General features: G+C 60.8%; 53 protein-coding genes and 1 pseudogene (1 of these 54 cut by a window edge). 33 read left to right on the top strand and 21 right to left on the bottom strand.

Annotated elements, in window-relative coordinates; genetic code table 11:
• Window positions 1–70: 70 nt before the first annotated feature.
• Together AC097A_RS13490 and pdxR are read right to left on the bottom strand one after the other, a co-directional pair.
• Entirely contained in the window at window positions 71–697 is a 627-nt protein-coding gene (locus AC097A_RS13490; protein WP_315480241.1) for a hypothetical protein, read from the bottom strand.
• A 36-nt stretch (window positions 698–733) separates the two neighbouring features.
• Window positions 734–2,188, bottom strand: coding sequence for a MocR-like pyridoxine biosynthesis transcription factor PdxR (pdxR, locus tag AC097A_RS13485; protein ID WP_479621232.1), 1,455 nt, complete (start codon window positions 2,186–2,188; stop codon window positions 734–736).
• 101 nt (window positions 2,189–2,289) lie between these two features.
• Here pdxR and AC097A_RS13480 point away from each other — a divergent pair, with 101 nt between their 5' ends.
• The 5 genes from AC097A_RS13480 to AC097A_RS13460 all read left to right on the top strand — a co-directional run bounded on the left by AC097A_RS13480 (window position 2,290) and on the right by AC097A_RS13460 (window position 6,303).
• Window positions 2,290–2,940 (top strand): pyridoxamine 5'-phosphate oxidase family protein, encoded by a 651-nt coding sequence (locus AC097A_RS13480; protein WP_479621231.1) that lies wholly within the window; start codon window positions 2,290–2,292, stop codon window positions 2,938–2,940.
• A gap of 80 nt (window positions 2,941–3,020) precedes the next feature.
• Window positions 3,021–3,743, top strand: coding sequence for a GntR family transcriptional regulator (locus AC097A_RS13475; protein ID WP_479621230.1), 723 nt, complete (start codon window positions 3,021–3,023; stop codon window positions 3,741–3,743).
• Between the two features lie 19 nt (window positions 3,744–3,762).
• Window positions 3,763–4,884, top strand: a complete 1,122-nt coding sequence (gene nagA, locus AC097A_RS13470; RefSeq protein WP_479621287.1) for an N-acetylglucosamine-6-phosphate deacetylase — start codon at window positions 3,763–3,765, stop codon at window positions 4,882–4,884.
• An 82-nt stretch (window positions 4,885–4,966) separates the two neighbouring features.
• A complete protein-coding gene (locus AC097A_RS13465) occupies window positions 4,967–5,413 on the top strand; it encodes a GyrI-like domain-containing protein (RefSeq protein WP_479621229.1) in 447 nt (148 codons plus the stop codon).
• A 29-nt stretch (window positions 5,414–5,442) separates the two neighbouring features.
• Entirely contained in the window at window positions 5,443–6,303 is an 861-nt protein-coding gene (locus AC097A_RS13460; RefSeq protein WP_479621228.1) for an AraC family transcriptional regulator, read from the top strand.
• 3 nt (window positions 6,304–6,306) lie between these two features.
• Here AC097A_RS13460 and AC097A_RS13455 read toward each other — a convergent pair whose 3' ends face one another.
• Genes AC097A_RS13455 through AC097A_RS13445 form a run of 3 tightly spaced genes read right to left on the bottom strand, consistent with a single transcriptional unit; the run spans window position 6,307 to window position 9,775 of the window.
• Window positions 6,307–7,782 carry an ATP-binding protein gene (locus AC097A_RS13455; RefSeq protein ID WP_479621227.1) on the bottom strand — a complete coding sequence of 492 codons (1,476 nt, stop codon included), beginning with the start codon at window positions 7,780–7,782 and terminating at the stop codon, window positions 6,307–6,309.
• Window positions 7,769–8,488 carry a response regulator gene (locus AC097A_RS13450; RefSeq protein WP_479621226.1) on the bottom strand — a complete coding sequence of 240 codons (720 nt, stop codon included), beginning with the start codon at window positions 8,486–8,488 and terminating at the stop codon, window positions 7,769–7,771. Before AC097A_RS13450 ends, AC097A_RS13455 begins: the two co-directional genes overlap by 14 nt.
• 21 nt (window positions 8,489–8,509) lie before the next feature.
• Window positions 8,510–9,775, bottom strand: a complete 1,266-nt coding sequence (locus AC097A_RS13445; RefSeq protein ID WP_479621225.1) for an ABC transporter substrate-binding protein — start codon at window positions 9,773–9,775, stop codon at window positions 8,510–8,512.
• A 267-nt stretch (window positions 9,776–10,042) separates the two neighbouring features.
• On the opposite strand from AC097A_RS13445, the gene AC097A_RS13440 reads away from it, so the two are divergent.
• From AC097A_RS13440 to AC097A_RS13405, 8 genes are all read left to right on the top strand, one after another.
• Window positions 10,043–11,290, top strand: coding sequence for an ABC transporter substrate-binding protein (locus AC097A_RS13440; protein ID WP_479621224.1), 1,248 nt, complete (start codon window positions 10,043–10,045; stop codon window positions 11,288–11,290).
• Window positions 11,291–11,401: 111 nt separating this feature from the next.
• Complete coding sequence (locus AC097A_RS13435) at window positions 11,402–12,316, top strand: carbohydrate ABC transporter permease (RefSeq protein ID WP_479621223.1); 915 nt, start codon at window positions 11,402–11,404, stop codon at window positions 12,314–12,316.
• A gap of 8 nt (window positions 12,317–12,324) precedes the next feature.
• Window positions 12,325–13,182, top strand: a complete 858-nt coding sequence (locus AC097A_RS13430; RefSeq protein WP_105262937.1) for a carbohydrate ABC transporter permease — start codon at window positions 12,325–12,327, stop codon at window positions 13,180–13,182.
• Window positions 13,183–13,194: 12 nt separating this feature from the next.
• On the top strand, window positions 13,195–14,337 hold the full coding sequence (locus AC097A_RS13425) for an ABC transporter ATP-binding protein (RefSeq protein WP_479621222.1): 1,143 nt from the start codon (window positions 13,195–13,197) through the stop codon (window positions 14,335–14,337).
• The gene (locus AC097A_RS13420; protein WP_479621221.1) at window positions 14,334–15,236 is read left to right on the top strand and encodes a glucosamine kinase nucleotide-binding domain-containing protein; all 903 of its coding nucleotides are present in this window, start codon (window positions 14,334–14,336) and stop codon (window positions 15,234–15,236) included. Before AC097A_RS13425 ends, AC097A_RS13420 begins: the two co-directional genes overlap by 4 nt.
• A gap of 10 nt (window positions 15,237–15,246) precedes the next feature.
• Window positions 15,247–16,269 (top strand): SIS domain-containing protein, encoded by a 1,023-nt coding sequence (locus AC097A_RS13415; protein WP_479621220.1) that lies wholly within the window; start codon window positions 15,247–15,249, stop codon window positions 16,267–16,269.
• A gap of 10 nt (window positions 16,270–16,279) precedes the next feature.
• Window positions 16,280–17,095 (top strand): D-hexose-6-phosphate mutarotase, encoded by an 816-nt coding sequence (locus AC097A_RS13410; protein ID WP_479621219.1) that lies wholly within the window; start codon window positions 16,280–16,282, stop codon window positions 17,093–17,095.
• Window positions 17,096–17,111: 16 nt separating this feature from the next.
• Window positions 17,112–17,714, top strand: coding sequence for a TIGR00645 family protein (locus AC097A_RS13405; protein ID WP_105262942.1), 603 nt, complete (start codon window positions 17,112–17,114; stop codon window positions 17,712–17,714).
• Between the two features lie 7 nt (window positions 17,715–17,721).
• On the opposite strand, the gene AC097A_RS13400 is transcribed toward AC097A_RS13405, so the two are convergent.
• Window positions 17,722–18,663 (bottom strand): cation diffusion facilitator family transporter, encoded by a 942-nt coding sequence (locus tag AC097A_RS13400; RefSeq protein ID WP_479621218.1) that lies wholly within the window; start codon window positions 18,661–18,663, stop codon window positions 17,722–17,724.
• Between the two features lie 53 nt (window positions 18,664–18,716).
• Window positions 18,717–21,662 (bottom strand): DNA topoisomerase III, encoded by a 2,946-nt coding sequence (locus tag AC097A_RS13395; RefSeq protein ID WP_479621217.1) that lies wholly within the window; start codon window positions 21,660–21,662, stop codon window positions 18,717–18,719.
• A 102-nt stretch (window positions 21,663–21,764) separates the two neighbouring features.
• On the opposite strand from AC097A_RS13395, the pseudogene AC097A_RS13390 reads away from it, so the two are divergent.
• From AC097A_RS13390 to AC097A_RS13380, 3 genes and pseudogenes are all read left to right on the top strand, one after another.
• A pseudogene (locus AC097A_RS13390) lies at window positions 21,765–22,244 on the top strand (SET domain-containing protein); the annotation flags it as partial.
• A 121-nt stretch (window positions 22,245–22,365) separates the two neighbouring features.
• Window positions 22,366–23,148, top strand: coding sequence for a biotin--[acetyl-CoA-carboxylase] ligase (locus AC097A_RS13385; protein WP_479621216.1), 783 nt, complete (start codon window positions 22,366–22,368; stop codon window positions 23,146–23,148).
• Between the two features lie 4 nt (window positions 23,149–23,152).
• On the top strand, window positions 23,153–23,812 hold the full coding sequence (locus AC097A_RS13380; RefSeq protein ID WP_479621215.1) for an SPOR domain-containing protein: 660 nt from the start codon (window positions 23,153–23,155) through the stop codon (window positions 23,810–23,812).
• Window positions 23,813–23,836: 24 nt separating this feature from the next.
• Here AC097A_RS13380 and AC097A_RS13375 read toward each other — a convergent pair whose 3' ends face one another.
• From AC097A_RS13375 to AC097A_RS13365, 3 genes are all read right to left on the bottom strand, one after another.
• Window positions 23,837–25,282: a sensor histidine kinase gene (locus AC097A_RS13375; protein ID WP_315494395.1), complete on the bottom strand. Its 1,446-nt coding sequence runs from the start codon at window positions 25,280–25,282 to the stop codon at window positions 23,837–23,839.
• Window positions 25,283–25,365: 83 nt separating this feature from the next.
• Window positions 25,366–26,040 carry a response regulator gene (locus AC097A_RS13370; protein ID WP_094481361.1) on the bottom strand — a complete coding sequence of 225 codons (675 nt, stop codon included), beginning with the start codon at window positions 26,038–26,040 and terminating at the stop codon, window positions 25,366–25,368.
• A 118-nt stretch (window positions 26,041–26,158) separates the two neighbouring features.
• A complete protein-coding gene (locus AC097A_RS13365) occupies window positions 26,159–26,641 on the bottom strand; it encodes a MarR family winged helix-turn-helix transcriptional regulator (protein ID WP_479621214.1) in 483 nt (160 codons plus the stop codon).
• A gap of 143 nt (window positions 26,642–26,784) precedes the next feature.
• Between AC097A_RS13365 and recA the strand changes: the two genes are divergently transcribed.
• Together recA and recX are read left to right on the top strand one after the other, a co-directional pair.
• Complete coding sequence (recA, locus tag AC097A_RS13360; RefSeq protein WP_315494394.1) at window positions 26,785–27,885, top strand: recombinase RecA; 1,101 nt, start codon at window positions 26,785–26,787, stop codon at window positions 27,883–27,885.
• A gap of 38 nt (window positions 27,886–27,923) precedes the next feature.
• The gene (gene recX / locus AC097A_RS13355; RefSeq protein WP_479621213.1) at window positions 27,924–28,382 is read left to right on the top strand and encodes a recombination regulator RecX; all 459 of its coding nucleotides are present in this window, start codon (window positions 27,924–27,926) and stop codon (window positions 28,380–28,382) included.
• Window positions 28,383–28,403: 21 nt separating this feature from the next.
• Here the strand turns inward: recX and argC are convergent, their stop codons facing one another.
• A complete protein-coding gene (gene argC, locus AC097A_RS13350; protein WP_479621212.1) occupies window positions 28,404–29,339 on the bottom strand; it encodes an N-acetyl-gamma-glutamyl-phosphate reductase in 936 nt (311 codons plus the stop codon).
• 185 nt (window positions 29,340–29,524) lie between these two features.
• Between argC and sucC the strand changes: the two genes are divergently transcribed.
• The 12 genes from sucC to AC097A_RS13290 all read left to right on the top strand — a co-directional run bounded on the left by sucC (window position 29,525) and on the right by AC097A_RS13290 (window position 46,703).
• Complete coding sequence (gene sucC, locus AC097A_RS13345; RefSeq protein ID WP_479621211.1) at window positions 29,525–30,691, top strand: ADP-forming succinate--CoA ligase subunit beta; 1,167 nt, start codon at window positions 29,525–29,527, stop codon at window positions 30,689–30,691.
• Window positions 30,692–30,714: 23 nt separating this feature from the next.
• The gene (sucD, locus tag AC097A_RS13340) at window positions 30,715–31,608 is read left to right on the top strand and encodes a succinate--CoA ligase subunit alpha (protein ID WP_105262954.1); all 894 of its coding nucleotides are present in this window, start codon (window positions 30,715–30,717) and stop codon (window positions 31,606–31,608) included.
• Between the two features lie 110 nt (window positions 31,609–31,718).
• On the top strand, window positions 31,719–32,420 hold the full coding sequence (locus AC097A_RS13335) for a TerC family protein (RefSeq protein WP_105262955.1): 702 nt from the start codon (window positions 31,719–31,721) through the stop codon (window positions 32,418–32,420).
• A 184-nt stretch (window positions 32,421–32,604) separates the two neighbouring features.
• The gene (locus AC097A_RS13330; protein WP_479621210.1) at window positions 32,605–35,271 is read left to right on the top strand and encodes a CHASE2 domain-containing serine/threonine-protein kinase; all 2,667 of its coding nucleotides are present in this window, start codon (window positions 32,605–32,607) and stop codon (window positions 35,269–35,271) included.
• A 7-nt stretch (window positions 35,272–35,278) separates the two neighbouring features.
• Window positions 35,279–36,064, top strand: a complete 786-nt coding sequence (locus AC097A_RS13325) for a Stp1/IreP family PP2C-type Ser/Thr phosphatase (protein ID WP_479621209.1) — start codon at window positions 35,279–35,281, stop codon at window positions 36,062–36,064.
• Between the two features lie 46 nt (window positions 36,065–36,110).
• Entirely contained in the window at window positions 36,111–36,776 is a 666-nt protein-coding gene (locus AC097A_RS13320; protein ID WP_105262957.1) for an FHA domain-containing protein, read from the top strand.
• A gap of 57 nt (window positions 36,777–36,833) precedes the next feature.
• On the top strand, window positions 36,834–39,083 hold the full coding sequence (locus AC097A_RS13315) for a CHASE2 domain-containing protein (RefSeq protein WP_479621208.1): 2,250 nt from the start codon (window positions 36,834–36,836) through the stop codon (window positions 39,081–39,083).
• Between the two features lie 10 nt (window positions 39,084–39,093).
• Complete coding sequence (locus tag AC097A_RS13310; RefSeq protein ID WP_479621207.1) at window positions 39,094–39,885, top strand: 3',5'-cyclic-nucleotide phosphodiesterase; 792 nt, start codon at window positions 39,094–39,096, stop codon at window positions 39,883–39,885.
• The gene (locus tag AC097A_RS13305) at window positions 39,882–42,293 is read left to right on the top strand and encodes an ATPase, T2SS/T4P/T4SS family (RefSeq protein WP_479621206.1); all 2,412 of its coding nucleotides are present in this window, start codon (window positions 39,882–39,884) and stop codon (window positions 42,291–42,293) included. The genes AC097A_RS13310 and AC097A_RS13305 overlap by 4 nt, the downstream gene beginning before the upstream one ends.
• Before the next feature lie 141 nt (window positions 42,294–42,434).
• Entirely contained in the window at window positions 42,435–42,842 is a 408-nt protein-coding gene (locus tag AC097A_RS13300; RefSeq protein ID WP_479621205.1) for a pilin, read from the top strand.
• Between the two features lie 52 nt (window positions 42,843–42,894).
• Window positions 42,895–44,589 (top strand): PglL family O-oligosaccharyltransferase, encoded by a 1,695-nt coding sequence (locus AC097A_RS13295; protein ID WP_479621204.1) that lies wholly within the window; start codon window positions 42,895–42,897, stop codon window positions 44,587–44,589.
• Window positions 44,590–45,260: 671 nt separating this feature from the next.
• On the top strand, window positions 45,261–46,703 hold the full coding sequence (locus AC097A_RS13290; protein ID WP_479621203.1) for a M48 family metalloprotease: 1,443 nt from the start codon (window positions 45,261–45,263) through the stop codon (window positions 46,701–46,703).
• On the opposite strand, the gene AC097A_RS13285 is transcribed toward AC097A_RS13290, so the two are convergent.
• Complete coding sequence (locus AC097A_RS13285; protein WP_105262963.1) at window positions 46,674–47,024, bottom strand: phage holin family protein; 351 nt, start codon at window positions 47,022–47,024, stop codon at window positions 46,674–46,676. The genes AC097A_RS13290 and AC097A_RS13285 overlap by 30 nt on opposite strands.
• Window positions 47,025–47,100: 76 nt before the next feature.
• The gene (locus tag AC097A_RS13280; RefSeq protein WP_479621202.1) at window positions 47,101–47,811 is read right to left on the bottom strand and encodes a TerC family protein; all 711 of its coding nucleotides are present in this window, start codon (window positions 47,809–47,811) and stop codon (window positions 47,101–47,103) included.
• A 347-nt stretch (window positions 47,812–48,158) separates the two neighbouring features.
• Between AC097A_RS13280 and AC097A_RS13275 the strand changes: the two genes are divergently transcribed.
• Complete coding sequence (locus tag AC097A_RS13275) at window positions 48,159–48,596, top strand: DUF3717 domain-containing protein (RefSeq protein WP_479621201.1); 438 nt, start codon at window positions 48,159–48,161, stop codon at window positions 48,594–48,596.
• A 70-nt stretch (window positions 48,597–48,666) separates the two neighbouring features.
• On the opposite strand, the gene AC097A_RS13270 is transcribed toward AC097A_RS13275, so the two are convergent.
• Window positions 48,667–49,227, bottom strand: coding sequence for a YaeQ family protein (locus tag AC097A_RS13270; protein ID WP_315848696.1), 561 nt, complete (start codon window positions 49,225–49,227; stop codon window positions 48,667–48,669).
• A gap of 85 nt (window positions 49,228–49,312) precedes the next feature.
• The gene (purB, locus tag AC097A_RS13265) at window positions 49,313–50,692 is read right to left on the bottom strand and encodes an adenylosuccinate lyase (RefSeq protein ID WP_105262967.1); all 1,380 of its coding nucleotides are present in this window, start codon (window positions 50,690–50,692) and stop codon (window positions 49,313–49,315) included.
• A 96-nt stretch (window positions 50,693–50,788) separates the two neighbouring features.
• Between purB and AC097A_RS13260 the strand changes: the two genes are divergently transcribed.
• Both AC097A_RS13260 and AC097A_RS13255 read left to right on the top strand, forming a co-directional pair.
• The gene (locus tag AC097A_RS13260; RefSeq protein ID WP_315480276.1) at window positions 50,789–51,403 is read left to right on the top strand and encodes a glutathione S-transferase C-terminal domain-containing protein; all 615 of its coding nucleotides are present in this window, start codon (window positions 50,789–50,791) and stop codon (window positions 51,401–51,403) included.
• A gap of 107 nt (window positions 51,404–51,510) precedes the next feature.
• Window positions 51,511–51,747, top strand: a complete 237-nt coding sequence (locus AC097A_RS13255) for a hypothetical protein (protein ID WP_315480277.1) — start codon at window positions 51,511–51,513, stop codon at window positions 51,745–51,747.
• A gap of 25 nt (window positions 51,748–51,772) precedes the next feature.
• On the opposite strand, the gene AC097A_RS13250 is transcribed toward AC097A_RS13255, so the two are convergent.
• From AC097A_RS13250 to AC097A_RS13225, 6 genes are all read right to left on the bottom strand, one after another.
• Complete coding sequence (locus AC097A_RS13250) at window positions 51,773–52,222, bottom strand: nuclear transport factor 2 family protein (RefSeq protein WP_479621200.1); 450 nt, start codon at window positions 52,220–52,222, stop codon at window positions 51,773–51,775.
• On the bottom strand, window positions 52,219–52,998 hold the full coding sequence (locus AC097A_RS13245) for an SDR family NAD(P)-dependent oxidoreductase (RefSeq protein WP_479621199.1): 780 nt from the start codon (window positions 52,996–52,998) through the stop codon (window positions 52,219–52,221). Before AC097A_RS13245 ends, AC097A_RS13250 begins: the two co-directional genes overlap by 4 nt.
• Before the next feature lie 77 nt (window positions 52,999–53,075).
• Window positions 53,076–53,615 (bottom strand): DUF3833 domain-containing protein, encoded by a 540-nt coding sequence (locus tag AC097A_RS13240; protein ID WP_479621198.1) that lies wholly within the window; start codon window positions 53,613–53,615, stop codon window positions 53,076–53,078.
• Complete coding sequence (locus AC097A_RS13235) at window positions 53,612–54,904, bottom strand: MFS transporter (RefSeq protein WP_479621197.1); 1,293 nt, start codon at window positions 54,902–54,904, stop codon at window positions 53,612–53,614. The genes AC097A_RS13240 and AC097A_RS13235 overlap by 4 nt, the downstream gene beginning before the upstream one ends.
• A complete protein-coding gene (locus tag AC097A_RS13230; RefSeq protein ID WP_479621196.1) occupies window positions 54,901–55,470 on the bottom strand; it encodes a chalcone isomerase family protein in 570 nt (189 codons plus the stop codon). Before AC097A_RS13230 ends, AC097A_RS13235 begins: the two co-directional genes overlap by 4 nt.
• An 18-nt stretch (window positions 55,471–55,488) precedes the next feature.
• Window positions 55,489–56,352: the 3' portion of a class I SAM-dependent methyltransferase gene (locus tag AC097A_RS13225; RefSeq protein WP_479621195.1), read on the bottom strand. 372 nt of this gene lie beyond the right edge of the window; the window shows 864 of its 1,236 coding nt (coding positions 373–1,236); its start codon lies beyond the right edge, outside the window; it ends in the stop codon at window positions 55,489–55,491.

Here is a 56,352-nt window from a genome sequence, read left to right as displayed (position 1 = left end):
AATAAGCCTCTAGGCCACGTGGGGTCTGCGCAAGCAGCTACTGTTTTAATAGCGTTTTGGGTCGGCTTACTCAGCCCAACCCCAGCTGCCCCTTCACCACCGCCAGCACCGTGCCACCGGCCGCCTTGGCGGCGTCTTTGGCAAAGTCCATGGCAATGCCCTTGAACAGTTTCTTGCGTTCGGCCGCGTCCTTCATGTCTTTGGCCTTGTCGTAGCCCGCGCGAAAAGCTGCCAACTCCTTTTTGCCAAACAAAGACTCCAGCACTTGGAACAAGCCGTCGGCCGACACCCGCACGATCTCGGTGCTGAAGGGGTGGTCAAAGATGTGTTGGTAGATCTTGAGCTGGCCCTGCAGCCAGTTTTTGGCCAGCGTGTCTTCAATGATCAGGCAGATCTTGTCGCCCTGCGGTTCCAGCGACGCGTTGGCCAGCGCCGCCAGCAGGCGCCCCGCGGCCTGGTCTTCCACGCGGCCGCCAAACTTCAGCGCCGCCTCGTAACGCAGCTTCTTCACCTTGACCACCGGTGTCTTTAGGCGCTCGCTCACGGTCTGGTTGTTCAGCCGCGCCAGCGGCCCCGAGCCCCCCAGGCCGTGCTGGTCCAGCAGGTGCATCACCAGCGCATCAATGTCCGCCTTGGGCATGGCGCCCAGGCCGAACTTCAGGTAGTTGTCGAGGAACTCGGTTTCAAAGCTGGACATGGTGCAGATGGCGACAGGAGTGAAGGTGCGGCAACTCTAGCCGAAGCGGCGCACCGCCTCGGCCAGCTGCTTCACTAGCCCTGGCATCTGCTCCACCGGCACTTGCGCATAGCCCAGCAAAAAGCCGCGCCAGGGCTGCACGCGTGTGCCAATGGCCTGTTCGCTCAACGCCGGGGCCACGACGCCTTTTGCCTGCAGGTCGCGGCTCATGGCGGCGTCATCCGCACGCGGGTTGCGCAGGCGCAGCGCCAGGTGCATGCCGGCGGAGCCGCCGTACACATCGGCCACATCACCCAGCTGCTGCTCCAGCGCGGCCACCAGCGCATCGCGGCGTTGGCGGTAGAGGCGGCGCATGCGCCGCAGGTGCAGGCTGAACTGCCCGCTGTGCATGAACTCGGCCAGCGCCAGCTGGTCGGCCGCGCGCCCCCGCGGTGTGGTGCGCGCCAGCATAGCGCTGAGCGGCTCCACCAGCGCGGCAGGCACCACCACAAAACCAATGCGCAGCGCGGGGAACATGGTTTTGCTGAAGGTGCCCAGGTAGAGCACCGGTGCATCCGCCGCCAAGCCCTGCATGCACGAGAGTGGAGGCCCGTCGTGGCGGAACTCGCTGTCGTAGTCGTCTTCGATGATGAGGGCCGCCGCACTGCGCGCCTGGGCGATGAGGGCCATGCGTCGCTCCAGGCTCAGCACGCTGCCCGTGGGGTACTGGTGCGAGGGTGTGACGTAAATGAGTTTGGGTGGGTGGCGCTGCCAGTCGGCCGCGGTGGGGGCGATGCCCTCGCTGTCCACCACCATGCCCATGGGTTTGAGTTGCGCGGCCTTGAAGGCGGCCAAAGCGCTCTGGTAGCCAGGGCTCTCGATCCACACCTTGTCGCCCGCATCGGCAAAGGCGCGGGCGCACAGGTCCAGGCTGCTCTGCGTGCCGTCGGTGATGATGACCTGGCTGGCGTCCAGCAGCGCACCACGTGCCACGCGCAGGTGGCTGGCAATGGCTTCGCGCAGCGCGGGCTCACCGGTGGGCTCGGCGTAGTTAAGCTGGGCGGTGCGCAGGCCGCGCCAGGCACGGTCCAACAGGCGACGCCACAGCGTGACTGGAAACTCCTTGAGCGCAGGCACACCAGGCGCAAAGGCGGCGGGGGTCTCGGGCGCGTCGCGCGTGGGCACAGCCAGGGCGCGTTTGGACAGGCCCACACGCAGCGGTGCCGCCTGGCGCATTGGTGGGGGCACGGCAGTGGCATCGGCCACCACGGTGCCACGCCGGTCGGGCAGCACAAAACCTTCTGTGGCGAGCTGGTCGTAGGCGTAGAGCACGGTGTTGCGCGACACGCCCAGCTCTTGCGCCAGCGTGCGTGTGGCGGGCAGGCGCACGCCGCTGCCCAGCGTGCCGGTGCGGATGGCGCTGCGCAGGCATTCGTGCAACTGGCGCTGGCGAGACCAGCGCGCGTGGGCTGGCGTAGCGGTGTAGCGGGAGAACAGCAGTTGGTAGTCCACAGGCGGCCTTATTTTCGTGGCACTAAAAAATAGTGCAAAGGTGGATCTTAATTTGGAGCCACATGCGTTCTACAGTGCAGCCCTCTTTCACTTGCACTGCCATGACCGCAACTACCCACAAGCCCACCGCCCCAAGCGACCGCACCCGTGTGCGCCGTATTGCCGAAAACGCCCATTACGACGCCGCCACGCTGCATGCCATTCTGGACGCGGCCTATGTGTGCCACGTGGCCTTTGCCGACGACAAGGGCACACACTGCATTCCCACCGCCTGCTGGCGCGAGGGGGAGCACCTCTACATCCACGGTTCCAACGGCGGGCGCCTCATCAAGCTGCTGGCCAAGGGCACGCAGGCCTGTGTGACGGTGACGCACATCGATGGCCTGGTGCTGGCACGCTCGGCCTTCAACCATTCCATGAACTACCGCTCGGCCATGGTCTACGGCCAGTTTGAAAAGGTGGACGACAAACGCGCCGCGCTCGACACCTTCATGCGCCACCTAGCCCCGGGCCGCGAGCACGAAGCACGACGCGGCAATGACAAAGAGTTTGCCGCCACCACGGTGATGCGCATCAGCCTGGCCGAGGCGGCCTGCAAGGTGCGCACCGGTGGCCCCAAGGACGATGCCGAAGACATGGGCGTGGCCGCCTGGGCCGGCGTGTTGCCGCTGGTGCAGCAGCGTGGTGCGCCCGTGGCCGATCCGCTGTGCACGGTGCTCGCACCGGCGTATGTGCAGGCCTGGGACGCCTGAGCCAATCCACAGTCCGACAGGAGGGTTGGGTTAACTGGTATTGAAGTGGTATTATTTGAAAAAACCACCCAATCCGCCCCGTGCCATCCGCCCTCAACCCCGCCGCCGACAGCTCCCCGCTCTACCTGCAGCTGGCCCACCAGCTGGAGCAAGACATCCGCGCGGGCACCTACCGCGTGGACCAGGCCTTGCCGTCGGAGCGGGTGTTGTCCGAGTCGCTGGGCGTGTCGCGCATCACCGCGCGCAAAGCCATTGAGGTGTTGGTGGGCCAGGGCCTGGTGCTGCGCCGCCAGGGTTCGGGCAACTTCATCGCGCCGCGGCTGGAGCAGCCGCTGTCCAAGCTAGCCAGTTTTTCGGAAGAGCTGCGCCAGCGTGGCTACATACCCAGCAGCAACTGGATCACGCGCGAGGTGGCCGCCGCCAGCGTGGCCGAGCGTGAAGCCCTGGGCCTGGCCCGTGGCGCCCGCGTGGCGCGGCTGGAGCGCCTGCGCCTGGCCGACGGCGTGCCCATGGCCTACGAGCGCAGCACCGTGCTGCTAAGTGCCTGCCCACGCCCGCAGGACCTGGACGGCTCGCTCTACCTGCACCTGGCGCGCAGCGACCTGGCGCCGGTGCGCGCGGTGCAGCACATCCGCGCCGTGAATGCCGAGCCCGCCATGGCTGTACCGCTGGGCATTGCCATAGGCGCGGCCTTGCTGTGGGTAAGCCGCACCGCCTATTTGCCCGACGGCGTGGCCGTGGAGCACACCCAGTCGTACTGCCGCAGCGACTACTACGACTTTGTGGCCGAGCTGAAAACCTAAAGACACCGCCATGACAACATTGCAGAGCCGCATCGAAGGCCACATCCTCACCCCCACGGGCTTTGTGCAGGGCGCGCTGACGCTGGACGCGCAGGGCCGCATTGCAGGCATCAGCGGCACGCCGGTCGCCACCGCCGCCGTGCGCGACAGCGGTGTGCCCATTGTGCTGCCCGGCTTCATCGACCTGCATGTGCACGGTGGCGCGGGCCACGACATCATGGAGGGCGGCGATGCGGCTCTGCATGTGGCCACGCTGCATGCACGCCACGGCACCACCTCGCTGTTGGCCACCACCATGACCGCGCCGCAAAGCGACCTGGACACGGCCTTTGCCGCCATGGGGCCGCTGTGTGCCAAGCGCGCGCCCAATGCCGCACGCGTGCTGGGTGTGCACCTGGAGGGGCCCTACATCAGCGAGGCGCGCCTGGGCGCGCAGCCGCCTTTTGCGCGGCCTGCCAGCTTGGCTGAAATCCACCGCCTGCACGCCATGGTGCCCATTCGCCTCATCACACTGGCGCCCGAGGTGGGTGGCAATGAGGCGCTGATCGCCCAGCTGGTGGCCGAGGGCTTCAAGGTGCAGTTGGGCCACACTACCGGCAGCTACGAGCAGGGCGTGGCCGCCATGCGCTGTGGCGCCACGGGCTTCACGCATTTGTTCAACGCCATGTCGGCCCTGCACCACCGCGAGCCCGGCATGGTGGGCGCCGCGCTGGCGCATGCCGAGTTTGCCGAGGTCATCCCTGATCTGCTGCATGTGCACCCCGGCGCCATCCACGCCGCGCTCCGTGCCATTCCCAAGCTTTACTGCGTGACCGATTCCACATCGGCCGCCGGCATGCCCGACGGCGACTACAAGCTGGGCCGCCACACGGTGACCAAGTGCATGGGCGGCGTGCGCCTGGCCGACGGCACGCTGGCCGGCTCGGTGCTCAGCATGGACCAGGCCCTGCGCAACCTGGTGGACACACTGGGGCTGGACCTGGTGGATGCGTCCAAACGTGTGTCCACCTATGCGGCCGATCACATGGGTCTGCAAGACCGCGGCCGTCTGGTAGCGGGCGCCTGGGGCGATGTGGTGGTGCTGAACCGCGACCTGGCGTTGCAGGCGGTGTGGGTGGAAGGCCACGCGGTCGCCTTGTAGAAGGCTGCGGTGCAACTCCGCAAGAAATGTCTGCTCGGTGTTTTTAGACTGGCCCGGTGTTCCACCCCACCGGAGTTATTGAATGAAAACAGAGCCACTGGCCCATGCCATCCACGTCATCGGCATCGAGCTGCGCACCACCAACCTGGAGGCCATGCAGACCATTCCACCGCACTGGCAGCGCTTTGGCCAGGAGGAGGTGCTGGCCCACATTTCCACCAAGCTGAATGGCGATGTGTATGCGGTCTACACCCACTTTGAAAACGCGGGCGTCAACAACACGGGCTTGTATTCGCTGGTGATTGGCGCGCCGGTACCCGCCAGTGCCGAGGTGCCCGCGGGCATGGTGCGGGTGGTCATCCCCGCTTCCAATCGCGCGGTGTTTGACGTGGAGCCCACTCGCTTTGACTTGGTAGGCACCAAGTGGATGGAGATTTGGGGCCACACCGAGCTGGCCAAGACCGTGATTGCTGAGTACGAGCGTTACAGTGCCGATGGCAGCATTGCCATCTCTATTGGTCTGCAATAGGCTTGGAACAACGAAAACACCCACCGCGCATGAACCGCAGCCACAGCTGGACCGACTACCAAGACCGGCTGAGCCGCGTCACCGCCTACCTCCATGACCACCTGGCCGAAGAGCTGGACCTGGACCAACTGGCGGAGGTGGCCCACCTGTCGCCCTACCACTGGCACCGCGTGTACCACGCGATGAATGGCGAAACGATTGCGGCCACCATACGCCGGTTGCGCCTGCACCGCGCATCGGGCTACCTGGCCAACACGCAGCTTCCGGTGGCGCAGGTGGCGCGCAAGTGCGGCTACCCCAATGTCCAGTCGTTTACCCGCGCCTTTGGCACGGCCTATGGCATGGGGCCCACGCAGTACCGCGCGCAGGGCGGCCATGTGGTGTTTCGCCAGGGTGTTGCGCAGGCCGCCGCGGCGGGCTACACGGTGGACATTCGCCATGTGCCCGCGGTGCCGCTGGCGGGTTTGCCGCATGGTGGTGGCTATATGCGCATAGGCAAGGCGTTTGAAACCACCTTCACGCACATGGCCGCGCAAGGCCTGTTGCGGGACGACACGCGCTGGCTGGCCGTGTACTACGACGACCCGGCGGCCGTGCCCGAGGCGCAGCTGCGATCGTGGGCGGGTTTGTCGGTGCCCGCAGGCGCCAGCACTGCTGCTCCGCTACAGCCGATGACGCTGGGAGGCTGCACCTGTGCCGTGCTGCGCCACCGCGGGCCCTACGCCACCATGGGCGCGGCCTACCAGTGGCTCTATGGGCAGTGGCTGGTGCAGTCCGGTCACGCTGCGCTGGACCAGCCGGTGTTCGAGGAATACCTGAACAACCCGCGCGACACGGCGCCGGCCGATTTGCTGACCGACATCTACTTGCCGCTGCAGGATGTGGCCTGAGGCCTAAGCGTCTTCCTGCGCAATCGCCGCCAGCAGCACGGTGACCACCAGCCCGCCTTCGGCATGGTTGTGCAGGCGAATCTCGCCGCCATGCGCCTGGATGATGTTGCGCGCAATGCCCAGGCCCAGGCCGGTGCCGGTGCGATTTTGCTGCTGGCCGTGGCTGAGGCGCACATGGGGCTCAAACGCGGCCGACATGCTGGCCTGGGCAATACCGGGCCCAAAGTCGCGCACCTCTACCAGCGCGCGCGTACCTTGGTGGCTCAGACGCACTTGTACGCGTTCGCCGTAGAGCACCGCGTTGTCCAGCAGGTTGCTGAAAGCGCGCTCCAGGGCCAGGGGCTTGCCCAGCACGCTGATGGCATCGGCCGTGCATTCGATAGACGCATCGGGGTGGATGGGGCGTTGCGCCAGGCGGGCGAGCAAGGTGTCCAGCCGCACAGGGGTCAGATTTTCGTGGATGTCGGTGTCTTTCACGCTTTGCAGCGCGGCTTTCACCATCACGTCCAGGTCGTCCAGGTCTTCGTGAAATTCGGCGCGCAGGGTTTCGTCGTCCAGCAGCTCGGTGCGCAGCTTGAGCCGCATGATGGGCGTCTTGAGCCCGTGCGAGATGCCGAGAAACAGCCGCTCCCGGTCCACCAGGTAGCCTTGGATGCGGGCCTGCATTTCGTTGAAGGCGCGGGCCGTACGGCGCAGCTCGGCAGTACCGGTTTCGGGCACGCTCTCGGGCGCGGAGTCGCTGCCAAAGGCGTTGGCGGCAGAGGCAATTTTGTTGAGTGGGCGAATGAGGCCACGCACCAGCAGCACGCTGAGCACCAGCACGGTGAGCAGTGTGACCAGCTGCATGGCCACGCGGTCCAGCGTTAGCGGGTTGGCATTCTCCAGAAAATACGGGTCGGGCATGGGGGCGGCCAGGTACAGCCAGCGTCCGGGCTCAAACTCGGCCTGGATCACCAGTACCGGCGCGGGCCGCGGGCGCAGCAGCAGCGTGGCCTCCACCCACGACTCGGGCAGATCGCTGACCATGCGGCCGTCGTCCGACACCTGCAGGCTGTCGGGCCAGGCAAAGGCTACCTCGGGCGCTTGCGCGGCGCTGAGGTTGCGGACCAAATCCTCGCGCACTACATCCACCACGGCGTCTACCAGGGCATTGGATTTGAGCGGCGTGATGGGCACACGCGCTTTGTTCACGTTCACGAAAAAACGCGTGCCGCCCATGGTGCGCAGCTGCTCAATGAGGATGGGGCGGAATTGCGGCGGCAGGTCGCGAAAAAAGCGGATGGAGCCGGCCGCGTTGAGGGCGATGTGGCTGGCCGCGCTCAGCGCCTCGGTGCGCGCGCTTTCACGCAGCTGGCGTGCCCACAGCAGCGTGCCCACCAGCTGGGCACTCACCACGCCCAGCGCCATCACCACCACGATACGGCCCAGCAGGCTGTCGGGCAGGTAACGGCGCGTCCAGCGACGGCTAGCTGTCGCCATGCGCAGTCACATCGGCCGAAAACACGTAGCCGCTGCCGCGCACGGTTTTGATGAGAACGGGTTGTTTGCCATCGTCATGCAGGCGCTGGCGCAGGCGGCTGATCTGCACGTCTAGCGAGCGGTCCAGCGGGCCCAGGTCACGGCCGCGGGTTTGCTCCATGAGGCGGGCGCGGTCCAGCGTTTCACCCGCGTGTTCGGCAAAGAAGCGCAGCAGGTTGAAGTCCATGCTGGTCAGCACCACGGGCTCGCCCTGGCCGTCGGTCAACACGCGCTCCATCACGTCCATGCTGAAACCCGCAAAGCGCAGCGTGCGCACCGGCGCGCCGGGCGCGCCCAGCTGCATGCGGCGGTGGATGGCCTTGATGCGGGCCAGCAGTTCGCGCGGGTTGTAGGGCTTGGCAATGTAGTCGTCGGCGCCCAGCTCCAGGCCCACGATGCGGTCGGTGTCGTCGGCGCTGGCGGTGAGCATGATGATGGGCACGGGCGATTGGCTGCGTACGCTGCGGCACAGCGTGAAGCCGTCGGTATCGGGCAGCATCACGTCCAGAATCACCAGGCTCAGCTCGTCCTTGAAGCGGTCGAACTCGGCCATGAAGCTGGCGCCGTCGTGCGCCACGCGCACCTCGTACTGGTGTTTCTCCAGGTAGGTCTTCAGGAGGTTGCGGGTTTTTTGGTCGTCGTCAACAACGAGCAGGGTGCGGTTCATGGCGTGTTGTGGAGAGGTTTTTTAGCGCTCTGCGCCAGAGGCGCGGATGACGGCGGCCAAGCGGCGCTGGGCCTCTTGCGGCTCCATGCGCGCGTCGGTCAGGTAGCGCCACAGGGTTTGGGCCACGGCGTCTTTGATGGCTTCGTCGGCCGCCATGCGGTGTGCCAGGCTGGGCACACGGGCGCTGCGCGGTGCGGCAAATGTTTCCCACGAATCGCGTGCGCAGCCGTCCAATGAGGACACGTCCACATCGCGGCGTACTGGTACCGCACCCTTGATGCGGTTGTAGGCCAGCTGTGCCACCGGGCCCACCACCACCTCGGCCATTTTTTCTTGCGTGGCTTCACGCTGACGCGCACTCACCAGCATGGCCAGGGTGTCCACGCTGTAGAGGTGCATGCCTTCGGTGCCGGGCACCACCACGCAGCCAAAATCTTTGGTGGGGCTGGCGCCCCAGGCCATCAGTTCGCCCTTGGCCCAATCGCCCATGATCATCATGCCGGCGGTGTCGTTCATGAGTTCGCGGGCGCCGTCGGTCCAGGCTTTCTCTTGCGGGTTGTCACCGGCCAGGGTGCGCAGCCAGCGCAGGCGCTGCAGGGCGCGCTCCACACGCGGGTCCATCCAGGCGCTGCTTTTGCGCTGCACGATGAGCTCGCGGTACAGCGTAGGCCCGGCCTCGCCCAGCAGCACGGTCTCGAACACGGTGGCCATTTGCCAGGGTTCGTCGCTCCACGCCAGTGGGCGCACGCCCTGCGCCTGCAGCTTGCGCGCGATCAGTTCGAACTGGCCCCAACTGCGCGGCGGTGTGAGGCCCAGGCGTGTAAAGAGCTTGCGGTTGTAGAGCAGGGTGTTGATGCGCTGGATACCCAAAGGGGCCGCAATTACATCGCCCTTGTAGGTGACCAGATCGAGCACTGTGGGGAACAACACTTGCGACCAGCGCTGGCGCTGGGCCACGGCATTGAGGGGCATGACCAGGCCCATGTCGGCCCATTCGGTGAGGGTGGTGCCGATGAGCTGGGCCACATCGGGTGGGTCGCCAAGCAGCACGCGGCTCTTGAGCACCTTGACCGCCGCCATGCCGCCGCCGCCAGGAATGGCGGCGTCTTTCCACAGTACGCCGGCGGTGGCCAGCTGGCTACTGAGTTGGTCGGCCGCGCGGCGTTCGCTGGCGGAGGTCCACCAGTGCAGCACGTCCAGTGGCACGCCAGGGACCTGCGCAGTGGCGCTGTGCATGGCACCCAGCCACAGCGACAGACCCCATGCGAACCAGGCGATAGCTTTCATTTGCTGTCGTTTTGTAATGTTATGTATGCGCGCTGCCAGAACCACCCCGAAGGACCACAGGTGCGCCCGTTTGGCACGTAATAAAGCGTAAGGCGAGAAGGCGGTGCATGGGAAAAATATTCAATGAAATCAACGACTTATTTCTGTAATTCGCATGCGGTAAGGCGGTTTGATATTACAGGGGTCACAGCATAACCTCCGCCCACTGATTGGTCACCGCGATGCACGGGACCGGCAGTTTCATTCAACCGATGATCAGGAGATTCCATGTCCCAACCCCTTCGCTTGGCCGCTGCCGCGGCTGCGCTGGTTTGTAGCAGTTTGGCCAGTGCCGGTACCCTCACCATTGAGAGCTGGCGTGTTGATGACAAAGGTTTGTGGGAAGACGTGCTCTTGCCCGCTTTCTACAAAGCCAACCCAGGCATTACCGTGAAGTTCAGCCCCACCGCGCCGCCCGAGTACAACTCTGCGCTGAACGCCCGCCTGACCGCCGGCACCGCCGGTGACCTGGTGACTTGCCGCCCGTTTGACGTGTCACTGGACCTGTTCAAGAAGGGCCATCTGGACAAACTCAACGGTAATGCCGCGCTCAAGAACTTCCCCGAGTCCGCCCAGGTGGCCTGGCAGACCGACGATGGCAAGGACACCTACTGCGTGCCCATGGCCTCGGTCATCCACGGTTTCTTCTACAACAAGAAGGTGTTTGCCGAGCTGGGCTTGGCCGTGCCTGTGACTGAAGCCGACTTCTTTGCCGCCATGGACAAGATCAAGGCACAAGGCAAAGTGGCCCCCATTGCCATGGGTACTGCCGATCAGTGGGAAACCCACCAGATCGTCTACACCGGCATCGGCCCCAACTACTGGAAGGGTGAAGAAGGCCGCAAGGCGCTGATCGATGGCAAGAAAAAGTTCACCGACCCCGAGTTTGTAAAAACCTGGGACGTGATGGCCAAGTGGGCGGCTTACCTGCCCAAGGGTTACCAGGCCCAGACCTATGGCGATTCGCAGAACCTGTTTGGCACCGGCCGTGCTGCCATCTACCCTACGGGCTCGTGGGACATCTCGTACTTTGAAGGCAACAGCAAAGTGGAGTTTGGCGCGTTCAAGCCACCCGTAGCCAAGGCCGGTGACCCTTGCTACATCTCGGACCACACCGACATCGCCATGGGTATCAACAGCAAGAGCAAGAACAAGGCAGACGCGCAGGTGTTCCTGAACTGGCTGGCGAGCAAGGAGTTTGCCGACCTGTACACCAACAAGGTGACCGGCTTCTTCTCGCTGTCCAAACACGCGATTGACGTGAAAAACCCCGTGGCCAAGGAAATGATCGGCTGGCGCAACCAGTGCAAGAGCACCATTCGCCTGAACGCCCAGATCATGAGCCGTGGCACCCCGAGCATGGAAAACGAGTTCTGGAACGTGAACTCGCAGGTCATGAACGGAAAGATGGCGCCCAAGGATGCTGCTGCACAGATCCAGACCGGTTTTGCCAAGTGGTACACACCAGCCAAATAAACACTGGCCTGTGAAAGACAGGTGCGGGCCGGTGGCCTGCACCTTGGCGGCGCAAGGGGCTTGCGCCGTCTCCCCCGTTCTCCCTCGACTCTCTGACCAGTAAGGTCTCTCATGAAACTCGGCTTTTCCTGGCGGGTGCTGGTGTTTATCGCCCCGGCACTGCTGATCTACGCCACCTTCAGTGCGCTGCCGCTGATCGATACCCTGCGTCTGGGCCTGTACAGCGCCGACGACACGGGTGTGCGCACTTTCTCCGGCTTGTCCAACTACATCACCATCCTCTCGGACCCGCAGTGGTCTGCGAGCTTCTGGAATGCGATGTGGAACAACCTCAAGTTTTTTGGCATCCATATGCTGGTGCAAAATCCCGTGGGCCTGTTGCTGGCGGCCCTGCTGTCGCTGCGTAACGTGCGTTTTGCGGCCACTTACCGCACCATCTTTTTCCTGCCCACGCTGTTGTCGGTGGTGATCATCGGCTTTGTGTGGCAGCTGATCCTGTCGCCGCTGTGGGGCGTGTCCGAGCGCCTGCTCACGATGGTGGGCTTGGGCGACTGGTTTGCACCTTGGCTGGGGCTGGAAGACACGGCCTTGATCACCGTGTCGCTGATGTCGGTGTGGCAGTTCATCGGGGTGCCGATGATGCTGATCTATGCCGCGCTGATTGCGATTCCTGACGACATCATCGAAGCCGCCGTGGTGGAGGGCGCTTCGCCCTGGCGCATCTTCTGGCAGATTCGCCTGCCCTTGATCCTGCCGACGCTGGGGCTGGTGACCATCCTGACCTTTGTGGCCAACTTCAACGCGTTTGACCTGGTCTACACGGTCAAGGGCGCTGTGGCCGGCCCCAACTACAGCACCGACATTCTGGGCACGCTGTTCTACCGCACCTTCTTTGGTTACCAGTCGCAAGTGGCCAGCGCCACCATGGGGGCGGCCGTGGCCACCATCATGTTCCTGGTGATTCTGGTGGGCGTAGCCCTGTACTTTTTGGTGGTGCAGCGCAGGCTGCAGCGCTTTGCTTTGTGAGACCCCGCATGGCCACCACACACTCCCTTTCCAAAGTCCTGCCCGTGGCACCCAGCCGCGTGTTTGTGCACCTCACGCTGATCGGCTATCTGCTGCTGGCGTTGTTGCCCATCCTGCTGGTGTTCATGAATTCGTTCAAGAGCCGCGACGCCATTTTTGATGACCCACTGGCCTGGCCCACGGCCGAGACCTTTTCGCTGATTGGTTACACCAAGGTGCTGGGCCGCTCCGACGTGCTCATGTACTTCGGCAACAGCTTCATCGTCACCATGGCCTCGCTGTTTTTTATTTTGTTGTTCGGCTCCATGGCGGCCTGGGGCCTGTCGGAGTACCGCTTCAGGGGCAACCGCTGGCTCAAGTTCTTTTTTGCTTTCGGCATCATGGTGCCGATCCGCCTGGGCACGGTCTCCATCTTGCAGCTGATGGTGGAACTGAACCTGGTGAACACGCTGACCGCGCTGGTGCTGGTCTATGTGGCCCAGGGCCTGCCGCTGGCGATCATGATCTTGTCAGAGTTTATGGGCCAGGTGCCCAGCGAGCTGAAAGACGCGGCGCGTTGCGACGGCATTGACGAGTTCCGCATCTTCTTCCAGGTGGTGGTGCCGCTGATCCGCCCGGCCATTGCCACGGTGGCGGTGTTCACCATGGTGCCGATCTGGAACGACCTGTGGTTCCCGCTGATCCTGGCACCGTCGGACAAAACCCAAACCATCACGCTCGGCATCCAGCAGTTTGTGGGGCAGTACGCCACCGACTGGAATGCCGTGCTGGCCTCGCTGTCCCTGGCCATCGTGCCGGTGGTCACGCTCTACGCCCTGTTCTCCCGTCAACTGATTCGCGGCATCACCGCGGGCGCCGTCAAATAAAGCACACACACCATGGCACGCGTTTCCCTCAAAAACATTTCAAAAAGTTACGGCAGCAACGACCCGGTGCTGCACAACATCAGCCTCGACATTGAACACGGCGAGCTGGTGGTGCTGGTCGGCCCCAGCGGCTGCGGCAAGTCCACGTTGTTGCGTGTGTTGTGCGGGTTGGAAGACATCAGCAGCGGTGAGCTGCGTATTGGCGACGATGTGGTGAATGATCTGCCACCGGCCGAGCGCGGCATTGCCATGGTGTTCCAGAGTTATGCGCTGTACCCACACATGGACGTGTACCGCAACATGTCCTTCGGTCTGAAGATTCACGGCGCCACCAAGGCCGACATCGACAAGAAGGTGCGCGACGCCGCCAAGGTGCTGCACATCGACCACCTGCTGTACCGCCTGCCACGCGAGCTGTCGGGTGGGCAGCGCCAGCGTGTGGCCATCGGCCGCGCCATCGTGCGCGAGCCGCGCCTGTTCTTGTTTGATGAACCGCTCTCCAATCTGGACGCCGCGTTGCGTGCCAAGACCCGTATCGAACTGGCCCGCCTGCACCGCGACCTGGACGCCACCATGGTCTACGTGACGCACGACCAGGTGGAGGCCATGACGCTGGGCGACAAAATTGTGGTGCTGAACGAAGGCCATGTGCAGCAGGCGGGTACACCGCTCACGCTGTACCAGCAACCGGCGAATCGTTTTGTGGCGACCTTCATCGGCTCGCCCACCATCAACCTCCTGCCCGCGCGCGTGATCGAAGTGTCCGATGCGGGGGCACGCCTGCAACTGGGCAACGGCAGCAAGGTGCTGGCCACGGTGGATGCCGCGCAGCTGCAGGTCGGTGAGACGGTGGAGGTGGGGCTGCGCCCCGAGCACTGCGAAGTGCTGTCCTCCGGGGTGGCACCAGGCACGGATGACACCGCACTCGATGCAGAAATTACTTTGGTGGAGCACCTGGGAGAGTCCAACCTGCTGTACCTGAAGATGGACGATGGCCAGGAGCTGATCGTGCGCGGTGACGGCAGTGCCGAGGTGCGCCTGGGCGACTCGGTCATCGTGCGCGCAGCGCCGTCGGCGCTCTACGTTTTCCGCGCCGATGGCAAAGCCTGCACGCGCCTGAACCCGGGCAATATGCGCTCGGCCCACGCCCGATGAAGGCTGCCTGGAGTTTTGACGCGTTGCCTGCGCACATCCATTACGCCATTGGCGTGGACGGTGGGGGCACCAGCACGCGGGCGCGTGTGGTGCACCGCAGCGGCGTGGTGGTGGGCGAGGGCAAGGCCGGTGCTTCGGGGTTGATGCAGGGCACGCCCCAGGCTTGGCACCATATTGCAGAGGCCATTGCCCATGCGGTGCAGGGCCGCCTGCAGGCTGACTGGCCCGTGCCTGGCACGGCCAACATTGCGCTGGGCCTGGGCCTGGCCGGTGCCAACAACGCAGACTGGAACGCCAGCTGCCTGGCAGCCAACCCTGGCTACACGCGGCTGGTGCTGGAGTCGGACGCACTGGTCGCGCTGCTGGGTGCCCACCAGGGCGCCCCCGGTGCGCTGGTCATCATGGGCACGGGCGCCATTGGTCTGGCACTGCAGGCGAGTGGGGAGCGTACGACCACGGGCGGCTGGGGCTTCCCCTGCGGGGACGAGGGCAGTGGTGCTGACTTGGGCCTGCAGGCCGTCAACCTGACCCAGCGGGCGGTGGATGGGCGCCATGCCCACACGCCGCTCACACGCGATGTGTACGCCACGCTGGGGGGCACACCACAAGCGATGCTGGCCTGGTGTGGCGCGGCGCGGCAGTTTGCGTATGCCACGCTGGCGCCCAAGGTCTTTGCGCATGCAGAGCACGATGCCGAAGCGGCCCAGATGCTGGCGCGTGCGGCGCAAAGCCTGGAGTCCCTCGCCACCGCACTGGATCCCACGTATACGTTGCCGCTGGCCGTGGCCGGCAGCATTGCCCAGCGCTTGCTGCCCCGCTTGTCCCACGCCATGGTGCGCCGCGTGGTGCCCGCCCAGGGCGACGCCATGGACGGCGCGCTGGCCCTGTGTTTTTTATAAAGGATTGTTTGTGCGTACTTTGATGTTGGAAGAGGCCCTGGCCTCGGCGCGCCAGGTGGCGCAACAGCTGGCGGCGGACGACGACCGCTACGCCGCCCTGGGCGCTGCCCTGCGCGCGTTGCCCCCACAAGGTGCGGTGACGATTGCGCGTGGTAGCTCGGACCATGCGGCGGCCTATTTTGCCTACCTGGTGATGTCGCGCACTGGGCAACTCGTCACTTCTTTGCCCATGTCGCTGCTGACGCTGTACAAGGCGCCGCTGGCCAAGCAACGGCTGCTGGCCGTGTCCATTTCGCAGTCCGGGCGCAGCCCGGACCTGATCGAACCTATGCAGCTGTTTGAAGCGGCGGGTGCCACCACGGTGGCGCTGGTGAACGACACCACCTCACCGCTGGCCGAGGCTGTGGACTGGGCGCTGCCGTTGCACGCCGGCCCCGAGAAAAGTGTGGCCGCGACCAAGAGCTTCATCTGCGGCCTGGTGGCTGGCGCGCGCCTGGCCGCGCACTGGGGCGCACACGACGACCTGTTGCAAGGCCTGCAGACGTTACCCGCAGCTTTGGATGACGCGTGCCAACAAGATTGGTCCAGCGCCGTGGAGCTGCTGCGCACCGCCAGCAAACTCATGGTGATTGGCCGAGGCCCGGGGCTGGCGATCGCGCAGGAGGCGGCGCTCAAGTTCAAGGAGACCTGCGCCATCCAGGCCGAGGCCTTCAGCGGTGCCGAGGTCAAACACGGCCCCATGGCACTGGTGGATGAGAACTACCCCATGCTGGTGTTTGCGCTGCGCGGCCCCGCGCAGCAAAGCCTGATTGACTTGGCCACTGAGATGCGTGGCCGTGGCGCCCAGGTGCTGTTGGCCGCACCCGCCGATGTGCCGGGCCGCGACCTGACCCTGAGCACGGCACCGCAGGAAGACCTGGACCCGATCACCGCCATCCAGAGTTTCTACCTGCTGGTGGAAGCCGTGGCGCGTGCGCGCGGTGCCAACCCCGACCAGCCGCGCCACCTCTCCAAGGTCACGACCACCCGATAAACTGGCGGGCATGAACTGCCAAACCCTGCTGATCGACGAAGCCCCCGCCGTGCGCCTGCAAGGCCCGGCGGGAGATACCGTGACCGTGCTGCTGCGCGGTGCCCAGGTGATCTCGTGGGTCGATACCAGTGGCATAGAACGGCTGTATTGCAGCCCCAACTCGCCGCTCAAGGGGCCACAGGCCGTGCGCGGTGGTGTGCCGGTGATCTTTCCGCAGTTTTCAGGGCGCGGCCCTTTGATGCGCCATGGTTTTGCACGCATGCGCGGGTGGACGCTGCAGCCCTGGGACGCATCCACGCCGGAGCCCAGCGTCTCGCTGCAACTAGAGAACGCGGTCGGTGACGACCCGCAGTGGCCCCATGCCTGCGTTTGCACATTGACGGTGAGCCTGGTGCCGCAGGGCCTGCGCATGGCGCTGGCAGTTGCAAACACGGGTAGCACGCCCTTCCCCTTCCACGCCGCTTTGCACACCTACCTGGCGGTGGGCGATGTGACCCAGGCCGTGTTGACCGGTGTCTTGCCCCAGGGCACCCCGCTGTCCTTGCGCGATCCGATCGACCAACTCTTTGAAGCGGTGGCGGGCCCCTTGCAGCTGCAGAGTCCCGGTGGCAATTTGCAACTGGCGCACACGGGCTTTTGCGATGTGGTGGTGTGGAACCCCGGCCCCGAGGCGGTGCTGGCCGACTTGCCGGTGGGGGGTTACCGCGAGTTTGTGTGTGTGGAGCCGGCTGTCGTGGGTGTGCCCGTGCAGCTGGAGCCGGGGGCGAACTGGGAAGGTGTCACCGTGATTTCCTACAATCGCGCTCTGTCCACCCCGGACCGATAACCTAACCGAGCTCCCCATGGCCGCCAACAAGCCTTCTACGCGCACCTCCCTGCGCCCCATTCCCAATTTCATTTTTGCCAGCCGCTGGCTGCAGTTGCCGCTGTACATCGGCCTGATCGCGGCCCAGGGTGTGTATGTCTTCCATTTCTGGGTGGAGCTGGTGCACCTGCTGGAGGCCGCCTTTGGCAGCCAGACCGCGCTGCAGGCGCTGATCTCCAGCATTGGCTACAAGTCCGATGTGCAAATCACGGCCCTCAACGAGACCATCATCATGCTGGTGGTGCTGGCGCTGATTGACGTGGTGATGATCTCCAACCTGCTGATCATGGTGATTGTGGGCGGCTACGAAACCTTTGTGAGTCGTATGGACCTGGACGGCCACCCCGACCAACCCGAGTGGCTGAGCCATGTGAATGCGTCGGTGTTGAAGGTGAAGCTGGCCACGGCCATCATCGGCATCAGCTCCATCCACCTGCTCAAGACCTTTATCAACGCCGCCAACTACGACGTGAAGGTGCTGATGTGGCAAACCATCATCCATGTGGTGTTTTTGCTGAGCGCACTGGCCATTGCCTACACCGACAAGCTGCTGACGAGCACCCACCCCAACAAACATTGAGGCTGGATTAACCCGGCGGCAGGTGGTCGGCATCCGGCCTACGTGCCGGGTCTACATGGGTCATGAGGTTAAGCACGCGGTGGCGCTGCAGCACCGCAGCGCGGGCCGCCACGGCAATGTTGTGGCCCGCTTCCACCGTGAGGGTGGCGTCCACCTCAATGTGCGCGTCGGCCACCACCATATCCCCCATCTTGCGCGTACGTACATCGTGCACGCCCGCCACACCGGGTGTGGCCAGCAGGGTGGCACGAATGGCCTGCACCTCGGCCTCGTCCAGGCCCCGGTCCATCAGGTCGTGCAGCGCGTCCCAGCCAAAACTCCAGCCCATTTTCCCCACCATCAGGCCCACGATGAGGGCCGCAATCGGGTCCAGCAGCGGAAAGCCCAGCAGGTTGCCCGCCAGGCCCAAGCCCACTACCAGCGATGAGGCGGCGTCGGAACGTGCATGCCAGGCATTGGCCACCAGCATGCTGGATTTGACGGCCTTGGCGACCCGGAGCATGTAACGAAACAGCAGCTCCTTGGACACCAGGGCAGCGGCCGCGACCCAGAGTGCTATGGGATGCACGACTGCGATGGTGCTGGTGTCTTCGAGCTTGCTGACGGCCGACCAGACCATGCCCACACCCACCGCAAGCAGCAACAGCCCCAGCACCAGCGAGGCAGCGGTCTCGAACCGCTGGTGGCCATAGGGATGGTCTTCGTCGGCTGCCTTCTGGCTGTGGTGGTTGGCCAGCAGCACCACACCGTCGGCCACCAGGTCGGATAACGAGTGGATGCCGTCGGCAATCAGCGCCTGGGACTTGGCCAGTACGCCCACCCCAATTTGCAGCGTGCTGAGCACCAGGTTCACCGCCACACTGACCCAGGTGCTGCGGGTGGCCGCTGCAGCGCGCTGGGTGGCGCTGTGGGGGCTGTGCTCGGTGTCGTCGGTCTCGGTGAAGTTCATGCAGCGGTTCGCTTGAAAATCATCGAGTGTGGCGTGCCCACCTGAAGCCCGGCTTAGCTGAGGTGTTTGCCGGCAATGCCGGCCAGCTCAAACATCGTGACCTGAGGCTTGCCAAACACTTCCAATAGCTTGGCATCAGCATTGATGGCGCGCTTGTTGGTGGTGTCTTGCAGGCCATTGGCCTTGATGTAGTCCCACAGCTTCTTGATCACCTCGGTACGCGCCACCGGCTCGGCGCCAATGACGGCAGCCAGCGCACTGCTGGGCAGCTTGCCGCTGGCAGCGGTGGTCTTGCGAGGTGCCTTGGGTTTGGCCTCTTTGGTCGCTGCCGCCTTCTTTGCAGGTGCTTTTTTGGCTGCGGCGCCCGTGGATGCTGCGCGAGTAGCTCCTGTTTTTGTAGCACCTGCCGCTTTGGTGGCGGCCTTGTAAGCGGTCTTGCGTGGCGGGAACTTGCTGGGGGCGAACTCAAAGTTCACCTTGCCAGCCTCGGCGTCCCAGGCCAGCATGGCCTTGAAGGCACGGCGTGTGCGCATAGAGACAAACTTGTCCAGCAGGTCGGTCTTGCCGGTGGCCAGCAGCTTTTGCATCTGCTCCCGCTCGATGGGCTGCTGCAGAATGATCTGGCCGCTTTTGAAGTCGCAACTGGGCGTAGGCTGGGCGTCGGTGGGCACCGATTTTTCGCACACATAGTTCTTGCCATGCTCGAACACGTTGCCGCCGCATTTGGGGCATGCGCCCAGCGCGGTCTGGGCGCTGAAGTCGATCAGTTCGCCACTCTCCTCGCCCGCTTTGTCGTCGCCAAAGTCAAACTCCAGCTTGTAGTTCTTGGCCTCTTCGTCGAACTTGATGACCATCTCGGCCGTGAACGGCCAGCCGGCCTTGGAGCGGAAACCGTCCAACGGGCCAATCTTGCGGTCGCGCAGGAATTGCTCCACCTCCACGGTTTCAAACGTGCGCCCGGCAGGCGACTTGCCAAACGAGAAGCCACAGCCGTCCTCGGCACCGCTTTGGCCGGTGCAGGTGAAGCGGCGGTAGTTTTCCTTCACGATGCCGCCGCAGTTGGGGCAGCGCGCTTCCAGCGTGGCGTAGTCGCCGGGGATGGTGTCGCGGTCGTACTCTTTGGCCTTTTTGACCATGCGCTCGGTCATGGCGGCAATCTCGGCCATGAACTTTTCACGGCTGAGCTTGCCTTGCTCCATCTGGGCGAGTTTGTATTCCCACTCACCGGTGAGCTCGGCCTTGGTCAGCTCTTGCACATCCAGGCCGCGCAAGAGCGTCATGAGCTGGAAAGACTTGGCGGTGGGGATCAGCTCGCGGCCTTCGCGCAGCATGTATTTCTCGGCAATCAGGCCTTCGATGATGCTGGAGCGGGTGGCAGGTGTGCCCAGGCCTTTTTCGCCCATGGCCTCGCGCAGCTCGTCGTCGTCCACAGTCTTGCCCGCGTTTTCCATGGCGCCCAGCAAGGTGGCTTCGGAGTAACGTGCGGGTGGCTTGGTTTTCAGGCCCTTGGGGTCGACCGGGTCGCCCTTGACCTTTTCGCCCGGTTGCACCGGTACCAGGTTTTGGCCCTTGTCGCCTTCCTTGGCGTCTTCCACTTCGGCGGCGGCTTCCTTGCCGTAAATGGCCAACCAGCCCGGCTTGACCAGCACCTTGCCTTCGGTTTTGAAGGCATGCTGGGCAGCGGTGGTGATTCGGGTGGTGACCTGGTATTCCGCACTAGGGAAGAACACTGCCATGAAGCGGCGCACCACCAGGTCGTACACCTTTTGTTCGGCCTCGCTCAGGCCGCTTGGCGCTTGAAGCGTGGGGATGATGGCAAAGTGATCCGACACCTTGGCGTTGTCGAACACGCGCTTGGTGGGTTTGACGTAGTTGCCGTTCAAGGCGGTCAGGGCATGGGGCGCCAAGTGGCGCATGCCACTATCAGCCAACATCTCAAAGGTTTGCTTGACCACGGGCACATAGTCTTCGGGCAGGTTGCGCGAATCGGTACGCGGGTAGGTCAGAGCCTTGTGGCGCTCGTACAGGCTCTGGGCAATCTGCAGCGTGGTCTTGGCGCTGAAACCAAACTTGCCGTTGGCCTCGCGCTGCAGGCTGGTCAAATCAAACAGCAGCGGTGATGCCTGGGTGGTGGGCTTGCTTTCTTCCGTGACGGTGGCCTGCTGGCCGCGCACGGCGTCAGCAATGGCCTGCGCCTCACGCTGGCTCCAGACGCGGTCGGCCTTCTTCTCGGCGTCGTCGGCGTCTTTTTTGTGCGCGGGGTTGAACCACTTGGCAGCGTAGTCACCCGCCTCGGCGTGGAAGCTGGCATGAATTTCCCAGTAGTCGCGGCTGACGAACTTGCGGATCAATTCTTCGCGCTCCACCACCACGCTCAAGGTGGGCGTCTGCACGCGGCCCACGGTGGTCAGGAAGAAGCCACCATCGCGGCTGTTGAACGCCGTCATGGCGCGGGTGCCGTTGATGCCCACCAGCCAATCGGCCTCCGAGCGGCAGCGGGCGGCGTCGGCCAGTGGCTGCATTTGCGCATTGGTGCGCAACGCACCAAAGCCATCACGAATCGCCTGTGGTGTCATCGACTGCAGCCACAGGCGGCTCACGGGCTTGCCCAGCGGCTTGGCGCCACCGGCGTATTGCTCGATGAGGCGGAAGATCAACTCACCTTCGCGGCCCGCGTCACAGGCGTTGACGATTTTGTCCACGTCCTTGCGCTTGGCGAGTTTGACCACGGCGTTCAAGCGCGTCTTGGTCTTGTCTACGGGCTTGAGGTCAAAGTGTGGCGGAATGACGGGCAGGTGGGCAAAGCTCCACTTGCCGCGTTTCACGTCAAATTCTTCGGGGGCCTGGATCTCGACCAGATGGCCCACGGCGCTGGAGACGACGTAGCCGTCACTCTCGAAGTACTCGTCGTGTTTCTCGAACTTGCCGGCGGTGGGCGTGAGCGCCCGCACGATGTCTTGGGCGACGGACGGCTTTTCGGCAATAACTAAAGTTTTCATCTGACTACAATCCAGTTCTCGCGTGCGCGCAGGCGCGCACTTGCACACGCAGGCACGCACACATGCGCGCCCATACGATTCACCATACCAAATTTTCGACCCGTGGCAAAAAAACCAGTGATTTCCCCCGTCCCTGCCAACAGCCGACGTATCCAGACCCGGCGCTCCGGGGTGCATGGCAAGGGGGTGTTTGCGGTGCAGGACATTGCCGAGGGTGAAACCATCATCGAGTATGTGGGCGAGGTCATCAGCTGGCAGGAGGCGCAGGACCGCCACCCCCACGACCCCAAGGACCCCAACCACACCTTCTACTTCTCGCTGGAAGACGGCAACGTGATCGACGCGCTGTATGGTGGCAACTCCTCACGCTGGATCAACCACTCCTGCGACGGTAATTGCGATGCGGATGAAGAAGACGGCCGCGTGTTCATCAAGGCGCTGCGCAACATCAAGGCGGGCGAAGAATTGAACTACGACTACGGCCTCATCATCGACGAGCGCTACACCAAGAAGCTCAAGGCCGAGTACCCCTGCTGGTGCGGCAGCAAGAACTGCCGCGGCACGCTGCTAGCCCCAAAAAAATGACTCGCCCCCGTGGCGGCTCCCGCCTCCTCTCCTTCAAGGGGGCAACTCCAATGGCCCGGCACAGCCGGTTCCATGGCGTTTCTGGATGCAGGCCTTGCGCGCCGGAGGGGCGGTCGTCATGACCATTCAATGGCCTGCGGAAGCCATCTGGGAGGCGGTCAGCCCCCTGTGGCCCAGTTTCTCGGTCGAAGTCCTGCCCGAGATCGATTCCACCAACACCGAACTCATGCGCCGCGCGCGCGCGGGCCAGCTCGACCCTATTCTGCTGGTGGCCGAGCGCCAGACTGCCGGCCGCGGTCGGCTGGGGCGGGACTGGAAGAGCGACACGGCGGGAGAGGGCGGTACGCTGACCTTCTCGCTGGGCGTGCCGCTGGCGCCGGCGGACTGGTCGGGCCTGTCGTTGGCGGTGGGGCTGGCCGTGGTGAATGCCCTGCACCCCGCGTTGCGCCTCAAGTGGCCCAACGACGTCTGGCTGGACGGGCGCAAGCTCGCCGGCATCCTCATCGAGACCGCTGGCGTGCGCGACACGCGCTACGCGGTGATCGGCGTGGGCATCAACCTCAGTCCGCGCGAGGCCACCGATCTGCGCACCCCGCCCGCCGCCTTGCAGGAACTGCTGCCGGGCGTGCAGGCGCCCGATGTGCTGGGCCAGGTGGCGCCCGTGCTCGTGCGCATGGTGCAGCGTTTTGCTGCACAGGGCTTTGCGCCGCTGCGGGAGGATTTCCTCGCGCGTGACTTGCTCAACGGGCAAGCGGTGGTGTGCAGCGATGGCATCACCGGCACCGCCCGCGGGGTGGATGCCAGCGGCGCGCTGCTGGTGCATACTGACCAGGGATTGATCAAAATTAATAGCGCGGAGGTCAGTGTGCGACCTGCGCCTCCTCCTGCCACGGTGTCCTGACCCTATGTTGCGCTTGTTTGTTTTGGTATTGCTGCTGGCCAACGGCCTGTTTTTTGCCTGGAGCAATGGCCTCTTGCGGGCCTATGGTTTTGCACCGGCGCCGGTGAATGAGCCCCAGCGCATGGCGCAGCAGATCAAGCCCGAGAGCATCAAGCTGCTCAACGCCAGCGAGATCAAACGTGTGGAAGCCCAGGTGCAGGCCGATTTGGCCCCCAAAGAATGCCTGCAGGCGGGCCCGTTTGATGACACCCAGGCGGCTGCCCTGCGCAAGGCCCTGGAGTCGGCACTGCCGTCGGGTTCCTGGCAGCTGGACACCGGCAAGGAGCCGGCGCGCTGGATTGTGTACATGGGCAAATACGCCACGGCCGATCTGCTGGCCAAAAAGCGGGCCGAGCTCAATGGCATGGGCATCAAATCCGACAGCGTGAGCAATGCCGCGCTCGAAATGGGCTTGTCCCTGGGCGGCTTCGAGACCGAGGCTGCGGCCAAGGCCGAGTTGGCGCGCTTGGCGCCCAAAGGCATTCGCACCGCCAAGGTGGTGCAGGAGCGCGAAGAAGGCAGTGCCAGCATGCTCAAGCTGCCCGCATTAACCGAGATGCTGCGTGCCAAGCTGACCGATCTGAAACCGGTGTTGGCCGGAAAATCCCTCAAAACCTGCTCTTGACCGGTGGTTTGTCGGGGGTGTGGCTCAGGCGTTGTCTGGGTGCTGGTGAAACCGCAGCGTGAAGCTGGCACCCGGCATGGCACCGCCGGGTTTGGCATCTTCCACCGAGATGGTGGCGTGGTGCTGGCGCGCAATCTCCAGCACGATGGGCAGGCCCAGGCCTGAGCCGTCGGCCTCGTTACCCAGTGCACGGTAAAAGGGCTGGAACACCAGCTCACGCTCGGCCACCGGGATGCCGGGGCCCGAGTCTTCCACCTGCAGCACCAGTGCCTTGCTGAACGGGTCCAGCAGCACCCGCGCCGTGATCACGCCCGGCTTCTCGGCGCTGCTGGGCGTGTAGTTGATGGCGTTGTCCACCAGGTTGCGCACCATTTCTTTGAGCAAGGTCGGGTTGCCCGGCAGGCTCACCCCGTCGGTGCCCGGTTGCACCCCCTCAAACCCCAGGTCAATGTGTTTGTCCATGGCGCGTGGCACGCAGTCGCGCACCACCTCCATGGTGAGCCGGGCCAGGTCGCAGGGCTGGTGGCTCAGCACGGCACCGCTGCTTTCGGCGCGGGCCAGCGCCAGCAACTGGTTCACCGTGTGGGTGGCGCGGATGCTGGAACGGCCAATCTGCCGCAGCGATTGTTTGAGGTCTTCGGCACTCGCACCCTGGCGCTGGGCCAGGTCGGCCTGCATGCGCAGCCCGGCCAATGGCGTTTTGAGCTGGTGGGCCGCATCGGCCAGAAAGCGCTTTTGCGTGGAGATCGAATCCTTGAGCCGCATCAGCAGGTCGTTCACCGACGACACCAGCGGCACCACTTCCAGCGGCACGGCCTCCACGTCCAGCGGGCTCAGGTCGTCCGGGCTGCGCGCTCGGATGCGTTCTTCCAGGCTGTTGAGCGGTTTGATGGCCTGCACCAGCGCCAGCCAGACCAGCAACACGGCCAGCGGCAGGATGACAAACTGCGGCAGCATCACGCCTTTGACAATTTCGGTGGCCAGCACCGAGCGTTTGTCCATGGTTTCGGCTACCTGCACCAGCGCAGGTTTGCCCTGTGGCAAGTCCAGCTTGACCCACATATAGGCCACCTTCAGGTCCACACCCTTGAATTCCACGTCGCGCATGCGCACTTCGCCGGGCGGCAGGCGTTCGTCTTCGGGTGGCAGCGGCAGCTCTTTTTCGCCACTCAGGTACTCACCCTGGCTGCCTATGACCTGGTAGTACACGGTGTCGGCATCGTCGGCACGCAGCAGCTCGCGGGCCGGCAGCGGCAGCACAAATTGGGCCTGATTTTTCTGGATGGTGATGAGCTGGGCCAGCGCCCCAACGTTGTATTCGAGCGAGCGGTCAAACGGCTTGCCGGCAATGCCTTGCGCCACCAGCCAGGTCAGCACCAGGCTCACGGGCCACAGCAGCAGCAGCGGCGTGAGCATCCAGTCCAGGATTTCCCCAAACAGGCTGCGTTGCTCGCGCTGGAAGAGCTTCATCAGTGGGGTCTATTTTTCAAGCCAAATAGGGCTTTAGCCGCCGTGGAGTATGCGCAAACAGCTATTAAAAACATAGCATTGATTCAGGGGGCGATCTTTTCCAGGCAATAACCCAGGCCACGCACCGTGGCAATGCGGATCGGGCCTTTCTCGATTTTCTTGCGCAGGCGGTGGATGTAGACCTCAATCGCGTTGTTGCTGACCTCTTCGCCCCACTCACACAGGCGCTCCACCAATTGGTCCTTGCTGACCAGGCGGCCGGCGCGCTGCAGCAGCACTTCCAGCAGGCCCAGTTCGCGCGCCGACAGCTCCACCATCTTGCCGTCGATGGTGGCTACGCGGCCGGCCTGGTCGTAGGTCAGCGGGCCGTGTTTGATGCTGGCCGACGTGGCGCCCATGCCGCGGCGCACCAGGGCGCGCACGCGGGCTTCCAGCTCTTGCAGGCTGAACGGTTTGGCCATGTAGTCGTCGGCGCCGTAGTCCAGGCCCTTGACGCGTTCGTCCACGCTGTCGGCCGCGGTCAGGATCAAGACCGGCAGCGAGGAACCGCGTGCGCGCAGTTTCTTCAGCACTTCCAGCCCGTGCATCTTGGGCAGGCCCAGGTCCAGGATCAGCAGGTCAAATTCGGTGTTGGTCATCAGTGCGGCATCGGCTTCGGTGCCACTGGCCACGTGGTCCACGGCGGCGCCCGCGCTGCGCAGGGCGCGCAGCAGGCCATCGGCCAGCACCTGGTCGTCTTCGGCTATGAGTATTCGCATGGGGTGTCTCCTCGCTGGGGCAGCGTGCGCGTTCTGTTCTGTTTGCCATTCTAGGCGCGTGACCCTTGCGCCAGGCTTGCCTGCCTGCCAGCCGCCGCCGAGCCGTGGGTGGGCATGTCTACTGTCCGCTGTAGGCCTCCAGGCCCAGTGCCACCACGGTGGCCACCTCAGGGCTGACGGCCTGGCGCAGCTCGTCTTCTGCCTGGGCCACCGCTTCCTGGTAGGCACCCAGCCAGGCCAGGCCGGTGGCGGTGAACTGCACGCGGCGCGCCCGTGCATCGGCAGGGTCGTCTTCGCGGCGCACCATGCCCCAAGCCTCGCATTGGGTCACCAGCGTGCCCATGGCCTGCTTGGTCATACCGGCGCGCTGGGCCAGGTCGGTCAGGCGCGAGCCCTCCACTGCCAGGTGCCGCGTGATGTGGATGTGGGCTGCGCCCACCTGCCCGCGCTCTGCCAGGTTGGACAGCCCCAGCGGCACGCCAGGGTGGTGGGCCATGAGCTCCAGTACCCGGGTGTCAAAGCGCGCCAGCGCCAGGCGCAGCCAGTGGCCCAGGTGGTTCTGGCGCCAGGTGTCGTTGTGTTGGAGATGGAAATCTGGCATCGCCAAATGGTAATGCAAACTGACTAATAAATGTATTTACGCAATCCAACGAAGGCGCTTAAACTACTGTTCAAGCATCCAGCCTGTTATTAAAACCAGATTGCTGTGGTGCACCAACCGATTGATTTTCAAGGAGATTTCTCATGGACGCACCCGTTAAGAACCCTAACAACACCAATGGCGCCAACGCCGAAAAAGCCAAGGCCTTGCAAGTGGCCCTGGCCCAGATCGAAAAACAATTCGGCAAGGGCACCATCATGCGGCTGGGTGAGGGCGAGGTGATCGAGGACATCCAGGTCGTCTCCACCGGCTCCCTGGGGCTGGACATTGCCCTGGGCGTGGGTGGCCTGCCCCGTGGCCGCGTGGTTGAAATCTATGGCCCAGAATCCTCCGGCAAAACCACGCTGACCCTGCAAGTGATCGCCGAGATGCAAAAACAAGGCGGCCAATGCGCCTTTGTGGATGCTGAACACGCGCTGGACATCCAGTACGCACAAAAGCTGGGCGTGAACCTGCAAGACCTGCTGATCAGCCAGCCCGACACCGGCGAACAAGCGCTGGAAATCGTGGACAGCCTGGTGCGCTCCGGTGCCGTGGACCTGATCGTGGTCGACTCGGTGGCGGCACTGACGCCCAAGGCCGAACTGGAAGGCGAAATGGGTGATTCCCTGCCTGGCCTGCAAGCCCGGTTAATGAGCCAGGCCTTGCGCAAGCTGACCGCCCATATCAAGAAGACCAATTGCATGGTCATCTTCATCAATCAGATCCGCATGAAGATTGGCGTGATGTTCGGCTCGCCCGAAACCACCACCGGCGGTAATGCGCTGAAGTTTTACGCCTCCGTGCGCCTGGACATTCGCCGCACTGGCACCATCAAAAAGGGTGACGATGCGATTGGCAATGAGACCAAAGTGAAGGTAGTGAAGAACAAGGTCAGCCCTCCGTTCAAGACGGCAGAGTTCGACATCCTGTTTGGCGAGGGCATCAGCCGCCATGGCGAAATCATCGACATGGGTGTGACGGCCGGTATTCTGGAAAAATCTGGTGCCTGGTACGCCTACCAGGGCGAGAAGATCGGCCAAGGCCGTGACAACGCCCGCGAGTTCCTGCGCGAGAACCCGGTGTTGTCGGTGGAGATCGAAAACAAGGTGCGCGAGTCTCTGGGCATTCCCTTGCTGCCGGTGGCCGAGCCCGAAGTCAAAGCCAAGGCCAAAAAGGCCGACAAAGCCGAAAAATCTGAGTAAATAAGCCTCCAGACCGCGTGGATATTGCGCAAGCAGCTATGAAACCAGGAGCAAAGCCGGCACTGTCATTGACCGGTCGAGCCTTGCGCCTGCTCAGTACTCGGGAGCATTCCCGGGTGGAGCTGGAGCGCAAGCTGGCACAGTACGAAGAAGAGCCGGGCGCTGTGGCCAAGGTGCTGGACACCTTGCAGGCCAAGGGGTTTATCAACGAGGCGCGGGTGTTGGAGTCGGTGGTGCACCGGCGGGCATCCAAACTGGGCGCCTCGCGCATCAAGCAGGAGCTGCAGGCCAAGGGGCTGGAGCCGGAGGCGGTGGCTGAGGCTGTCAGTGCGTTGCGCGCCACGGAGTTGGAGCGGGCCCGGGAAATCTGGCGCAAGAAGTTTGGCCGCCAGCCCGCCGATGCTGCGGAACGCGGCAAACAAATGCGTTTTCTGGCTAGCCGCGGCTTTGGTGGAGACACCATCCACAAGGTGGTGTCGGGCGCCGAAGACGATTGAGTTGTCGCGGTACCGCGATTCTTAAATCCCGAGCATCAACTGCAGGTTTTGCACCGCTGCGCCACTGGCACCCTTGCCCAGGTTGTCCAGGCGCGCTACCAGCACCGCATGGGCAAAGCCGTCTTTGGCGGCGTCATTGGCAAACACGCGGAGTTCCAGCTTGTTGGTGTCGGCAAGGGCGGCTGCATCCAGCTTGAGGTCGGGCGTCACAGGTTCCACAGTCACCCAGGTGCTGCCCGCGTAGTGTTTGGCCAGCGCGGCGTGCAGATCGTGTGCGGTGGGTTGACCGGGCAGCGTGTCCAGGTGCAAAGGCAGCTGCACCAACATGCCCTGTTTGAAGTTGCCGACCGAAGGCACAAACAGCGGCCGACGTGTCAGGCCTGTGTACTGCATGATTTCAGGAATGTGTTTGTGCTTCAGGCCCAGCGCGTACAACTCGTAGGGTGCTGCCGTGCCGTGTTCATAGGCCTCGATCATGGTGCGTCCGCCGCCCGAATAACCACTCACCGACGGCAAGCACACTGGAAAGTCAGCCGGCAGCAGGCCCGCATCCACCAGCGGCCGAATCAGCGCAATCGCGCCGGTGGCGTAGCAACCCGGGTTGCTGACACGGCGGGCGTTCACCACCGCGTCGCGTTGGCCAGCGGCCAGCTCGGGAAAACCATACACCCAACCAGTCGCCGTGCGGTGCGCGGTGGAGGCATCAATGATGCGCGGACCGGGGCGTCCGGTTTCTTTCTCCAGCCCGTCGACCATGGCCACCATTTCGAAGGCCGCGTCATCGTGCAGGCAGAGTACGACCAGGTCGGCTTGTGCGACCAAGGCGCGCTTGGCTTGGAGGTCTTTGCGCAGTGCGGGATCGATGCTGAGGAGCTCGACCTGCGGCATGGCCTGCAGGCGTTCCCGGATTTGCAGGCCGGTGGTACCGGCTTCGCCGTCGATAAAGATTTTTTTCATGGTCAGGGTCGAAAATCAGTGCATGGCCAGAGGCAGAAAGCCGGGTTGTATACAGCAGCCGTAAGCCTCGCACAAGTATTGTGCATCGCACCATGATACAGTCGGAGGCTGATGTGTCCAGTGCCATGCACTCGCAATTTCATGTTGCGGCATGGTGAAAATTGTCCAGTCCAGAGAGAGACGTCATGAAGATTCACGAGTACCAAGGCAAGGAAATCTTGCGCCAGTTCGGTGTGCCGGTGCCTCGCGGCATCCCCGCTTTCACAGTGCAAGAAGCGGTGGAAGCCGCTCAGAAACTTGGTGGCCCAGTCTGGGTTGTCAAGGCGCAAATCCACGCAGGTGGACGCGGCAAGGGCGGTGGCGTGAAGGTGGCCAAGTCCATCGACGACGTCAAACGCCTGGCCACTGAAATTTTGGGCATGCAGCTCAAAACGCACCAAACCGGTCCTGAAGGCCAGAAGGTCCGCCGCCTCTACATCGAAGACGGCGCTGACATCAAGAATGAACTGTATGTGTCGCTGGTGACCGACCGCGCTACCCAGAAGGTGGCCCTGATCGCGTCGAGCGAAGGCGGCATGGACATTGAGGAAGTGGCCCATTCCACACCTGAAAAGATCGTGACCGAAATGATCGATCCTCTGGCTGGTATCACCACTGAGCAGAGCAAAAAAGTGGCCGCAGCCATCGGCCTGACCGGCGCTTCCATCGACCAGGCCGTAGACATCTTCGCCAAGATTTACAAGTGCTACATGGACACCGATGCGTCGCTGGTGGAAATCAACCCGCTGAACTGCGACTCCAAGGGCAATTTGATGGCCCTGGACGCCAAGTTCAACTTGGACCCCAACGCGCTGTTCCGTCACCCAGAAATCGTGGCTTACCGCGATCTGGACGAAGAAGACGCCGCCGAAGTCGAAGCCTCGAAGTTTGACCTGGCTTACATCAGCCTGGACGGCAATATCGGCTGCCTGGTGAACGGCGCTGGCTTGGCCATGGCCACCATGGATACCATCAAGTTGTACGGCGCTGAGCCTGCCAACTTTTTGGACGTGGGCGGCGGTGCCACCCCCGAGAAAGTGACCGAAGCCTTCAAGATCATGTTGAAGAACCCCAAGGTCGAGGCCATCATGGTCAACATCTTCGGCGGCATCATGAAATGCGACACCATCGCCACTGGCGTGATCACTGCCTGCAAGGCCGTGAACCTGTCCGTGCCTTTGGTGGTGCGCATGAAGGGCACCAACGAAGACCTGGGCAAAAAGATGCTGGCCGAGTCCGGCTTGCCCATCATCAGCGCCGACAGCATGGCCGAAGCGGCCGAAAAAGTTGTTGCAGCCGTAAAAGCACGTTGAAGACCGCCCGCTAAGGAAACACCATGTCGATTTTTATCAACAAAGACACCAAAGTCATCACCCAGGGTATCACCGGCAAGACCGGCCAGTTCCACACTGAAAAGTGCCAGGAATACGCAAACGGCAAGAACGCCTTTGTGGCAGGCGTGAACCCCAAGAAGGCCGGCGAGTCGATCTTCAACATTCCAATCTATGCCTCCGTGAAGGAAGCTGCATCGGAAACTGGCGCTACGGTGTCGGTGATCTATGTGCCGCCATCTGGCGCCGCAGCCGCCATCTGGGAAGCTGTCGAGGCCGATCTGGACTTGGCGATCTGCATTACCGAAGGCATTCCTGTGCGTGACATGCTGGAAGTGCGCAACCGCATGAAGGCCAAGGAAGCTGCCGGCGGCAAGAAGACCTTGCTGCTGGGCCCCAACTGCCCTGGTTTGATCACGCCTGACGAAATCAAGATCGGCATCATGCCCGGTCACATCCACCGCAAGGGCCGCATTGGTGTAGTGTCCCGCTCCGGTACCCTGACCTATGAAGCCGTGGCGCAACTGACCGAAATCGGTCTGGGCCAATCGTCTGCTGTTGGTATTGGTGGCGACCCCATCAACGGCTTGAAGCACATCGACGTGATGCAAGCCTTCAACGAAGATCCAGATACCGACGCCGTCATCATGATCGGTGAAATCGGTGGACCTGACGAAGCCGAAGCCGCTCGCTGGTGCAAGCTGAACATGAAGAAGCCGATTGTTGGCTTCATTGCTGGTGTGACCGCCCCTCCCGGCAAGCGCATGGGCCACGCAGGTGCCCTGATCTCCGGTGGCGCAGATACCGCAGATGCCAAGCTGGCTGTGATGGAAGAGTGCGGCTTCAAGGTCACACGCAATCCGTCTGAAATGGCCAAATTGCTCAAGGCCATGCTGTAAGCATGTCTGTATGGGGAAGGTCAGGCATCTGACCTTCACACAAGCCGGATGTCCTGAGGGACAATCCGGCTTTCGTATTTTGGAGTGGCGCACTCCGCACAAGGACTACCGTGGAAGAATTTCTAACAGCACATTTCTGGTTTGCCGTCGGTCAGATCATCATGATCGACATTCTGTTGGGTGGTGACAACGCCGTGGTGATTGCCTTGGCCTGCCGCAAATTGCCAGCGCATCAGCGCACCAAAGGCATTTTGTGGGGGACTGCTGGGGCGATCGTTTTGCGCGTGATATTGATCGCATTTGCGTTGACCTTGCTGCAGGTTCCGTATCTGAAGCTTGTTGGTGCGGCTCTGTTGTTGTGGATTGGCGTCAAATTGTTGGCGCCCCATGATGAGGATGAGCATTCCAACATCCAGGGCAGTGACAAGCTGTGGGCGGCGGTCAAAACCGTGATCGTGGCCGACTTGGTCATGAGCGTGGACAACGTGATTGCCATTGCGGGTGCGGCAACCGGTGCGGGCGGTGATCACCAGCTGCCATTGGTGATTTTTGGCCTGCTGGTAAGCATTCCCATCATCATTTGGGGGAGCCAGCTGGTTCTCAAGCTGATGGACCGCTTCCCCCTGATCATCACCGTGGGCGGCATGTTGCTGGGTTGGATCGCCGGGACCATGGCCCATGGAGACCCCGCCATGAAGGACGTATTGCCCCAAACCGCCGTCTGGAACTATGGTTTGGGTATTGCGGGTGCTTTGCTGGTCTATGCCCTGGGTTATCTCAGCCGCAAACGTGCAACAACGGTTGCAGAATAGATCGTACTCCCGCTCATCGCTCTGAGTTCCCGCTTATCAAAAAGCGGGAATTGCGATGACTTATCGCCTTGTGAAGGGCCTGACTGTCTGATACTGTTACAACTTTGCAGCGTCCTCTGTATGGAAGGCGCTGTGGCTTATGTAGCTGGTGAAAATCAGCTTCACACAGGGTGAGGGGTGGCGAGTGGCGAAACGTTTTTCAAAAGCACAGGTGTTTTGGCGTACCGATTGGTTCGCCGGCATTGCCGTGGTGCTTGCCGCGGTCGGGTTGCACATCGCCACTGATTTTGTCGGTACTTTGGAGCGCCGCTTTTACGACTTTGCAAGTACCAGTACTTCGCGCCAGCCATCTGATCGCATTGCTGTGATTGCCATTGACGATCAGAGCATTGCCAATATCGGACGCTGGCCATGGCCTAGAGATGTGCACGCCAAGCTGATTGACCAACTGGCGGCTGCCAAAGCCAAGACCATTGCGCATACGGCGTTCTTTATCGAGCCACAGGTGGACCCCGGCTTACAGTTCATCCGTAAGATGAAGGCTGTAATCAATACGCCTGGGGACGGTGCAGCGCCCAGTGTCCAATTGGTTCAGCTTATTTCGGAAGCCGAGCAGGCATTGGATACCGATGCCAAGTTGGCGGCTAGTGTGCAAGCTGCGGGTAGTGTGTTGCTGCCTTCGGTGTATGTTTTGGGTGAGCCGCAGGGCCGCCCCGACGAGCCCCTGCCGGCCTACGCTGCTAAGAGTGCGGTAGATGAAAGCAGTGGTTACTCCGTTTTGGCCCAGCGGGGTCAGCAGCCACTGGAGTCATTGGGAAGCGTAGCCGCGGGTATCGGGCATCTGAATCAATTTCCTGACGTGGATGGCGCTGTGCGTTTGGAGCCCCTGCTCGTGAATTTTTACGGGAAGGCGATTCCGTCGATGGCGCTGTTGGCTGCTGTCCACAGTTTGAATTTGAGCGCGGCTGACATTCGATTGAATGTCGGCGAGTCTGTGCAGATCGGGCGCTTGAAAGTGAAAACCGATGAGGCTGCTTTGATGCTTCCCCAGTTTTACAAGGGACATGAAGGCAAGCCTGCGTTTGCAGTAGATTCTTTTTACGATGTCTTGAGCGGCAAGATCCCGGCAAGCAAATACACCGACAAAATCGTAATTATTGGTGCAACTGCGGCAGGTGTGGGGGTGCAATTTCCTGTGCCAGGACACGCTTCGCTGTCTCCCGCAGAAACCATTGCACACATCACTTCCAGCATATTGAGTGAGCATTTTATTGTTCAGCCGGGGTGGGGTGTTTGGGCCAGCTTGGGGGCGTTTTTGCTGGTGGCGGCCTATATTGTGTGGGCGCTGCCAAGGATGGGCGCTGGCGCAGCAGCGGCAGTGACTTTGGGGGCATTTGTCCTACTGTTGCTCTTGGAGTTTGGTTTGCTATCGGGCGGCGCTGTCTGGATCAAGCTGGTGTTTCCTGCGGCAGTGCTGGTACTTGGACATCTTGCCTTGACCACCAAACGGTTTTTGATGACGGAGGCTGGCAAGGTTAAAGCAGACGAGGAATCCGCAGAAACCAACCGCATGATGGGTCTGGCCTTGCAGGGGCAAGGGCAGCTGGACATGGCGTTTGATCGATTTCGGCGAGTTCCCATGGGCGACGCGTTAATGGGCAATCTGTATAGCTTGGCGTTGGATTTCGAGCGCAAGCGTCAATTCAATAAAGCTGAGTCGGTGTACGAGCACATGGCTGCATTTGATGCTTCTTACAAGGACATCAAGGCCAAGTTGAACCGCGCTAAAAATCTGTCTGAAACGGTGATTCTGGGTAGTGGTGGCCATCCAGGTGGCACCATGCTGCTGGATGGCGGCGCAGTCGAAAAACCGATGCTGGGGCGCTACCAGGTGGAGAAAGAGCTGGGCAAGGGTGCTATGGGTGTGGTCTATCTTGGGAAAGACCCCAAGATTGGCCGTGTAGTGGCTATCAAAACCATGGCCTTAAGCCAGGAGTTTGCCGGAGAAGAGCTTACGGATGCCCGTGAGCGATTTTTCCGAGAAGCAGAGACGGCTGGGCGCCTGCAGCACCAGAATATCGTCACCATTTTTGATGCGGGCGAAGAACACGATTTGGCCTATATCGCCATGGAGTTCCTGAAGGGACGCGATTTGGTGGATTATTGCAAGGGAGGTAGTTTGCTTCCCGTGCCATTGGTTGCCAGCATTGTGGCAAGGGTGGCGGAGGCCTTGGCCTATGCCCACAAGCAGATGGTGGTGCACCGGGATATCAAGCCCGCCAACATCATGTATGAGCGGGAGAGCGATACCGTCAAGGTAACCGATTTCGGTATTGCCCGTATTACGGATTCCAGTAAAACAAAAACTGGCTTGGTTTTGGGGACCCCCAGTTTTATGTCCCCTGAGCAGCTGGCGGGAAAGAAAGTGGACGGTCGTTCAGATTTGTATTCTCTGGGCGTCATGCTTTTTCAAATGTTGACGGGTGTTCTGCCTTTTCGTGGGGACTCCATGGCCGAATTGATGTTCAAAATTGCCAACGAAGAGGCGCCGGATGTTCGCGCCATTCGTCCAGAAATACCCGAAGAGTTGGCGCGTATCGTGGCTTTGATGTTGCACAAACGCCCAGAGTTGCGTTACCAAGACGGGGGGCAGGTTGCGCTTGATTTGCGCAGTGCTGTGACTGACGGTATGTTGGGCGCAACTCCAAGTGTGCCTCTGGCCCAAGCGTCTCAGCCCGATTTTGCGGCAACCAACCCCAATTCGACGCCCGTGTATGACCGTACGGTGGCACAAACCGCCGTTCGTGATGCTGGCGCCCCCCCATCCGGGTCTACCGATATAGAGATTTGACTGCGCAATGATGTACCAGTTTTATGCCCACACGGATCCGGGCCGTGCCAGAGACAACAACGAAGATTCCGTTGCATTTGAAGAGAATGCCAAGGTGGCCGTATTGGCGGATGGCATGGGCGGATATAACGCGGGAGAAATTGCCAGTGGGATGGCCACCGCGTTTATCAAGTCCGAGCTAAGCCGATGGTTGCTGGAGGCGGGGGCGACTGCGCAGGCCAAGGAGGTGCGCCGTGCCATGGAGATCTGTGTTGACAATGCCAATATGGCCATCTTCAACTCGGCCAACTCCAATGCGGCGTACGCTGGTATGGGCACCACCTTGGTCGTGGGTGTTTTTCAGGATGATCGCCTCTTGCTGGGGCATATTGGCGACTCTCGCTGCTACCGCTTGCGCGACGGCACGTTGACTCAAATTACCAAGGACCACTCTTTGCTGCAGGAGCAGATCGACGCAGGGCTGATTTCTGTAGAGCAAGCAGCCACTTCTTCCATCAAAAATCTGGTGACACGCGCCTTGGGCGTAGAAGATGCAGTTGCGCTGGATGTCAATGAGCACGTGGTCGAACCGGGCGACTTGTATCTTATGTGCTCAGACGGCCTCTCGGATATGGTCGCCGACGAACTAATCGCTAGAATCGTATGCGAGAACGCGGGCTTGGACCAAAAGGCGGATTTGCTCATTTCTGCCGCCAATGACAATGGCGGTCGTGACAATATCTCGGTTTTGATGGTCTCGGTAAGCGAGGCAGCGGAACGGCGGGGTTTATTTGCCAGGCTGCTAGGGAAGTAGAGTACTGAGATTTTCCACAAACCAATTACAGGAAAAGGAGTCGATCATGCCGAAGATGATCGTTTCGATCGATGAGGTCGTGATCAAGGAAGTTCAGCTTACCAAAGACCGTACCACCTTGGGACGTCGTCCCTACAACGATATTGTTATTGATAACTTGGCCGTGAGTGGTGAGCATGCAGTGTTGTTGATGACGGGTAGTGAAGTGTTTTTGGAGGATCTCAATAGCACCAATGGCACCTATATCAATGGCAAGGCTGTGAAAAAGCAGCAGTTGCAAAACGGTGATGGCATTGAGATTGGCAAGTACAAAATCAAGTTCGTTGGTGATGGTGCCGCTGAGAATTTTGACAAGACCATGGTGGTTCGGGCACGTCCTGCGGTGACTCCCCAGAGTGCCCCTGCATCGGGTTATCCGACAGCAGCGGGTGATTCCATGGGTTTGGGGGCTTTTCATGCCGCCATCAAGGTTCTGTCTGGCGCAGCCTCTGGGCGTGAGGTCCCTTTGACCAAAGTGGTTACGACCATTGGGAAGCCGGGCGTGGCCGTTGCGGCGATTACCCGTCGGCAGCACGGCTACGTGGTGCACCATGTTGAAGGCGCAGGAAATCCCACCTTGAACGGGTCGCCTATTGGTTCAGATCCCATTTCGCTAAAAAACGGTGACTTGGTGGAGTTGGCTGGGACTCAAATGCAGTTTGTTCAAACCTGACCATTGTCCAGTCAGTAGACCTGGCCGTTCCCTCCATTTGATGCCGGTAGGTCTTCTATGAAATCCATTGCAAAGCATTGGCGCAGGATCGCGGTAACGCTGATACCGGTGCTTTTCGCTTTGCTGCATGCGGTTGGTGTAGCCCGTATCGATGTCTTGCAGCGTCTTGATGACATCATTTACGATGCCCGCCTGCGTGCGACCATGCCGCGGACCTTGGATGATCGTGTGGTGATCGTCGATATTGACGAAAAAAGCCTTGCGGAGCTTGGGCGCTGGCCTTGGGGGCGTAACAAGCTTGCCGAACTGGTGGATACCTTGTTTGAAGACCAGCAAGTCGCCATTCTCGGGTTTGATGTGGTGTTTGCGGAAGCAGACGAGAGCTCTGGCCTGACGCGATTGAACCAGCTGGCCAGCCAGGAATTGAAAGACTATCCAGGGTTTTCAGAGCGGCTGAGGCAACTGCAGCCTGACCTGGATTTTGACGCTGCGTTTGCGCGTGCGATCGCGAATCGCCCTGTTGTGATGGGTTATTACCTGACCAGCGATAAAGACGGTCGATCCAACGGGGTGTTGCCTGCACCGGCTTTGCGCCAATCGGCTTTGCAAGGACGGCAGATCAAAGCGACCTCTTGGACGGGGTATGGCGCAAACATTGACAAGTTGGCCCAAGCAGCACCCATGGCGGGGTTCTTCAACTCCATCACGGACGGTGACGGTGTGGTTCGCTCTTTGCCTTTGCTCGCAGAGTACAAAGGTGAATACTACGAATCCATTGCACTCGCCATGTTTCGCGTGATTGCAGGCATGCCAACTGTGGCGCCAGGGTTCTCCAATGAGCGGTTCTTGGCCAAAACCTACCAAGGGATGGATAGGGTTTTGTTGAAGCAGGGGGACAAAGCCCTTGCGATTCCTGTGGACGAACGCGTGGCAACTTTGGTCCCCTACCGAGGATATGGGGGCGTTAATGGGGGCTCTTTCCGCTACATCTCTGCGGCTGATATTGTGAGCAAGAGAGTGCCGTCTGGTGCATTAAAGGGAAAGATGGTGCTGCTCGGTACTACTGCGCCGGGATTGTTGGATTTGCGGGTCACTCCGGTTGGGGAGACGTATCCCGGGGTGGAGACCCATGCCAACATTATTTCGGCACTGCTGGATGGCAATGTACTGGTGAAACCGGACTATGCCGTGGGTTACGAGGTCGTCATGGTGTTGCTGTCTGGTCTACTGCTGGCGATCGGTTTGCCATTGCTTTCGGCCCCGCGGGCAGTTTTGCTCAGTGTGGTGGTGCTGGGCTTGTTGGCCAGTATGAACCTGTGGCTCTATCTGGGTTACGGATTGGTCCTTCCATTGGCGTCGGTGCTTACCATGGCCGTCACCGCATTTGGTTTGAACATGAGTTACGGCTATTTTGTAGAAAGCCGCTCCAAACGTGAACTTGCCAATCTATTTGGAACCTATGTGCCGCCGGAGTTGGTGGATGAAATGCTGAAAGATCCAGACAGCTACAGCATGCAGGCGGCCAACCGCGAGTTGACAGTGATGTTTTGCGACATGCGCGGATTTACCAAAATGTCCGAACAAATGGAGCCTACGCAGCTGCAAGCCTTGTTGACCGGTGTATTCAGTCGGCTAACGACACTCATTCGTGCCAATCGTGGGACGATTGACAAATACATGGGTGATTGCGTGATGGCCTTTTGGGGGGCGCCGGTGGAGACTGCGGAGCATGCCCATTTGGCAGTGAAGTCTGCCATGGAAATGGCGAATGCTGTCCGAGAGATTAATGCCGAACATCGAGCCAATGGTTTGCCGGAGATCGGTATCGGTATTGGACTGAACACCGGAACCATGTGTGTTGGGGACATGGGCTCCAATATCCGGAGAAGTTATACCGTGATTGGCGATGCGGTGAATTTGGGGTCCCGATTGGAGGGGCTCTCCAAAGTCTACGGAGTAGACATTGTGGTCAGTGAGAACGCTAAAAAACTGGCTCCTGATTTTGCATGGCAAGAGTTGGACAAGGTGCGTGTGAAGGGCAAGGAACAGGCCGTATCGATCTACTGGCCTCTGGCCCCTTTGGATCGCATCAGTCCCGAAGTCACTGAGGAAGTGAAAACGTGGTCCTCATTCTTGCGGGCCTACCGTGCTCAAAACTGGGACCAGGCCGACGTGCTGTTAATTAACTTAATGCGCATGAACGCCAAAAAATACCTTTACCAACTCTATTCTGAAAGAGTAGCCTCCATGCGTTTGCTGCCATTTGACCCCGCGTGGGATGGTGCAACCAATTTCGAAACCAAATAGGGCATCACTTGTGAAAGTCCGTGTACTGGGTTGCTCTGGCGCCATTGCCCGAGATTGCAAAACCACATCGTTTCTGATTGACGGTCGGATACTGGTGGATGCGGGGACCGGTGTGGGCGATCTGACGCTGGCGGAAATGGCGGCTATTGATGGTGTGTTTTTGTCGCACTCCCATTTGGATCACATTGCTGCGTTGCCGTTGATGGTGGATGCCGTCGCTTCGCAGCGTAGTCAACCGCTGAATATTTATGCACTCGCCGGCACTATTGCCGCACTGAAGGCACATATTTTTAATGACGTGATATGGCCTGATTTCTCGCGCATACCCACTGCGCAAGCGCCATTTATCCGGTTCGTGGAAGTGGCGATTGGTGAATGTGTTCGTTTGTTTGGCAAAACTATTGAGATATTGCCCGCTACACATACCGTGCCGGCCGCCGGTTTTGCTGTGAACGCCGGTGCTGGAAACTGGGTTTTTACAGGGGATACAGAGCGAAACCCAGCTTTGTGGGCCCGCATCAACCAGTTGCCAGTGGCCATGCTGGTCATAGAAACGGCCTTTAGTAACCGTGAAAAGGACTTGGCTAAGAAAAGCCTGCACCTTTCACCGCACTCCTTGTCGCAGGAGCTGGACTGTATTGCCAAGGGCGTGCGCTTCCCTATTTTTATTACCCATACCAAACCCGCGGAAACCGAGCTGATCATGGCGGAGATACAGCGCTTTGATCAGACGCAGCCTTTTGGCCCGGATGTCATGCATGACATCCGTTGGTTGCGCGCGGGACAGGAGTTCGATCTATGAGTTCAGTCATCCAACCCGCAGGCGCAGAGCAGGCATTTTTTGAATCACAAAAACTGCCGTCCAGAAAAAGAGGGATGACGTTTGAGGCGCTGTTCTACCGCCAACTGCATCAAGTTACCGCACGTATTCACGAAACTGAAAATATCGAGCAAATCATGCTCGAAACCAGCCAGGAAATTTGCAAACTGCTCAATGCAGACCGGTTGACTTTATACGCGGTAAGTGAAGATCAGGCCTCCATTGTTTCCAAAATCAAGACAGGTTTGAACAGTAGTCGGGACTTGAAGTTACCCATTTCTCCGCAGAGTCTGGCGGGATACGCTGCTTACAGCAAGGCCGCGCTTAATTTGCTCGACGTCTACGATGAAGAGGCGCTGCGGCGTATCCATCCTGCTTTGTCCTTTCTGAAGGAGGTGGACAAGCGTTCGGGCTACCGGACCAAGCAGATGTTGGTGGCTCCAATCATGGATGGAAATAGCCTGCATGGCGTTTTGCAGGTTATCAACAACAAAAATGATGAGCCCTTTGGTGAGTTGGAGGTGGATGGTGTCACCGAACTTTGCAAGACGCTGGCTACTGCGATTCGTCAGCGTCTTAAAAAGACCACCGAAGGCAGTGGCGTTAAAAAAGCCACCAAGTTTGATAGTCTTGTCGCAGACGGTCTGCTGGCAGAGCAAGAACTGCGTAACAGCATCGAAGAGGCTCGCTCGGAAGGGCATTCGATTGAGGCGACCTTGATGTCCGACTTCGGGCTTAGTCCAGCTTTGTTGGGCGGAGCGTTGGCCAAGTTTTTTGGTGTGGCCTATGAGCCCTTCAATGCGGGTCGCATACGTTCTGAGATGTTGCATGGGGCGCTCAAGCGTGAATTCATCGTGGAGCAGGGATGGATTCCTTTGGAGGAGTCGCCTGAGGGGTTAGTGATCATGTGCCTGGATCCAGAGGCCGTACGGGGTTCGCGGGTCGTCCCCCAGGTGTTCCCTAGGTCTAGCAAATTCTCTTACCGCGTCACAACCCAGACGGAATTCAAAGACACATTGGCCCAGTTGTTTGGTGCATCGGCAGACAGCAGCACCATCGACCAATTGTTGGCGGACATGGACGGGGCGCCGATTGACGATGGCTCCAATGATGACTCCCTTGAGTCCGCTGCTGCGGACAACGAGTTGGTCAAGTTCGTCAACAAAGTGATCATCGACGCCTACAACCAGAAAGTATCGGACATTCATATTGAGCCGATGCCAGGCAAACTAAAAACTGGTATTCGTTTTCGTATCGACGGGAGTTTGGTTCCCTATGTGGAGGTGCCCGCGCACTTTCGCCAAGCAATGGTCACGCGTCTCAAGATCATGTGCGATCTCGATATTTCGGAGCGCCGCAAACCGCAGGACGGAAAAATCAAGTTCAAGAAGTACGGTCCACTGGATATAGAGCTTCGCGTAGCCACCATTCCATCGGCGGGGGGGGTTGAGGATGTGGTGATGCGGATTTTGGCGGCTGGAGAGCCCATTCCGCTGGAAAAACTTGGGTTGACGGCCCACAACAAGGCGAGACTGGAAGCAACTGTTAGCAAACCTTATGGTTTGTTTTATGTATGCGGCCCTACAGGCTCCGGTAAAACAACTACCTTGCACTCGATTCTGAAGTTTCTGAATACGCCGGACACGAAGATCTGGACGGCGGAGGATCCGGTTGAAATCACGCAAAAGGGTTTGCGCCAAGTACAAATCAACAAGAAAGCGGGAATCGACTTTGCGCTGGTCATGCGCGCGTTCTTGCGTGCGGACCCTGACATCATCATGGTGGGTGAGTCGCGCGACAAAGAAACCGTGTCGATGGGGGTGGAGGCCTCCTTGACCGGGCATATGGTGTTTTCGACCTTGCACACCAACTCCGCGCCTGAGTCTATTACCCGCCTACTCGATATGGGGATGGACCCCTTCAACTTTGCAGATGCACTCTTGGGCATCTTGGCGCAGCGGTTGGCCAAGAAATTGTGCGATTGCAAGCAGGCTTACATGCCGGAGGCGGAAGAGCTCCGCTTGTTCGCTGCGGAGTATGCCGAGGAACTGCGCCACTCCCAAGCGTGGAAGGCAGACTATGCGGGCGAATCCAAGAAGATGATTGACAAATGGGTGCAAGCCTACGGTGAAGGCGGTCAACTCAAGTTTTATAAAGCCGTTGGTTGCGATAAGTGCAATAGCTCAGGCTACAAAGGCCGGGTCGGCCTGCATGAGTTAATGGTCGCGGATGACGCTGTAAAGAAGCTAATTCAGGAGCGGGCTCGGGTGGCGGAGCTGTTTGCTGCGGCTGTTGAAGGAGGCATGCGGACCCTCAAGATGGATGGGATGGAGAAGGTGATGATGGGGCTGACCGACTTGAAGATGGTTCGGCAGGTGTGTATTAAGTGACAAAAATGTTCTTCGCTCGGTGAGCGGGCGTGTCAAATCACCTTCTGGTGTACATAAAAGACGTTTTTGCTGGCGATTTCATGATTTCGGGTTGGCACGAAGTCTGCTAAATATTTGCCCTCACACTTTTTGGAGATTTTTATGAAGCGTTCTATGCAAAAGGGTTTTACCCTGATCGAATTGATGATTGTGGTTGCGATCATCGGTATTTTGGCTGCGGTGGCTTTGCCTGCGTACCAAGACTACACCACCCGCGCCAAAGTAACTGAAGTGATGTTGGCTGCGTCATCGGCAAAAAATACAATTACGGAAGCGGCGGCTACCTTGACTGCAATGCCTGAGGCAGCTAGTGTAACAATCGAATCTCAGGCGTCGCGATATGTGTCGGGCGTTACATATGCATCTGGGATTATTACGGCGACAGCAAGGGGTGACAATAATATTGCTGGCAGTACAATCACTTTGACTGGTGCCTATCTGTCGGGCCAAGTGACATGGACTTGCGATGGAACAATACTGGCTAAGTATCGTCCAGCTAGCTGCAAATAAATAGGCTAGTGGCTTATTCAAGGAGCTCCCATGGGAGCTCTTTTTATTTTAAATGAACAAAAAAAATATCGGGGCAGTAATTTGGGCGCTCCTTGTATCGCTTGCCTGGCTTATACCAAACCACTATCAACCATGGACGAGTTTTCACTCGGATGCTTGGGTCGCTTTGATAGGGGCACTCACTTTTTTACTGTTAGTTTTTGGTAGAAAAAAAACATTAACTTGGCCGCTGTTCGCTATAGTCACTTTTTCTCTTTGTTTTGTGCCTTGGATACATTACGCCACTGGCTTGTTGGTATTTGTAAGTCAAGCTTGGATGACATCAGCGTACCTACTTGGATTTTCTTTAGCAATCGTTGTCGGTGCTAATTTAGAAAAACGGATGCCTGGGGTGTTGCCCGATGCGCTTTTGGGGGCGATGGTCTTTGCTTCGATTGTATCTGTCGGATTATCGTTAGGGAGTTGGGCTGAGGTACTTGAAACTGGACTGAATGACTATCTCAGCATGGGGTATTCGGGCGGGCGGCACTATGCGAACCTAGGGCAGCCAAACATGCTCGCGTCATTATTGCTATGGGGGGTGATTGGGTGCTTCTGGGCGTATTCGAAAAAAATCATTAACATTCAGATCGTCCTGGTTGCAAGTGCATTTCTCGTTCTTGGGATTGTCCTAACTAAGTCTCGAATGGCATATGTTGTAGGGTTCGTCATCCTGTCCATTGTGCTAATTTATGAACGATCAATCAAGCTTGAAAAAATAAAATTTATTAGCTTGATTTTGTTGGCAGTATTTTTCTTAGGGGTATATTTTTTCCAATGGATGGATGTCTATTTCTTTCAGCGAGAAGGAGGTGCTGAGTATGTGAGAAGTGCGCTCCAGGGCGATGTCCGATTGACGGCTTGGGAGCTGTTTTTAGATGCGATTTGGAATCGCCCTTGGTTTGGATATGGCTGGACTGAGGTGATTAACGCTCAAATCGCGGTTGCACACAAATTTCCGAGTATGGGGGGGATGTTTGGCCATACACATAATATCCTTCTGGATATTTTTGTTTGGCTTGGAATTCCCTTAGCATCCTTGGTGGTGATTTTTCTCGTGGTTTGGTTTGGTCATGTGTTGAAAAATATTAAAAATGAACAAGACCTGCTGTTGCTACTTTTGTTAATAGTGGTTGGCGTGCATTCGATGTTTGAGTATCCATTGCAATATGCAACCTTTTTGATTCCAACGGGTATGGTAGTCGGGGTGATTGGTGTTCGCGTTGCAATGAGTTTTTCAGTTGAAATTAATAAATCAATTGTTATTGGACTTATTCTGGCGTCTACTTTTCTCTTGTTTGGACTTGTAAGAGATTATTTGAGGGTGGAGGAGAGTTATAATAAATGGCGATTTGAGCGAGCGGGCTTGGTGTATCCCATGGCAAGTGTACCCAATGTTCCTGATGTCATTTATTTGACACAGTTCAAGTATTGGCTTGAAATGGTGCGAATCAGGCCACACACTGGAATGACCCAAGTAGAGTTGGCGTTGCGTGAAGATGTTGTACGAGCTTACCCCTCTCCTGGGGCAATTTATGAATTGGCGCTTGCTTATGCACTAAATGGACACCCTGATAACGCTATATTTTGGTTAAATCGTTTGTGCAAATTAGCGAATGATTTGGAGTGCGCTGCATTAAAAAGTGCGTGGAATGTTCAGCGAGATAGTAATTCATTGGTGGAGAAGATACTTTGGTCGGTTGAATAGTGCGCACTCTTCATCGTTAATAATGTAGATGTCCCACTTGCTTGATATATCGAAGGACCCAGAGGCTGCGTATCACATGTGCGTGAATCAGCTGACTAATTAGTATTTATGTTGACTGCGTTCTGAAAATTGTTTTTGCTTACCAATATTATTGATCAACTGTATCGTTCATCACGAATGTAGTCAATAAATATGGCTTTGACATGGATTTAATCGAAGAGAGTCTGCGTACGTATTTTGGCAAGAGAGGCCCACATTAAATCTGATGTAGATACTGTCTAAAATTGAGCATCTGCTTTGGGTGGTAACGCTCTAGTTTTAGGGGTGTGTGCTCTTGATGGGTTGAAGAACGATTTTGCACAAGTATTAAGGTTATTTGCTTTGTCTAATTTGTGTATGGTGACGGCCAATTAATTGGGGGCATGAGTGTGGGGGCGAAACTGGTAGCAGTGCTGCAAATCACTAAAAGTATTCAAGGGACATCAAAACGACCGATTGCGCTTGAGCGCACTGTCGAAATCTTATTGCCTGACAGTCGGTGGTCTGTCATCAAGGTTGATGATTGGTTGCTGGGGCAATTCCAAAGGTTTTTGCGTAAGTCCATTTACTACTCTGTAGTATTGGCTTTGGTGGTTTTTAATGGGCCGCTAGTGGCGGCACAGAATACAGAGGTGTTGTCTAACACATTGCCCAATCTAGGCGACACCACCGCCATCACCCCCGCAGCCGAGCGCCGCCTGGGCGACCGCATAGCCCGTGAGCTCTACCGCGATCCAGACTACCTCGACGATGCCGTCATTGGTGAATACGTGCAGGGTATCTGGCTGCCGCTGATGGCAGCAGCGCGTGCGCGCGGCGAGTTGCCGCCTGAGCTGGATGCGCAGTACGCCTGGCGGGTGTTGTTAGGGCGTGACCGTTCGGTCAATGCGTTTGCCTTGCCAGGGGCTTACTTTGGTGTGCATTTGGGGTTGGTGGGCGTTGTCACCAGCCGTGACGAATTGGCTGCGGTGTTGGCCCATGAATTGAGCCACGTGACACAGCGCCATATCGCGCGACTGATCACACGCCAGAATGAACAAACACCCTGGCTGATTGGGGCCATGATTTTGGGCGCGATGGCTGCCAGCAAGAACCCGGGCGGCGCCAATGCCGTTATTGTGGGCGGACAAGCGGTTGCTGCGCAGACGCAGCTCAATTTCTCGCGCGACATGGAGCGCGAGGCGGACCGGGTGGGTTTTGGCATCGCGGGGCAGGCGGGTTTTGCACCGCAGGGTTTTGTGTCCATGTTTGAGAAATTGCAGCAGTCCTCCCGGCTTAACGACGCGGGTGGTTTCCCCTACCTGCGCAGCCACCCCCTCAGCACTGAGCGCATGGCGGACATGCAAGCGCGTATTCCAGGCACAGGCGCTGCTACCACCTCTGCGCCAGCGGACGCTGAACATCCTCTGATCGCCGCACGGGCGCGTGTTCTGTCCAATCCGGCGGTGGATGCCCTGCGCCACTGGGTGCAAGAGGCCGAACCCGCCCGGCTGGCGCGCCAGCCCGCCGGGCTGCAGGCGGGCGTTTTGTATGCGGCGACGCTTGCCGCGTCTCGCTTGCGGTCATTTGACCAAACGGACGCTCTGAGCCAACGCCTGCGCGAGGCGGCACGCAGTGATGCACAAGCTGCGCGCCAAGTGCGTTTGTTGCTGGCAGAGATTGCGCTGGTCCGGGGCAATGCAGCGCAAGCCATGGTGGAGCTGGGGCCGCAATGGTCCAGCCGCAGCCGAGCCGAACTGTTGTTGGCGGTGCAGGCGCAGCTGGCGCTGGGCCGCGCCGATGCCGCATCACAAAGTTTGCAGACCTGGCTGGCCGACAACGCCGGGGATGCACAAGCCTGGCAGTGGCTGGCGCGCACTGCGGCTGCGCAGGGGCGCACGGTAGCGTCCATTCGGGCAGAGGCCGAAGTGAATATTGCGCAGCTGGACTATGCGGCTGCGCTGGCGCGGCTCAAGGCTGCGCAGGATATGGCCCGCAGTGATCCCAAAGCAGGCGACCACTTTGAAGCGTCGATTGTCGACACCCGGGCGCGCCAGGTGGAGCAATTACTTCGTGAACAGGCGCTCGAGCGCTGATTCGATGACCAAGCCCAGCAGGGTGTAGATCAAAGAGCCGATCAGGGCGGCGGTAAAACCCTGCACCTGAAAACCGTCCAACACGCCGGCGGCGGACCAGAACATCAGCGCGTTGATGACAAACAAGAACAGGCCCAGCGTCAGCACGGTGAAGGGCAGGGTCAGCACCACCAGCAGAGGCCGCACCACGGTGTTGAGCAAACCAATCACAAACGCGGCGATCAAGGCGGCGGTGAAACTCTTCACTTCCACGCCGCTGTAGAGGTGGGCCACCGCCAGCAAGGCGGTTGCGCTCAGAAGCCATTTGACGAGTAATTTCATGGTGCCGCAGCATAGCACCGGCCTGTTGCGTCGCCCAGAGGCCTTGGGACCTCTGGGCGAGGCGCGTGTTTCTTGTTCAGCCGTTGCGGGCCAATTGAGCCTGGGCGCGCTTTTGGCTCCACCAGCCTGCACTCAGCACACCCACAACCGCCAGGGCGTAGAGTGCCCAGCGTGCGGCCAGGTGCATGCTGTCGGTGGTGCTGGCATCTCCAAACACCGGGCGCAGCAGCGCCTCGCCCACCACCATCTTGGCGGCCGTAAAGGCCAGGACAGCAGCGCCCAGCTGAATGATGATCGGAAAACGCTCGACCAAACGCAGCACAACGCTGCTGCCAAACACCACAATCGGCACGCTGATCAGCAGGCCGAGCACCACCAGGTCCATGGCGCCGTGGGCGGCACCGGCCACCCCCAGCACGTTGTCGATGCCCATCAGCGCATCGGCCACCACAATGGTTTTCATGGCGCCCCAGAAGGTGCTGGCGGACGGGCCGTCGTGTTCCCCGCCATCCTGGTCTGCCAGCAGCTGGTACGCAATCCACAGCAGCCCCAGGCCACCCACCAGCATCAGGCCCGGCACCTTGAGCAACCAGACCACGCCCAAGGTCATGACCGAGCGAACCACAATCGCGCCCACGGTACCCCACAGAATGGCTTTGCGTTTCAGCGGGGGCGGCAGGTTGCGCGCGGCCAGCGCGATCACGATGGCGTTGTCGCCGGCCAGGACGAGGTCAATGAGCACAATGGCCAGCAAGGCGGACCACCAGGGGGCGGAGAGAAATTCCATGTCAAATCCAGGTTGAAGTCGGTGTGGTGCGCACCGCGCGCTGGACCGAAAGTCGTGGGATCAGGATCCGCAAGTGCACTTCGATCCAGCCTTGGGTGGGCTGCAATCGAAGGTCTTGCTCAGCCAGGTGAGAACCCTGGCCCAACAAGCCGGAAGCGGAGCTTCGTATTGACGACGTGTTGATAACCGCTGCGTGGCAGCGGGCGGGAGCTACTCCCCTTCGCGGCTGCGAGTGTACTGGATGCGCACCAAAAACCTGCAAAACCTGGGGTTTTTCATGGATGCACAGCCGGAACGGGCGGGCGGCCACCGGCCGGTATATGATCCGCCCCCTTCTACGGGAATCTATGGCAGGCATCCACATCACCGACATCGAGTCGGCTATCAACTACTGGCGCTCGCGCGAGCCTTCGCCGGATGGGGTGGCCCTGCCTGCGCCCACGCGCGCGCTGGCCGAGGTGTATGCCCTGCTGGTCTACTACCACGAGACCGAAGCCGACGCGGCCACCATGCCGCCCAAGGCGCTGGCGGCCTGGATGGCCTGGTACGAGAGCACACCCGACACGCCCTGCATCGCCATCTGCTCCACCAGCCAGGGAGACGATTTGTGCAAGGGCTGCGGCCGCACCTTTGAAGAGGTGCAGCGCTGGCCCGAGATGGGCCCGGTCGCCAAACGTGCCACCTGGCGGCGTATCACACTGGAAGCCAGCGCCTGGCGCTTCAACAAATACGCGGAGCGGGCCGCTGAGGGGCCGGCTGCCCCAGAGTTGCTACCAAAAAAGTAGCTGCTTGCGCAATATCCGCGCGGGCTAGAGGTCAATTTGGCTTGAAATGGCGGCGCGACGCCGCCTGTCGCTACTTCCAGCGAATCGGTTCGATGTCCACGGTGTTTACGCCGTCGCCCAGCATCAACACCCCTTCCTGCACCGTCGCCTGCAGCTGCATGCTGCGCTGCGCCAGCTTGGCCAGTGCCTGCGAGGTGACCGACGGAATGCGCCAGACCTGCAGCTTGTCCAAGCGGCTGAGTTTGCTCTCCATGCCCTTCCACCAGATGTCGGCAGAGTGGGCAAAGGGGTAGAGCAGCACCGCGTCGGCCTTGTTGCAGGCTTTGCTGATGGGCTTGTCCTCAGGCTGGCCCACCTCGATCCACAGGCGTTTGTGGCCCGTGAAGTCGGTCAGTGAGACGTCCGGATCTTCCACATCGGACAGGCCGGCGCCAAAGGCCAGCGTGCCGTCGCCGTTGCACACGGTTTGCAGCTTGTAGGCGTTGAAGGCCAGCGCGGCCAGGCGCACCATCATACGTTCATCGGTCTCGCTGGGGTGGCGCGCCAGCGTCAGCGCGTGGTCGGCGTAGTAGCTGTTCTCGATGTCTGCAATCTGCAGGTTGGCCTTGTAGATGGTGGATTTGAGTGCCATCAGACGCTCCGCCGTAGGGCCGCCCCAAGGCGGAGAAGCCCCCGTGGGGGGCAGAGAGGACACGCAGTGCCGAACGTGGGGGCCATCACACCCGCTTTGCCAACTCGGACGCTTTGCCTGTGTAGCTACCCGGTGTCATGGCCAGCAAGCGCGCCTTTTCTTCTTCCGGAATGGCCAGTCCAGCGATAAAGCCTTGCATGAGTTCCTTGGTCATGGCCTCGCCGCGGGTGAACTTCTTGAGCTGTTCATACGGCTGGGGCAGGCCAAAGCGGCGCATCACGGTCTGGATGGGCTCGGCCAGCACTTCCCAGGACGCATCCAGGTCGTCGGCAATCGCGGTCTCGTTGATCTCCAGCTTGTTCAGCCCGGTCATCAGCGAGCTGTAGGCCAGCACGGCGTAGCCCAGGGCCACGCCCATGTTGCGCAGCACGGTGGAGTCGGTCAGGTCGCGCTGCCAGCGGCTGATGGGCAGCTTCTCGCTCAGGTGGCGCAGCACGGCGTTGGCCAGGCCCAGGTTGCCTTCGGCGTTTTCAAAGTCGATGGGGTTGACCTTGTGCGGCATGGTGCTGGAGCCCACTTCACCATCCTTCAGACGCTGTTTGAAGTAACCCAGGCTCACATAACCCCAGATGTCGCGGCTCAGGTCAATCAGGATGGTGTTGGTGCGCGCCACGGCGTCAAACAGCTCGGCCATGTAGTCGTGCGGCTCGATCTGGATGCTGTAGGGCTGGAAGGTCAGGCCCAGGCCCAGCGGCTCGGGGGTCTCGATGACCTTGCGGCTGAAGGCTTCCCAGTCGAACTCGGGCCAGGCGGAGAGGTGGGCGTTGTAGTTGCCCACGGCGCCGTTCATCTTGGCCAGGATCTTGACGCTGGCAATGCGGTCGCAGGCGGCCTGCAGGCGCACCACCACGTTGGCCATTTCCTTGCCCACGGTGGTGGGGCTGGCGGTCTGGCCGTGGGTGCGGCTCAGCATGGGTACGTCGGCGTAGGCATGGGCCATGTCGCGCAGCTTGAGCACGATCTTGTCCAGCGCGGGCAGCACCACCACGTCGCGGGCCGAGCGCAATTGCAGGCCGTGGCTGGTGTTGTTGATGTCTTCGCTGGTGCAGGCAAAGTGCACAAACTCGCCGGCCTTCTCCAGTTCAGGGCGCGCCTCGAACTTGGACTTGATCCAGTACTCCACCGCCTTTACATCATGGTTGGTGGTTTTTTCAATAGTCTTAATGGCTTCGCCATCGGTTTCTGAGAAGTTTTTCACCAAGCCCAGCAAGTAAGTGCGGGCGCCCGGGGTCAGGGGCTTGAATTCGGCAAAACCCGCATCGCTCAGGGCGATGAACCAGGCCACCTCCACCTGCACGCGCCGGTGCATATAGCCCAGTTCGCTGGTGAGAGGGCGCAGGGTGGCGAGCTTGGGGGCGTAGCGGCCGTCGAGCGGGGAAAGGGCGGAAATGGCGGAGAAAGTCATCCCCGAATTGTAGGTTGTGCGCCACGCCCGACCCCAGGGCCCGTTCGGACAAACCCCGCTGGATAGAATTGGTCCTCAAGCAACTGCCAAGACCTCATGAAATTACTCGGATCCACTTCCAGCCCCTATGTTCGCAAAGTCCGCGTCGTGATGGCCGAGAAGAAGCTCGATTACGCCTTCGTCACCGAAGACGTGTGGGCGGCAGACACCAGCATCGCCGAGTCGAACCCGCTGGGCAAAGTGCCCTGCCTGATCATGGAAGGTGCCGAGGCGCTGTTCGACTCCCGCGTCATCGTCGAGTACCTGGACACCCTCTCGCCCGTGGGCAAGCTGATCCCCTCCGTGGGCCGCGAGCGCGCCGAAATCAAGACTTGGGAAGCCCTGGCCGATGGCCTGATGGACGCCGCCATCCTGGCGCGCCTGGAAGCCACCTGGACCGGCCGTACCAAGGCCCAGCGCAGCCAGGCTTGGATTGACCGCCAGATGGTCAAGGTGACGGACGCCGTCAAGGCCATGGACCGTGGCCTGGGTGAAAAACCGTTTTGTGGTGGCATCCACCTAAGCCTGGCCGACATCGCCGTGGGCTGCGCGCTGGGCTACCTGGACTTCCGTTTTCCCCAGATCGACTGGCGCGCGGACCACCCCAATCTGGGCAAGCTGCTCGAAAAACTGGCACAGCGCCCCAGCTTCGCGGACACCGTGCCGGCCTAGGCCTGGTGCGGCTTGGCGGCCCAAAAGGGGCTGCAATGCCTGTTTTTACACGGCATTACATAAAAACACTGGCCAAAACCCGCGCCAGTGCTTACAGTCTGCCGACCATGGCAATCTTCAAGACCATCTACAAGTGCCGCGAATGCGGTGCCACCAGCTACCAGCCGGTGATTGACCGCGCGGCCAACGGAGCCTTGAAACCCACGGGTGAGTACAAGTGCACGGGCTGCCGCAATGTGTTTGCCTCCCTGCGCGCCTGGTGGGAGCCGCGCCGCCCGGTGGAATTTCACCAAGACTTCCAGGGCAGCAAGTTCGGCGGCCAGGTTAACGCCACCGGGCGTTAAGCCAGGTCACCGTCGTCTCGGCTGTCTAGCTGTTGGCCCGTTTCTTGAGCCAGCGCATCACCCCGCCCACCACGGGCAATTTCTCGTACAGCTCTTCGGCCGCGTCCCAGTAGTCGCGGTGTAGCGTCACCAAGCCGGTGTCGTCAAACACCAGGTGCGAGCCTCCCAGAATCACCTGCTCTTCCCCCTGCTTGAAACGCCGAAAGCGGAAGCGGAACTCCCACGTCAAAAAACACTGCTGTCCCTGCACGATGCGCTCGCGCACCACAAAGCGTGGCGCCTCCAACGCCTCGAACATGTGGGCAAAGATGTGCGTGATGGCGACGATGCCCCTCACATCGTTAAATGGATCCTTGAAACGCGCGTTGGTGGCATACAACGCGGGCAGGGTCGCCACGGTGGCGGGTGTCAGGGTTTCAAACCAGGCCACCACCTGGGTAACGGCCTGCTCGCAGGATGCGTGGGAAGTGTTCATAAGGTGGCGCGGCTGACCAGGTAAAAGTAGGCCCGGTACGGCAACACGCGCAGGGCTTTGAGCCACAGCGTAAACCGTTTGGGGAAGTGGATCTCGAAGCGGCCCTGCGCCCAGCCTTCGAGGATCGCCTGGGCCGCCTGGGCCGGAGTCAGCAGCGCGGGCATGTCAAAGTTGTTTTGTGCGGTCAGCGGGGTTTGCACAAAACCGGGGTTGATGAGGGACACCCCCAGGCCCCTGTCGTGCAGGTCCAGGTACAGCGTCTCGGCCAGGTTGATGAGTGCGGCCTTGGTCGGCCCATAGGCCAAGCTGTTGGGCAGGCCCCGATAACCTGCCACGCTACCCACCAGCGCAATATGCCCAGCGCCGCGCGCCAGCAGGGCGGGCAACACGGCGCTCAGCACATACAGGGCACCCGTGTAGTTCACCGCCGTGTGGCGCTGCAGGTCGCCCAGGTCCAGCGCCGTGGCGCGCATGGCGGCGTAGTGGCCTGCGCAGTAGACCACGCAGTCCAGCGGCCCCTGCGCCAGCAGTTGGTCGGCCGCGGCATGCACGGCGGCGGCATCGGTGGCGTCCAGCGGCAGCGCCGTGCTGCCGGGATGGGCCGCCACAAAGGCCTCCAAGTCGGCCACCTTGCGGGCCGACACCACCACCTGGGCGCCCTGCGCATGCAGCGCCGCGGCGGTAGCCTGGCCAATGCCGCTGGAGGCGCCGACGATCCAGACCGTCTTGCCACGCCAGTCGCGCAGCGGTGGGTTCAGCGGGGAAAAGAAGGACATGGGAACAACCTTTTGCTCTTGTTTTGATAGCTGCTCGCGCAATATCGATGTGGGCTAGGTGCCAATTTGGCTTAAAACTACGGACGTTTGGTGAACGACAGCGTCACCTCACCCAGCCGCACGCCGAACTTGCTCATGGTGGCCTTGTTGAGCATTACCGTGTCGGTCATCAGGTACATCCAGTCGTCAAACTTCACTTCGTAGACGGAGCCATCGACGGGCAAGCTCAGCGTGTACGTCCAGTAAAACGCGTTGCCGCGCGCCTGGCCCTGGGCCGTGCCCACCACGTCGTCGGCGGTGCCGGTGTAGCGGCCATCGGCCAGCTTCTTCAGGCGCCAGATGCGCTTTTGCTTGGTGCCATCGGAGTAGCTGAAGTCTTCATCCAGCACCCCCTCGTCACCCTGCCAGCTGCAGCGCATCACCACGGTGAAGCGTTTGACCACCGCGCCCGAGCGGTCGGTGAACACGCCGTAGGCATCGAGCACGCCGTTGAAGTACTGCTGCAGGTCCAGCACTGGTTTTTCCTGGCGGTACTGGTCAATGGTTTGGGTGCTGCAGCCGCCCAGCGCAAGGGCGCTGGCTGCGGTGGCGGCGCTGAGGAGCAGGCGTCGTTTCATGGGGTCTTTCGGATGATGAGGGTGTAAAGCAGCGCGGCGGCTGCAGCCTTGAGTGCGCATGGCAACAGGCAATACGCGATGGTGAGCACCTGTAGCGCAGCCGGGTCACGGGTGCCCGGCGTGTAACCCAGCAGGCCCAACAAGGGCAGCGCCACACCGGCAGCCAACGCGAGGTTGAGCTTGGTGGCAAAGTTCCACCAGCCAAAGTAGGCGCCTTCGGTGCGGCCGCGATCCCCGGCGGCGGCAATGGTGCCGGCCAACAGAGCGCCGGGCAAGGCCAGGTCGGTGCCCAGCGCCACGCCCGACAACACACACACGGCCACAAACCCCAGGGTGTCGCCGGCGCCCAACTGGGTGGCAAACACAAAGACCGCCATGGACAGCACCATGCCTACCAACCAGGTGCGTGCCAGGCCCAGGCGCGGCACCACATGCAGCCACAGCGGCAGGGCCACAGCCGCGCAGACAAAGTAGCTGCCCAGGAACAAGGCCTCCATGCCCGCCGGGGCCTGCAGCCGGTCTTGCACAAAAAACAGAATCAGCGTGGCCGGCACGGCGCTGGCAATGCCGTTGACCACAAACACCGCCAGCAGCGCGCGGAATGCGGGCCGCGTGAACGGCAGCCAGACGGAGGCGGGCCGGCCAGCGGAGAAGCCTGCCTCCGTGGCAGAAGCCGCACCCACCGGGGGCTGGCGTGCTACGCGCCAAGCGGCCCAGCCCACGCCAAGCGCTATTAAAAACAGAGCTGCTGTCGCAGGTAAACCAAGGGCTAGAGGCGCAATCGATGCCAAAACGACACCTAGCAGCCCGAGCCCTTCACGCCAGGCCACCACGCGGCTGCGTTGCACTTCGTCTCCGCCCAGCCGTGCGCCCCACGACTGGTGCAGGATGCTGAGCGCGCTGTAGGCCGCGTAGGTGACGACCAGGCAGGCCGTGGCCCACAGCACCAGTGCGCCGGGGCTGCGCACGGGCGGGAAGAACAGCAGCGCAAAGCCCACACCCAACACCACGCAGGCCAGCGCGGCCCAAGCCAGCACGGCGCGCAGCGACTGGGCAAACAGCCGGTCGCTCCAGCGTCCCAGCAGAGGGTCAATCAGCGCATCAAACAGGCGTGCCGCCAGCAGCACGGCGCCCAGCGTGGCCAGCGGCACACCAAAGGCCGTGGCGTAGTGGTTGGGCAGCGTGACGTAGAGCGGCAGCGCCACAAAAGCCAGCGGCAGGCCCATGAGGCCATAGCGCCAACCGGCTTGCCAGTCAAACGGCGCGGTGGGAACGGTGTTGCGCGTCATGGCGCCAACCCCGCGAGCAGTTCCCCGCGCAGGCGTGGCTCGCTCGTCCAGGGCGCGAGCCAGATGCCAAAGAACTGCGGGCCAAACGTCGGGTCGGCCACGGTGGCGCGCAGTGTGCCGTTGAAGAAGAAGCGGGTGCCCGCACCCGGCGTGTGCAGGCCGGTCAGGCGGTCGCCCTCTTTCACATCCGGAAAGGCCTCCCCCATGGCCTGCAGCCAGCGCTGTTCGGTGGCGGCGTCCAGCGAGCCGCCACGGCGCATCTCTTGCAGGGAGCGTTCGGCGATGGATTTTCCCTTGAGCGAGCGCAAGTAGCGCAGCTCCAGCGCCAGGGGATGGGCGGCGTACTGCGTTGCGTCGAAGCCCGGGGCCACCCACAGCTGTGCGTCGTAAATCGACAGGCCAAAAACCCGCATGCGCGTGGCGCCTGCGGCCTTGGCCAGCGGCAGCTGGGCCTGTACTTCTGACGGCATCGCAGTCTGTGCACGGGCTGCACCTGCCAAGCACAACGCGCCCACGCTCCCGCCCCAGCGCAGCAGGGTTCGGCGGGTGGGCAGGGCGTGGCGCATGGCTGGAGTCGCTGGGTGTCAGGCCGCGCGTTTTTGCAGCGTGTACTGCACCACGTCGATGTTGCGTTCGTCAAAAGCCGCTTCGCAGTAGGCCAGGTAAAACTCCCAGATCAGCATGAAGCGTTGGTCGAAGCCGGCCGCCATCACGCGCTCGCGCTCGGCCAGGAAGGCGTCGCGCCAGCGGCGCAGGGTCTCGGCGTAGTCGGGGCCAAAGGCGTATTCGTCCACCACCTCCAGCCCTGCAGCACGGGCCTGCGCGCGGAACTCGCGCGGGCAAGGCAGGCAACCGCCGGGGAAGATGTACTGCTGGATGAAATCGGTGGAGCTGATGTAGCGGTCAAACAGCGCGTCGTCGATCACGATGCTTTGCACACACGCGCGGCCACCGGGCTTGAGCAGCTTGGCTACGCTGGCAAAGTAGGTGGGCCAGTACTCGCGGCCGACGGCCTCCACCATCTCAACGGAGCAAATGGCATCGAAGGGTTCGTCTGCAATGTCGCGGTAGTCCTGCAGCCGCAAGTCGGCCTGGTCTTGCACGCCAAAACGCTGCATGCGTTCGCGCGCAAAGGCCAACTGCTCGGTGCTGAGGGTCACACCGGTGATAGACGCGCCAAATTCGGTGGTCGCCATCTCGGCCAGTGCGCCCCAGCCGCAGCCAATCTCCAGCACGCGGTCGCCGGGCTGTACGCCGGCCATGGAGAGCGCGCGCCGCACCTTGGCCTTTTGCGCCTCGGCCATGGGCTGGTCGGTGTTGCCCGCGAAAATGGCGGACGAGTAGTTCATGGTCTCGTCCAGCCACAGCGTGTAGAAGGCGTTGCCCAGGTCGTAGTGGGCGTGGATGTTCTTCTGGCTGTTGGTCTTGGTGTTGCGGTTCAGCAGGTG

It is taken from the genome of Rhodoferax sp. XS2R6, from assembly GCF_056521365.1.
The sequence above is the reverse complement of the archived record's forward strand: the minus strand, read 5'-3'. Positions and strand labels throughout refer to the sequence as shown.

Coding starts and splice junctions, on each gene's coding strand:
- AC097A_RS13405 (WP_105262942.1), top strand. CDS start 17,112: ATGGCCGCCAACAAGCCTTCTACGCGCACCTCCCTGCGCCCCATTCCC.
- AC097A_RS13465 (WP_479621229.1), top strand. CDS start 4,967: ATGAAAACAGAGCCACTGGCCCATGCCATCCACGTCATCGGCATCGAG.
- AC097A_RS13430 (WP_105262937.1), top strand. CDS start 12,325: ATGGCCACCACACACTCCCTTTCCAAAGTCCTGCCCGTGGCACCCAGC.
- AC097A_RS13280 (WP_479621202.1), bottom strand. CDS start 47,811: ATGGAATTTCTCTCCGCCCCCTGGTGGTCCGCCTTGCTGGCCATTGTG.
- AC097A_RS13490 (WP_315480241.1), bottom strand. CDS start 697: ATGTCCAGCTTTGAAACCGAGTTCCTCGACAACTACCTGAAGTTCGGC.
- AC097A_RS13250 (WP_479621200.1), bottom strand. CDS start 52,222: ATGAACACTTCCCACGCATCCTGCGAGCAGGCCGTTACCCAGGTGGTG.
- AC097A_RS13235 (WP_479621197.1), bottom strand. CDS start 54,904: ATGACGCGCAACACCGTTCCCACCGCGCCGTTTGACTGGCAAGCCGGT.
- AC097A_RS13380 (WP_479621215.1), top strand. CDS start 23,153: ATGTTGCGCTTGTTTGTTTTGGTATTGCTGCTGGCCAACGGCCTGTTT.
- AC097A_RS13305 (WP_479621206.1), top strand. CDS start 39,882: ATGAGTTCAGTCATCCAACCCGCAGGCGCAGAGCAGGCATTTTTTGAA.
- sucC (WP_479621211.1), top strand. CDS start 29,525: ATGAAGATTCACGAGTACCAAGGCAAGGAAATCTTGCGCCAGTTCGGT.
- purB (WP_105262967.1), bottom strand. CDS start 50,692: ATGACTTTCTCCGCCATTTCCGCCCTTTCCCCGCTCGACGGCCGCTAC.
- AC097A_RS13260 (WP_315480276.1), top strand. CDS start 50,789: ATGAAATTACTCGGATCCACTTCCAGCCCCTATGTTCGCAAAGTCCGC.
- AC097A_RS13230 (WP_479621196.1), bottom strand. CDS start 55,470: ATGCGCCACGCCCTGCCCACCCGCCGAACCCTGCTGCGCTGGGGCGGG.
- AC097A_RS13300 (WP_479621205.1), top strand. CDS start 42,435: ATGAAGCGTTCTATGCAAAAGGGTTTTACCCTGATCGAATTGATGATT.
- AC097A_RS13460 (WP_479621228.1), top strand. CDS start 5,443: ATGAACCGCAGCCACAGCTGGACCGACTACCAAGACCGGCTGAGCCGC.
- AC097A_RS13395 (WP_479621217.1), bottom strand. CDS start 21,662: ATGAAAACTTTAGTTATTGCCGAAAAGCCGTCCGTCGCCCAAGACATC.
- AC097A_RS13455 (WP_479621227.1), bottom strand. CDS start 7,782: ATGGCGACAGCTAGCCGTCGCTGGACGCGCCGTTACCTGCCCGACAGC.
- AC097A_RS13480 (WP_479621231.1), top strand. CDS start 2,290: ATGACCGCAACTACCCACAAGCCCACCGCCCCAAGCGACCGCACCCGT.
- AC097A_RS13270 (WP_315848696.1), bottom strand. CDS start 49,227: ATGGCACTCAAATCCACCATCTACAAGGCCAACCTGCAGATTGCAGAC.
- AC097A_RS13285 (WP_105262963.1), bottom strand. CDS start 47,024: ATGAAATTACTCGTCAAATGGCTTCTGAGCGCAACCGCCTTGCTGGCG.
- AC097A_RS13435 (WP_479621223.1), top strand. CDS start 11,402: ATGAAACTCGGCTTTTCCTGGCGGGTGCTGGTGTTTATCGCCCCGGCA.
- AC097A_RS13240 (WP_479621198.1), bottom strand. CDS start 53,615: ATGAAACGACGCCTGCTCCTCAGCGCCGCCACCGCAGCCAGCGCCCTT.
- AC097A_RS13365 (WP_479621214.1), bottom strand. CDS start 26,641: ATGCCAGATTTCCATCTCCAACACAACGACACCTGGCGCCAGAACCAC.
- AC097A_RS13255 (WP_315480277.1), top strand. CDS start 51,511: ATGGCAATCTTCAAGACCATCTACAAGTGCCGCGAATGCGGTGCCACC.
- AC097A_RS13315 (WP_479621208.1), top strand. CDS start 36,834: ATGAAATCCATTGCAAAGCATTGGCGCAGGATCGCGGTAACGCTGATA.
- AC097A_RS13320 (WP_105262957.1), top strand. CDS start 36,111: ATGCCGAAGATGATCGTTTCGATCGATGAGGTCGTGATCAAGGAAGTT.
- AC097A_RS13400 (WP_479621218.1), bottom strand. CDS start 18,663: ATGAACTTCACCGAGACCGACGACACCGAGCACAGCCCCCACAGCGCC.
- AC097A_RS13375 (WP_315494395.1), bottom strand. CDS start 25,282: ATGAAGCTCTTCCAGCGCGAGCAACGCAGCCTGTTTGGGGAAATCCTG.
- AC097A_RS13440 (WP_479621224.1), top strand. CDS start 10,043: ATGTCCCAACCCCTTCGCTTGGCCGCTGCCGCGGCTGCGCTGGTTTGT.
- recA (WP_315494394.1), top strand. CDS start 26,785: ATGGACGCACCCGTTAAGAACCCTAACAACACCAATGGCGCCAACGCC.
- sucD (WP_105262954.1), top strand. CDS start 30,715: ATGTCGATTTTTATCAACAAAGACACCAAAGTCATCACCCAGGGTATC.
- AC097A_RS13295 (WP_479621204.1), top strand. CDS start 42,895: ATGAACAAAAAAAATATCGGGGCAGTAATTTGGGCGCTCCTTGTATCG.
- recX (WP_479621213.1), top strand. CDS start 27,924: ATGAAACCAGGAGCAAAGCCGGCACTGTCATTGACCGGTCGAGCCTTG.
- AC097A_RS13420 (WP_479621221.1), top strand. CDS start 14,334: ATGAAGGCTGCCTGGAGTTTTGACGCGTTGCCTGCGCACATCCATTAC.
- AC097A_RS13245 (WP_479621199.1), bottom strand. CDS start 52,998: ATGTCCTTCTTTTCCCCGCTGAACCCACCGCTGCGCGACTGGCGTGGC.
- AC097A_RS13410 (WP_479621219.1), top strand. CDS start 16,280: ATGAACTGCCAAACCCTGCTGATCGACGAAGCCCCCGCCGTGCGCCTG.
- AC097A_RS13445 (WP_479621225.1), bottom strand. CDS start 9,775: ATGAAAGCTATCGCCTGGTTCGCATGGGGTCTGTCGCTGTGGCTGGGT.
- AC097A_RS13325 (WP_479621209.1), top strand. CDS start 35,279: ATGATGTACCAGTTTTATGCCCACACGGATCCGGGCCGTGCCAGAGAC.
- argC (WP_479621212.1), bottom strand. CDS start 29,339: ATGAAAAAAATCTTTATCGACGGCGAAGCCGGTACCACCGGCCTGCAA.
- AC097A_RS13385 (WP_479621216.1), top strand. CDS start 22,366: ATGACCATTCAATGGCCTGCGGAAGCCATCTGGGAGGCGGTCAGCCCC.
- AC097A_RS13370 (WP_094481361.1), bottom strand. CDS start 26,040: ATGCGAATACTCATAGCCGAAGACGACCAGGTGCTGGCCGATGGCCTG.
- AC097A_RS13275 (WP_479621201.1), top strand. CDS start 48,159: ATGGCAGGCATCCACATCACCGACATCGAGTCGGCTATCAACTACTGG.
- AC097A_RS13450 (WP_479621226.1), bottom strand. CDS start 8,488: ATGAACCGCACCCTGCTCGTTGTTGACGACGACCAAAAAACCCGCAAC.
- AC097A_RS13425 (WP_479621222.1), top strand. CDS start 13,195: ATGGCACGCGTTTCCCTCAAAAACATTTCAAAAAGTTACGGCAGCAAC.